The 55,600-nt window shown below is 46.4% G+C and carries 70 protein-coding genes and 4 pseudogenes (1 of these 74 cut by a window edge); 15 read left to right on the top strand and 59 right to left on the bottom strand.

Annotated elements, in window-relative coordinates:
* Window positions 1-861 precede the first annotated feature (861 nt).
* From O3W44_RS21695 to O3W44_RS21835, 25 genes and pseudogenes are all read right to left on the bottom strand, one after another.
* Window positions 862-1,143 carry a hypothetical protein gene (locus O3W44_RS21695; protein ID WP_269294804.1) on the bottom strand — a complete coding sequence of 94 codons (282 nt, stop codon included), beginning with the start codon at window positions 1,141-1,143 and terminating at the stop codon, window positions 862-864.
* Window positions 1,144-1,424: 281 nt separating this feature from the next.
* Window positions 1,425-1,658, bottom strand: a complete 234-nt coding sequence (locus O3W44_RS21700; RefSeq protein ID WP_269294805.1) for a crAss001_48 related protein — start codon at window positions 1,656-1,658, stop codon at window positions 1,425-1,427.
* A gap of 229 nt (window positions 1,659-1,887) precedes the next feature.
* On the bottom strand, window positions 1,888-2,103 hold the full coding sequence (locus O3W44_RS21705; protein ID WP_269294806.1) for a hypothetical protein: 216 nt from the start codon (window positions 2,101-2,103) through the stop codon (window positions 1,888-1,890).
* 281 nt (window positions 2,104-2,384) lie between these two features.
* A complete protein-coding gene (locus tag O3W44_RS24730; protein ID WP_331283457.1) occupies window positions 2,385-2,507 on the bottom strand; it encodes a hypothetical protein in 123 nt (40 codons plus the stop codon).
* A gap of 118 nt (window positions 2,508-2,625) precedes the next feature.
* Window positions 2,626-2,727 carry a ParA family protein gene (locus O3W44_RS24735; RefSeq protein WP_331283458.1) on the bottom strand — a complete coding sequence of 34 codons (102 nt, stop codon included), beginning with the start codon at window positions 2,725-2,727 and terminating at the stop codon, window positions 2,626-2,628.
* 347 nt (window positions 2,728-3,074) lie between these two features.
* The gene (locus O3W44_RS21715) at window positions 3,075-3,215 is read right to left on the bottom strand and encodes a colicin immunity domain-containing protein (protein WP_269294807.1); all 141 of its coding nucleotides are present in this window, start codon (window positions 3,213-3,215) and stop codon (window positions 3,075-3,077) included.
* 532 nt (window positions 3,216-3,747) lie between these two features.
* Window positions 3,748-3,954, bottom strand: a complete 207-nt coding sequence (locus O3W44_RS21725; protein ID WP_269294808.1) for an S-type pyocin domain-containing protein — start codon at window positions 3,952-3,954, stop codon at window positions 3,748-3,750.
* A 243-nt stretch (window positions 3,955-4,197) separates the two neighbouring features.
* Complete coding sequence (locus O3W44_RS21730) at window positions 4,198-4,488, bottom strand: hypothetical protein (RefSeq protein ID WP_269294809.1); 291 nt, start codon at window positions 4,486-4,488, stop codon at window positions 4,198-4,200.
* Between the two features lie 788 nt (window positions 4,489-5,276).
* The gene (locus tag O3W44_RS21735) at window positions 5,277-5,432 is read right to left on the bottom strand and encodes a hypothetical protein (protein WP_269294810.1); all 156 of its coding nucleotides are present in this window, start codon (window positions 5,430-5,432) and stop codon (window positions 5,277-5,279) included.
* Window positions 5,433-5,632: 200 nt separating this feature from the next.
* Window positions 5,633-7,687 (bottom strand): annotated as a pseudogene (locus O3W44_RS25145) (Dam family site-specific DNA-(adenine-N6)-methyltransferase).
* The gene (rdgC, locus tag O3W44_RS21765) at window positions 7,677-8,540 is read right to left on the bottom strand and encodes a recombination-associated protein RdgC (protein WP_269294982.1); all 864 of its coding nucleotides are present in this window, start codon (window positions 8,538-8,540) and stop codon (window positions 7,677-7,679) included. Before rdgC ends, O3W44_RS25145 begins: the two are co-directional and overlap by 11 nt.
* A 419-nt stretch (window positions 8,541-8,959) precedes the next feature.
* A pseudogene (locus tag O3W44_RS21770) lies at window positions 8,960-9,399 on the bottom strand (helix-turn-helix domain-containing protein).
* Window positions 9,396-9,705, bottom strand: a pseudogene (locus tag O3W44_RS21775) (type II toxin-antitoxin system HigB family toxin). The pseudogenes O3W44_RS21770 and O3W44_RS21775 overlap by 4 nt, the downstream one beginning before the upstream one ends.
* 86 nt (window positions 9,706-9,791) lie before the next feature.
* Window positions 9,792-10,112: a hypothetical protein gene (locus O3W44_RS21780; RefSeq protein ID WP_269294814.1), complete on the bottom strand. Its 321-nt coding sequence runs from the start codon at window positions 10,110-10,112 to the stop codon at window positions 9,792-9,794.
* Window positions 10,113-10,162: 50 nt separating this feature from the next.
* Complete coding sequence (locus O3W44_RS21785) at window positions 10,163-10,591, bottom strand: hypothetical protein (RefSeq protein ID WP_269294815.1); 429 nt, start codon at window positions 10,589-10,591, stop codon at window positions 10,163-10,165.
* A gap of 67 nt (window positions 10,592-10,658) precedes the next feature.
* Window positions 10,659-11,291 (bottom strand): baseplate protein, encoded by a 633-nt coding sequence (locus O3W44_RS21790; protein ID WP_269294816.1) that lies wholly within the window; start codon window positions 11,289-11,291, stop codon window positions 10,659-10,661.
* Window positions 11,284-11,790 (bottom strand): hypothetical protein, encoded by a 507-nt coding sequence (locus O3W44_RS21795; RefSeq protein ID WP_269294817.1) that lies wholly within the window; start codon window positions 11,788-11,790, stop codon window positions 11,284-11,286. Before O3W44_RS21795 ends, O3W44_RS21790 begins: the two co-directional genes overlap by 8 nt.
* 4 nt (window positions 11,791-11,794) lie before the next feature.
* A complete protein-coding gene (locus O3W44_RS21800; RefSeq protein WP_269294818.1) occupies window positions 11,795-12,304 on the bottom strand; it encodes a hypothetical protein in 510 nt (169 codons plus the stop codon).
* A 150-nt stretch (window positions 12,305-12,454) separates the two neighbouring features.
* Window positions 12,455-12,934 (bottom strand): hypothetical protein, encoded by a 480-nt coding sequence (locus tag O3W44_RS21805; RefSeq protein ID WP_269294819.1) that lies wholly within the window; start codon window positions 12,932-12,934, stop codon window positions 12,455-12,457.
* Window positions 12,931-13,074: a hypothetical protein gene (locus O3W44_RS21810; RefSeq protein WP_269294820.1), complete on the bottom strand. Its 144-nt coding sequence runs from the start codon at window positions 13,072-13,074 to the stop codon at window positions 12,931-12,933. Before O3W44_RS21810 ends, O3W44_RS21805 begins: the two co-directional genes overlap by 4 nt.
* On the bottom strand, window positions 13,067-13,981 hold the full coding sequence (locus O3W44_RS21815; protein WP_269294821.1) for a phage tail protein: 915 nt from the start codon (window positions 13,979-13,981) through the stop codon (window positions 13,067-13,069). The genes O3W44_RS21810 and O3W44_RS21815 overlap by 8 nt, the downstream gene beginning before the upstream one ends.
* A gap of 1 nt (window position 13,982) precedes the next feature.
* A complete protein-coding gene (locus O3W44_RS21820) occupies window positions 13,983-14,423 on the bottom strand; it encodes a hypothetical protein (RefSeq protein WP_269294822.1) in 441 nt (146 codons plus the stop codon).
* 555 nt (window positions 14,424-14,978) lie between these two features.
* Complete coding sequence (locus O3W44_RS21825) at window positions 14,979-15,191, bottom strand: hypothetical protein (protein ID WP_269294823.1); 213 nt, start codon at window positions 15,189-15,191, stop codon at window positions 14,979-14,981.
* 11 nt (window positions 15,192-15,202) lie between these two features.
* Window positions 15,203-15,544: a baseplate protein gene (locus O3W44_RS21830; protein ID WP_269294824.1), complete on the bottom strand. Its 342-nt coding sequence runs from the start codon at window positions 15,542-15,544 to the stop codon at window positions 15,203-15,205.
* Window positions 15,541-16,182 (bottom strand): maturation control protein, encoded by a 642-nt coding sequence (locus tag O3W44_RS21835; RefSeq protein ID WP_269294825.1) that lies wholly within the window; start codon window positions 16,180-16,182, stop codon window positions 15,541-15,543. Before O3W44_RS21835 ends, O3W44_RS21830 begins: the two co-directional genes overlap by 4 nt.
* A 312-nt stretch (window positions 16,183-16,494) precedes the next feature.
* Here O3W44_RS21835 and O3W44_RS21840 point away from each other — a divergent pair, with 312 nt between their 5' ends.
* Entirely contained in the window at window positions 16,495-17,511 is a 1,017-nt protein-coding gene (locus O3W44_RS21840) for a DUF2806 domain-containing protein (protein WP_269294826.1), read from the top strand.
* Here O3W44_RS21840 and O3W44_RS24740 read toward each other — a convergent pair.
* The 6 genes and pseudogenes from O3W44_RS24740 to O3W44_RS21870 all read right to left on the bottom strand — a co-directional run bounded on the left by O3W44_RS24740 (window position 17,512) and on the right by O3W44_RS21870 (window position 21,612).
* A pseudogene (locus tag O3W44_RS24740) lies at window positions 17,512-17,867 on the bottom strand (Ref family recombination enhancement nuclease).
* Between the two features lie 89 nt (window positions 17,868-17,956).
* The gene (locus O3W44_RS21855; RefSeq protein ID WP_269294828.1) at window positions 17,957-18,757 is read right to left on the bottom strand and encodes a hypothetical protein; all 801 of its coding nucleotides are present in this window, start codon (window positions 18,755-18,757) and stop codon (window positions 17,957-17,959) included.
* Complete coding sequence (locus tag O3W44_RS21860; protein WP_269294829.1) at window positions 18,757-19,002, bottom strand: hypothetical protein; 246 nt, start codon at window positions 19,000-19,002, stop codon at window positions 18,757-18,759. Before O3W44_RS21860 ends, O3W44_RS21855 begins: the two co-directional genes overlap by 1 nt.
* A gap of 278 nt (window positions 19,003-19,280) precedes the next feature.
* Entirely contained in the window at window positions 19,281-19,535 is a 255-nt protein-coding gene (locus O3W44_RS25150) for an HNH endonuclease (RefSeq protein WP_442954687.1), read from the bottom strand.
* A 452-nt stretch (window positions 19,536-19,987) separates the two neighbouring features.
* Entirely contained in the window at window positions 19,988-20,578 is a 591-nt protein-coding gene (locus O3W44_RS21865) for a hypothetical protein (protein WP_269294830.1), read from the bottom strand.
* A 5-nt stretch (window positions 20,579-20,583) separates the two neighbouring features.
* Window positions 20,584-21,612, bottom strand: coding sequence for a tyrosine-type recombinase/integrase (locus tag O3W44_RS21870; RefSeq protein WP_269294831.1), 1,029 nt, complete (start codon window positions 21,610-21,612; stop codon window positions 20,584-20,586).
* Between the two features lie 609 nt (window positions 21,613-22,221).
* Between O3W44_RS21870 and O3W44_RS21875 the strand changes: the two genes are divergently transcribed.
* The 3 genes from O3W44_RS21875 to O3W44_RS21885 all read left to right on the top strand — a co-directional run bounded on the left by O3W44_RS21875 (window position 22,222) and on the right by O3W44_RS21885 (window position 23,712).
* On the top strand, window positions 22,222-22,395 hold the full coding sequence (locus tag O3W44_RS21875; RefSeq protein WP_269294832.1) for a hypothetical protein: 174 nt from the start codon (window positions 22,222-22,224) through the stop codon (window positions 22,393-22,395).
* A gap of 313 nt (window positions 22,396-22,708) precedes the next feature.
* The gene (locus tag O3W44_RS21880) at window positions 22,709-23,104 is read left to right on the top strand and encodes a hypothetical protein (RefSeq protein ID WP_269294833.1); all 396 of its coding nucleotides are present in this window, start codon (window positions 22,709-22,711) and stop codon (window positions 23,102-23,104) included.
* The gene (locus O3W44_RS21885) at window positions 23,062-23,712 is read left to right on the top strand and encodes a hypothetical protein (RefSeq protein WP_269294834.1); all 651 of its coding nucleotides are present in this window, start codon (window positions 23,062-23,064) and stop codon (window positions 23,710-23,712) included. Before O3W44_RS21880 ends, O3W44_RS21885 begins: the two co-directional genes overlap by 43 nt.
* Before the next feature lie 315 nt (window positions 23,713-24,027).
* On the opposite strand, the gene O3W44_RS21890 is transcribed toward O3W44_RS21885, so the two are convergent.
* From O3W44_RS21890 to O3W44_RS21905, 4 genes are all read right to left on the bottom strand, one after another.
* Window positions 24,028-24,648: a hypothetical protein gene (locus O3W44_RS21890; RefSeq protein ID WP_269294835.1), complete on the bottom strand. Its 621-nt coding sequence runs from the start codon at window positions 24,646-24,648 to the stop codon at window positions 24,028-24,030.
* Window positions 24,618-25,334: a hypothetical protein gene (locus O3W44_RS21895; RefSeq protein WP_269294836.1), complete on the bottom strand. Its 717-nt coding sequence runs from the start codon at window positions 25,332-25,334 to the stop codon at window positions 24,618-24,620. Before O3W44_RS21895 ends, O3W44_RS21890 begins: the two co-directional genes overlap by 31 nt.
* 203 nt (window positions 25,335-25,537) lie before the next feature.
* Window positions 25,538-25,735, bottom strand: coding sequence for a hypothetical protein (locus O3W44_RS21900; RefSeq protein ID WP_269294837.1), 198 nt, complete (start codon window positions 25,733-25,735; stop codon window positions 25,538-25,540).
* A 26-nt stretch (window positions 25,736-25,761) separates the two neighbouring features.
* Window positions 25,762-26,694 carry a hypothetical protein gene (locus O3W44_RS21905; protein WP_269294838.1) on the bottom strand — a complete coding sequence of 311 codons (933 nt, stop codon included), beginning with the start codon at window positions 26,692-26,694 and terminating at the stop codon, window positions 25,762-25,764.
* A gap of 292 nt (window positions 26,695-26,986) precedes the next feature.
* Between O3W44_RS21905 and parM the strand changes: the two genes are divergently transcribed.
* Together parM and O3W44_RS21915 are read left to right on the top strand one after the other, a co-directional pair.
* Window positions 26,987-28,084 carry a plasmid segregation protein ParM domain-containing protein gene (parM, locus tag O3W44_RS21910; RefSeq protein WP_269294839.1) on the top strand — a complete coding sequence of 366 codons (1,098 nt, stop codon included), beginning with the start codon at window positions 26,987-26,989 and terminating at the stop codon, window positions 28,082-28,084.
* A 2-nt stretch (window positions 28,085-28,086) separates the two neighbouring features.
* Window positions 28,087-28,689, top strand: a complete 603-nt coding sequence (locus tag O3W44_RS21915) for a hypothetical protein (RefSeq protein WP_269294840.1) — start codon at window positions 28,087-28,089, stop codon at window positions 28,687-28,689.
* On the opposite strand, the gene O3W44_RS21920 is transcribed toward O3W44_RS21915, so the two are convergent.
* The 11 genes from O3W44_RS21920 to O3W44_RS21970 form a co-directional block, all read right to left on the bottom strand.
* Entirely contained in the window at window positions 28,679-29,113 is a 435-nt protein-coding gene (locus tag O3W44_RS21920; RefSeq protein WP_269294841.1) for a hypothetical protein, read from the bottom strand. The genes O3W44_RS21915 and O3W44_RS21920 overlap by 11 nt on opposite strands.
* Before the next feature lie 1,468 nt (window positions 29,114-30,581).
* A complete protein-coding gene (locus O3W44_RS21925) occupies window positions 30,582-31,091 on the bottom strand; it encodes a hypothetical protein (RefSeq protein ID WP_269294842.1) in 510 nt (169 codons plus the stop codon).
* Window positions 31,034-31,540 carry a hypothetical protein gene (locus O3W44_RS21930; RefSeq protein ID WP_269294843.1) on the bottom strand — a complete coding sequence of 169 codons (507 nt, stop codon included), beginning with the start codon at window positions 31,538-31,540 and terminating at the stop codon, window positions 31,034-31,036. Before O3W44_RS21930 ends, O3W44_RS21925 begins: the two co-directional genes overlap by 58 nt.
* Window positions 31,528-31,734 carry a hypothetical protein gene (locus O3W44_RS21935; protein ID WP_269294844.1) on the bottom strand — a complete coding sequence of 69 codons (207 nt, stop codon included), beginning with the start codon at window positions 31,732-31,734 and terminating at the stop codon, window positions 31,528-31,530. The genes O3W44_RS21930 and O3W44_RS21935 overlap by 13 nt, the downstream gene beginning before the upstream one ends.
* The gene (locus O3W44_RS21940; RefSeq protein WP_269294845.1) at window positions 31,721-31,951 is read right to left on the bottom strand and encodes a hypothetical protein; all 231 of its coding nucleotides are present in this window, start codon (window positions 31,949-31,951) and stop codon (window positions 31,721-31,723) included. Before O3W44_RS21940 ends, O3W44_RS21935 begins: the two co-directional genes overlap by 14 nt.
* Window positions 31,952-31,961: 10 nt before the next feature.
* Window positions 31,962-32,450, bottom strand: a complete 489-nt coding sequence (locus O3W44_RS21945) for a hypothetical protein (protein WP_269294846.1) — start codon at window positions 32,448-32,450, stop codon at window positions 31,962-31,964.
* Window positions 32,447-32,920: a hypothetical protein gene (locus tag O3W44_RS21950; protein WP_269294847.1), complete on the bottom strand. Its 474-nt coding sequence runs from the start codon at window positions 32,918-32,920 to the stop codon at window positions 32,447-32,449. Before O3W44_RS21950 ends, O3W44_RS21945 begins: the two co-directional genes overlap by 4 nt.
* A 118-nt stretch (window positions 32,921-33,038) precedes the next feature.
* Entirely contained in the window at window positions 33,039-33,281 is a 243-nt protein-coding gene (locus O3W44_RS21955; RefSeq protein ID WP_269294848.1) for a hypothetical protein, read from the bottom strand.
* Window positions 33,281-34,024 (bottom strand): hypothetical protein, encoded by a 744-nt coding sequence (locus O3W44_RS21960; protein WP_269294849.1) that lies wholly within the window; start codon window positions 34,022-34,024, stop codon window positions 33,281-33,283. The genes O3W44_RS21955 and O3W44_RS21960 overlap by 1 nt, the downstream gene beginning before the upstream one ends.
* The gene (locus O3W44_RS21965) at window positions 34,021-34,584 is read right to left on the bottom strand and encodes a hypothetical protein (RefSeq protein WP_269294850.1); all 564 of its coding nucleotides are present in this window, start codon (window positions 34,582-34,584) and stop codon (window positions 34,021-34,023) included. Before O3W44_RS21965 ends, O3W44_RS21960 begins: the two co-directional genes overlap by 4 nt.
* The gene (locus O3W44_RS21970) at window positions 34,581-34,739 is read right to left on the bottom strand and encodes a hypothetical protein (RefSeq protein WP_269294851.1); all 159 of its coding nucleotides are present in this window, start codon (window positions 34,737-34,739) and stop codon (window positions 34,581-34,583) included. The genes O3W44_RS21965 and O3W44_RS21970 overlap by 4 nt, the downstream gene beginning before the upstream one ends.
* Window positions 34,740-35,059: 320 nt before the next feature.
* Here O3W44_RS21970 and O3W44_RS21975 point away from each other — a divergent pair, with 320 nt between their 5' ends.
* The 3 genes from O3W44_RS21975 (at window position 35,060) to O3W44_RS21985 (ending at window position 36,638) form a co-directional block, all read left to right on the top strand.
* Window positions 35,060-35,368: a GNAT family N-acetyltransferase gene (locus O3W44_RS21975; protein WP_269294852.1), complete on the top strand. Its 309-nt coding sequence runs from the start codon at window positions 35,060-35,062 to the stop codon at window positions 35,366-35,368.
* Entirely contained in the window at window positions 35,292-35,573 is a 282-nt protein-coding gene (locus O3W44_RS21980; protein WP_269294853.1) for a GNAT family N-acetyltransferase, read from the top strand. Before O3W44_RS21975 ends, O3W44_RS21980 begins: the two co-directional genes overlap by 77 nt.
* A gap of 153 nt (window positions 35,574-35,726) precedes the next feature.
* On the top strand, window positions 35,727-36,638 hold the full coding sequence (locus O3W44_RS21985; protein ID WP_269294854.1) for a restriction endonuclease: 912 nt from the start codon (window positions 35,727-35,729) through the stop codon (window positions 36,636-36,638).
* A gap of 297 nt (window positions 36,639-36,935) precedes the next feature.
* Here O3W44_RS21985 and O3W44_RS21990 read toward each other — a convergent pair whose 3' ends face one another.
* The 4 genes from O3W44_RS21990 to O3W44_RS22005 are packed head-to-tail and all read right to left on the bottom strand — an operon-like array spanning window position 36,936 to window position 38,199.
* Window positions 36,936-37,109 carry a hypothetical protein gene (locus O3W44_RS21990; protein WP_269294855.1) on the bottom strand — a complete coding sequence of 58 codons (174 nt, stop codon included), beginning with the start codon at window positions 37,107-37,109 and terminating at the stop codon, window positions 36,936-36,938.
* Entirely contained in the window at window positions 37,099-37,347 is a 249-nt protein-coding gene (locus O3W44_RS21995; protein ID WP_269294856.1) for a hypothetical protein, read from the bottom strand. Before O3W44_RS21995 ends, O3W44_RS21990 begins: the two co-directional genes overlap by 11 nt.
* Before the next feature lie 59 nt (window positions 37,348-37,406).
* Window positions 37,407-38,039: a VRR-NUC domain-containing protein gene (locus O3W44_RS22000; RefSeq protein WP_269294857.1), complete on the bottom strand. Its 633-nt coding sequence runs from the start codon at window positions 38,037-38,039 to the stop codon at window positions 37,407-37,409.
* Window positions 38,023-38,199, bottom strand: coding sequence for a hypothetical protein (locus O3W44_RS22005; RefSeq protein WP_269294858.1), 177 nt, complete (start codon window positions 38,197-38,199; stop codon window positions 38,023-38,025). The genes O3W44_RS22000 and O3W44_RS22005 overlap by 17 nt, the downstream gene beginning before the upstream one ends.
* A 231-nt stretch (window positions 38,200-38,430) precedes the next feature.
* Here O3W44_RS22005 and O3W44_RS22010 point away from each other — a divergent pair, with 231 nt between their 5' ends.
* Window positions 38,431-39,300: a benzoate transporter gene (locus O3W44_RS22010; protein WP_269294859.1), complete on the top strand. Its 870-nt coding sequence runs from the start codon at window positions 38,431-38,433 to the stop codon at window positions 39,298-39,300.
* 289 nt (window positions 39,301-39,589) lie between these two features.
* Here O3W44_RS22010 and O3W44_RS22015 read toward each other — a convergent pair whose 3' ends face one another.
* The 4 genes from O3W44_RS22015 to O3W44_RS22030 all read right to left on the bottom strand — a co-directional run bounded on the left by O3W44_RS22015 (window position 39,590) and on the right by O3W44_RS22030 (window position 41,304).
* Window positions 39,590-39,907, bottom strand: coding sequence for a hypothetical protein (locus O3W44_RS22015; protein WP_269294860.1), 318 nt, complete (start codon window positions 39,905-39,907; stop codon window positions 39,590-39,592).
* Window positions 39,907-40,326 (bottom strand): phage protein NinX family protein, encoded by a 420-nt coding sequence (locus O3W44_RS22020; RefSeq protein ID WP_269294861.1) that lies wholly within the window; start codon window positions 40,324-40,326, stop codon window positions 39,907-39,909. The genes O3W44_RS22015 and O3W44_RS22020 overlap by 1 nt, the downstream gene beginning before the upstream one ends.
* A 60-nt stretch (window positions 40,327-40,386) precedes the next feature.
* Window positions 40,387-40,614: a hypothetical protein gene (locus O3W44_RS22025; RefSeq protein ID WP_269294862.1), complete on the bottom strand. Its 228-nt coding sequence runs from the start codon at window positions 40,612-40,614 to the stop codon at window positions 40,387-40,389.
* Between the two features lie 498 nt (window positions 40,615-41,112).
* Window positions 41,113-41,304 carry a hypothetical protein gene (locus O3W44_RS22030; protein WP_269294863.1) on the bottom strand — a complete coding sequence of 64 codons (192 nt, stop codon included), beginning with the start codon at window positions 41,302-41,304 and terminating at the stop codon, window positions 41,113-41,115.
* 309 nt (window positions 41,305-41,613) lie between these two features.
* Between O3W44_RS22030 and O3W44_RS22035 the strand changes: the two genes are divergently transcribed.
* The gene (locus tag O3W44_RS22035; RefSeq protein WP_269294864.1) at window positions 41,614-42,021 is read left to right on the top strand and encodes a hypothetical protein; all 408 of its coding nucleotides are present in this window, start codon (window positions 41,614-41,616) and stop codon (window positions 42,019-42,021) included.
* Between the two features lie 349 nt (window positions 42,022-42,370).
* Here the strand turns inward: O3W44_RS22035 and O3W44_RS22040 are convergent, their stop codons facing one another.
* The 4 genes from O3W44_RS22040 to O3W44_RS22055 all read right to left on the bottom strand — a co-directional run bounded on the left by O3W44_RS22040 (window position 42,371) and on the right by O3W44_RS22055 (window position 49,284).
* A complete protein-coding gene (locus O3W44_RS22040; RefSeq protein ID WP_269294865.1) occupies window positions 42,371-42,814 on the bottom strand; it encodes an olxA in 444 nt (147 codons plus the stop codon).
* Between the two features lie 32 nt (window positions 42,815-42,846).
* Window positions 42,847-45,156, bottom strand: a complete 2,310-nt coding sequence (locus tag O3W44_RS22045) for a hypothetical protein (RefSeq protein WP_269294866.1) — start codon at window positions 45,154-45,156, stop codon at window positions 42,847-42,849.
* An 88-nt stretch (window positions 45,157-45,244) separates the two neighbouring features.
* Window positions 45,245-46,477 (bottom strand): SNF2-related protein, encoded by a 1,233-nt coding sequence (locus O3W44_RS22050; protein ID WP_269294867.1) that lies wholly within the window; start codon window positions 46,475-46,477, stop codon window positions 45,245-45,247.
* Window positions 46,459-49,284: an N-6 DNA methylase gene (locus O3W44_RS22055; protein WP_269294868.1), complete on the bottom strand. Its 2,826-nt coding sequence runs from the start codon at window positions 49,282-49,284 to the stop codon at window positions 46,459-46,461. Before O3W44_RS22055 ends, O3W44_RS22050 begins: the two co-directional genes overlap by 19 nt.
* A 597-nt stretch (window positions 49,285-49,881) precedes the next feature.
* Here O3W44_RS22055 and O3W44_RS22060 point away from each other — a divergent pair.
* Together O3W44_RS22060 and O3W44_RS22065 are read left to right on the top strand one after the other, a co-directional pair.
* Window positions 49,882-51,513: an AAA family ATPase gene (locus O3W44_RS22060; RefSeq protein ID WP_269294869.1), complete on the top strand. Its 1,632-nt coding sequence runs from the start codon at window positions 49,882-49,884 to the stop codon at window positions 51,511-51,513.
* A 6-nt stretch (window positions 51,514-51,519) separates the two neighbouring features.
* Entirely contained in the window at window positions 51,520-53,334 is a 1,815-nt protein-coding gene (locus tag O3W44_RS22065) for a phage portal protein (protein ID WP_269294870.1), read from the top strand.
* Between the two features lie 44 nt (window positions 53,335-53,378).
* On the opposite strand, the gene O3W44_RS22070 is transcribed toward O3W44_RS22065, so the two are convergent.
* Window positions 53,379-53,750 carry a DUF6283 family protein gene (locus O3W44_RS22070; RefSeq protein WP_269294871.1) on the bottom strand — a complete coding sequence of 124 codons (372 nt, stop codon included), beginning with the start codon at window positions 53,748-53,750 and terminating at the stop codon, window positions 53,379-53,381.
* Between the two features lie 201 nt (window positions 53,751-53,951).
* On the opposite strand from O3W44_RS22070, the gene O3W44_RS22075 reads away from it, so the two are divergent.
* Window positions 53,952-54,986, top strand: a complete 1,035-nt coding sequence (locus O3W44_RS22075; RefSeq protein ID WP_269294872.1) for a head processing protein — start codon at window positions 53,952-53,954, stop codon at window positions 54,984-54,986.
* Between the two features lie 293 nt (window positions 54,987-55,279).
* Window positions 55,280-55,600 carry the 5' portion of a hypothetical protein gene (locus O3W44_RS22080; RefSeq protein ID WP_269294873.1) on the top strand. It continues 282 nt past the right edge of the window, so 321 of the gene's 603 nt are visible here — the first part of the coding sequence; its start codon is at window positions 55,280-55,282; the stop codon falls past the right edge of the window.

Below are 55,600 nucleotides of genomic sequence, written 5' to 3' on the forward strand. Positions count from 1 at the left end.
TATGCGTTTGCCCAATGCGTTGTTTTCACGTTCAGCCTCTTCTAATTTTATTGCATTCGCCTGCTGCTCTGCATCGAGACGGACATACTTTTGCTCAGCCTCTTCTCGACCTTGCTTTGCCTGCTTAACATTGAGTTTGAGCAATTCATTTTCTTGCAGCGCCGAACCTAATTCTCGCCGGTTTGTTTAATGGTCCGGCTTGAATCGCAATAGTTTTCACCTGCGAGCTGTAGACGACAGAGCCACCAAGCACAGCAATGATTGCGCTATAGCCACCAGCACGTACCGCTTGATGTTTTTAAACGTTCCCAGCGTCATCCGGGCTGTTTTTTAAATAACGCCCTGTCACGAGAAACCCCTTTAAGCGCGTCCTGTCACGGCTGCTGGTGTGATCGACTTATAGCCGGTCCCATTGCCGCGTTGTCTTTCATCGAATCCAGTAACGAATACCTACGGCGTTAGTAAACGCTTTTTTTGCTGTATCGACGGATTGTTTACCTGTGAAGTGCTGAGTTTGATCAGATTCGCCTTTGCCTCTGTAAGCGATTTTGAGCGTGTTTTTTCAGTTCAAGGCTTGCCGTTACCGGGCGTGAGGCGGGGTATCGTGGCTCACGGTGGCTACAGCGCCCGCCGTTCCGCTCACCTGATTGAGACGCTCCACCAGCATAAGCCGCACTTGCTCATAAAAACCGTATTGATCTCACCCCAATGTTTATCAAATCCGCAGTGCTAACAATTGCCAAACCATCGGCCATTGCCTTTACGATCACCGAGTCAGCAATTGCTGTTACCAGTACGGGCGACTGTGTATCGGGCAAACTTTCACCCTTCAGGTAACAGCGCCCTAGCCAATGCTTACGTTCAGCAATTCAGAAGGTGACTGAACTTAACGAAGTACGACGCAAAATCATTTGTCGCTGCGCTGACAGCATCGAGCACGGCAATGGCATCCGATATTTTGGTTACAGACGGAGCAATGTTGCCCGGATAGGTCAAACTGGGTAAAACAACTGCCGCCAGCGCCGCTGATAATGATTTGGCCTGGCTGCTGGTGCTGGTGGCCAGAACCACTGAATCGGGTGGCCTAAACCCGGTTTTATTTAGCTGCCGATACGCGGCCAACTGGTTATCGTTATCAAGCATCAAGACACCCCTCAACCAGCGCATCACCGGTCGCTACCAGAACCACAGGAAACAGGATCATCGACACACACAACTCCTTTACCGTTGATTGACCACCACGGGCGCGTGCTTATTGCTGTACCCGCGTGGACTTCATCGCCGTTTGTGTGCTCTGCGAAGCGTTGCCGTCCACCATCACTGGTATACCGTTGATAGTGAGAGCGACTCGCCATCAACGTCCGAGCGCGGCGGAAAATCACCATGCCCGGAACAAACTGAACCCTTGATTGCGATGATTGGCATTAATCCACCTGTTTGCCTTGCTCATTCGTTCGCTCAATACGTTTCTTAAGCAGGTTGAGGTAGTAATTCATTATTTCTAACTGGATATCAAACAGGGTGCGGTCATAGCTACTCATCGCCGCATATTGAGTGGTGGCAGTAAAGGCGCTCGCTTTATCAATACGGTTTTTGAGTTCAGTGCGTTCTTCGCACATACGCTGAACGAATGGTGGAAGTTCTTTGATACTTGTCACTTTATGGCCTCGCTTTGGTTGAATGCGAGCTACCTTAGCGAAAGTGAGTTTACCGATAGAAGGTATGAAAAGAGAAATGTAAGCACTAAATAAAAAGCTCCATTTAGGAGCTTTTTGTACCAATTTACACCATAAAGGAACCACAACGGATTCAATAAGGCGTTACTTTGTTCCTCTTTTCTCTGCCAGTAGAAGCAAGGCATGACGGATCATGTTCAGCTTTGAACGGTTATGCTTTGCAAAGTTCATCCAACACGTTGTATTCATATTCATTGAAGGGCACGCGTATAGATTTAAAGTCGCGTGATGCGTCTTTATTTAATTCTGCCGGGGCAGGCTTATCGCCGGGATTTAAATCAGCACCAGCGGCAAAGGCTTCAATTTTCTTTTCCAGTTCAGGATCAGTTGCTGTGTTTTTATCTTCGCGAGAACGTGGCTTAACCATTACAACAACTCCTTAACCAGTAACTGAATCTCGGCCTTAGCCTGTGAGTTATTCATCTCTACTACACCTTTCCTTCAGAAAGGGCATCACGATAAATCTTTCTGTCACGGATGATCGTGCGCATTAATTCCATTTGCGGATACCAGCGAGATATTCACGCGCTTCTTTGGTTTCGTTGATAACCGGGTTTGACGGAGCCATCGTTATCGTACGCAGACACCTAGGCGAAGGGTTCATATCACTAGCGGCAGTAATCAGTTCTTCCATACGCGGCAGCGGATCTAAATCTGCCTGAGAAGGCTGAAGGGCACCAGCAAGATATCAGCAGCAGTCATGCCGGTGCGCAGTTCGCGACTGTCACGGCCAGCAGTATCGACAACAACAATTTCGTAGCGTTTGGCCATATCAAGTATGGTTTCACGGATATTGTCGAATTTCTGGATCGAGTGAATTACGGTAGGCTTTCATTCTGGTTACGATCACGAATCCAGCGCGAAGCGGTTCCTTGTTTATCGGCATCAATCAAAGTACATCTTTGCCCTGACGAGCCAATTCGGCGCTGATATTGCAACTTAGCGTCGATTTACCACAACCACCTTTCTCATTTCCAAGCAGTACAATCATGGCACCATTCCTGTGTAATTTTAGCATCAAGTTGGTACAAATTTAGTGCTACCAGATATTCCGGTCAATCATTACCGTCTCGCTGGAAAGAAATAACCTCATTTTGTACCTTATTGGTACAAATTCGGTAAAGTTAATAAGCATCCGCTTTACTACCTAAAAGGCACCAAAAGGTGTTAAAAGCCCGCATGTGCGGCTGCAATTAGAAGAATGTAAACGTGATGTCAGTTGTTAACTTTCCAGCAAATTTTTACACGCTTGAGTTCCTCAGCGTCAAATTCAGAGTAATGTCCCGTCGTCTCTGGATTGTACTGGTCAGCTAAACAGAAAGAGTGGATAGCTTTTCGTTAGAGAAGCACTTGGTCTTTTGATAAGGCACCAGAATCACGTTCAGCTTTCCATTTAGCTTGATAAGGATCGGCAAATTGTTCCGCTGAAATCTTACCGGCAACGAAATCTTTGGCAAATTGTAATAAGCTCTGGCTCATCTTAGTTTTCCTGTTTTGATATAAAAATCATATTGGTTAGTCTTGAATGGGTCCAGAACCCAGCCCGAAATAAACATCCCATCCCTTATCAACACAACAACGCGCAAATTTTTTGGATTAAAATAGACTTTAGAACCTTCAACTAAGGCGTAAGTACCTTTTCAACAGTTGAGGGGTCTTCCAGGTGCGCATCAATTGCGTCACGGAATTTAGTCAACGTTTCACGGTTTTTTCTTAGTATCGCTAATGCCAAAGTCCGGGGCATGTTTATACTTCCGATCCAATTGCTTACGAGTATAAATACCATCATCGAGACTATCCTGAAGCATGACATACATCGGCTTAGTTTAACTCTTCAAACACCAGAATGAAGTCATTAAAATCCGGCTCATCACTTAGTGGATATGAAGTAACTTTCCAGGTCTATATCAGGAACGTTCGGATTACCAGTATTGGTCCCACCACAACGTGGTTTACAGGATTAACCAATGGTGGGAAGGCCACCAGCTCCAGGGCACTGTTGCGGGAGAAACTAGAATAGTGCGTGATGGCAAAGTGTCTGTTGCGGCACGGTGTAACCATATAAACCAGTTACTGCATCTTTAACCGCTTTTACAACGCGAATAGAAGTTGGCTTTTCGGTTCGTACCAATTCAGTATTAAATTGATCGTTGTCATAAAATACACGACCACGAATAGATGATGTTACGGTTCCACCTTTATTCAATGCTGCTTTCAAAGCATATCATCGGGAAGATTAAGTACGGCTGGGTCTAGCACGGTCGAAAAACATATTAATATTATTGCGCCCTGGAACTTGATCACTGCCTTCTCCAGCGCCAGGTATATAACCAATTGCGGCAATTAAAGCACCCATACCCGTTCCGACGGCAGCAATACCTAAAGCTCACTACGACAACGCTTCGAACGAATGACCAGCTGCCGTAGCAGCACCCGAAAGAGAAATTGAACTAAACCTGTTTCAGCGAAAGCCGTTGGGGTGGTGGACGCACCTATAGCCGCAGCAGCGCCGCTTAACACTGAAAACATTTGGTTCTTCAAGACGAGACTTAGCAGCTTCAATTGCGGCGGCTTTAGTTGCTGCTTCAGCCGCAGCTTTCGCTTTTGCCTCAGCCGCAGCTTTCCCTTTAGCTGCCGCTTCTTGCTCGGCTTTAACGCGGGCTTCTTCTGCCGCCTGGCGAGCTGCTTCGGCTTTTCGTTTGGCTTCTGCATCTGCTTGAGCTTTACTTAAGCGTTGGTTTGCAGATGCCAAATCACTTTGAGCTTTATTTGCGTAGCCCTTTGTGTATTAAGGTCGTTGTTTAAAGAAGTGTTTTGGCTTTGAAGCGTAATGATTTCAGACTGTAAAGCGTCTCTTTCATTGTATCGGGGCCATTAAACACGTACATATAATTCATGGGCACGACGCAATTCAGCTACGCTTCCATCAAATTGTACGTTTTCTCATACGTTGCCAGTTCTGCTTGTAGTTGATTAACACGTGCCTGTTTAGAGGCAATAGCTGAGTTATTATTACTAATCTGAGAGCTATCTGAGTTCACTCTCGGTTGAGATGCATTGATGGTGTTTGTGGCGTTATTTACATCACGTTGTGCAGCTTCAACAGGATGAGCTGCGTCCCATTCTGCTTGCTTACGTTTAGCTTCCTCTTCTGCTTTGCGTTTAGCTTCAGCTGCAGCAGCTTCTTCAGCCGCTTTTTTGGCAGCAGCAGCAGCGGCTGCTTTTACAATATCTAATTGCGCTTGTACTTGCGCCCGTGCTGAATTTTGCGTGACTCTTCGCCATTTTTCCAGTTTATACGTGATGATGAAGCCGGACGTGAATAAAGACTTACGCTTGTGATGTTATTATTTCCATCAACGGTAACTGTATAAACATAACCATTAACTACGGCACGATACCCGTTAGTAATCTTCGCTGTTCCGCTTGTACGAACATTACCGTTACCGGCATTCCCATTAGACCCATACAGAGAATCATCATTGACCCAATGAGGGGCCATCATTGATGCTAATGATTGGATGGCCAGTGGAGTCATAGCTAATTGGTCGGCTTAACGCCATCCATTGACCAGTAGCCATTGCCACGACCTGCATTACCACTTGAACCAGAACCTGTATTTACACCACCTGTAGGACCGCGCCCACCACCACCAAAAGCGTTATTGTGGGCATTGTCGCCTCCATTACCAGACATAGAAATTCCTCATAAAAATTATTAACAAAGCTGCAACTTAACGCAGCCTTCGCATACTAATATGAAAAACATCCTCATGTAAGTCTATTTATCTAATTAATTTTTATGTGGATTTTGATGGTATAAAAGAGTGTCAATTTGGTTCCTTTTTAGTGTTGGTTTGGTGCTTTTTTGCAATGCTTTATTTTCACTACATTCACTTAAAATAAGGCTATGATGTCATCTGCATAAGCCTGCGTGCTTGTTTTAGAACTGATATTTCGGCGGGCACGTAGTGGGTTAATTGTCAGTCCGTGATCCTTGTACAGTTCGATAATCAATGCCGAGCTACTATTTGTGATCACAGCCTTAGCCCCGCGCTCACAAGCCGCTTTAAGATGAAGCACTAACGATTCCTGATCGGCCATCGTAAATTTGCCAGTCGCGTATGATGTAAAACCCTCAGTTTTCGGCATTGGCTGATAGGGTGGATCGCAGAATATGACATCACCGGCACCCGCGTGGCTGATTGTGTCTCCCAAAGGTGGCGTGAAGGAACTCAACCTTTGACGAACGTTCAGCGCATGTGTTCAGTTCAGTTTCTGGCAGGTAAGGGCGCTTGTAGTTCCCAAACCCTACGTTAAATTCCCCTTTCAGGTTATAGCGCATTAAACCCTTGTGCAGTGGCGGTTGAGATAGATGAAATCGGCGGCGCGCTCCAGTGCGGACATAGTGAAGCGCATGTCATTGAACTTCTCACGAGCCATAAGGAACGACAGTTGTGTATTGCCAGTTTCAAACCGGTCCTTAATCATCTTCAACAACTGGTCAGGGCGCTCTTTAATCATGGTGTAAGCGGTAATCAGATCGCCGTTAAAATCCGCACATAAGTAAGCCGGGTAATTTAAATTCATAAAAACTGAGCCACCACCAACGAACGGCTCAATCAAGCGCGCGCCACCGGGCATATGCGCAGCTATTTTATCTAGCTCGCTGAATTTGCCACCAGCCCATTTAAAGACAGGACGATTAACTGCAACACAACTAATTTTTTGTTCCTTATTGGTTCCGTTTTGGTGTTGAATTGGTGCTGTTATGATTCCTTTATGGCGTTCTTTTGGTGCTTTATTAGTGTCAGTTTTCATCGCATCATTGCTCATTATGTATCGTCAATTCTTTTCCTAGCCATCGCATAACCGGCACGGGCCATGCTGTTGCCAACGGCTTTTCATGCGCGGCGCATCAGGGCACAGGCGGGCATCTTTACCGCGCCAGGGAATCAGGGTGTGTCCAACCGGGAAACCCTGAAGGCGTTCATATTCAACGGGCATCAACCGGCGCAGTGTTAGCTGTGGTAGCTGATGGACAATGAACGTCTCTGTATCAAAAGTCCATACGATTGCCGTGTGCAGTGAGCGTCGTTGTGACAGGTATAGGCCCACTGCAATTACCGCCTCCAAAAGCTGTTAAACCGCCGTCGTGCTGTTTTGCAGCGCCATCTTGAATAATGCTGGCAGATTGCGCCTGCGCTTCACTGCGCGCCCGTGAATGCCCTTGCAAGCTTTCGAACTCAAAAAGTAGCGAGGCGGGATCACACTCGTTTCCAGCACTTGCCACAAGAAAGACTCTTTTACGTCGTTGGGCACTCCGAAGTGTTGGGCATCAGTACGCGCCGGGCGAGGCGGCGCTGTGGTCCATAAACACAACCAGCGAACGGCCAGTTTGCAAAGTGCTTACCTGCTTTCTTGCTCCAGCTCCAGTAGGCGTTGCGCTTGCCGTGTTCAGGTCGCTCACCAGGTTCAAATTCTTCATCGTCTCCAGCCAGCGCGGATAAAAGATTGCCGTAGGCGTTGTCATGCTGACTGAACACGCCGGGCACGTTTTCCCACACGATGATGGCTGGTGACTTTCCTTCACGCTGACGCACGGTGTCGATTGCATTGGCTAACTCCACAAAGGTCATGGTTAGCTGCCCACGGGCATCTTTAGCCCTTTACGCAGCCCTATAATTGAAAAGGCTTGGCATGGTGTGCCGCCCACCAGCAAATCCGGCGCAGGAATTTCACCGGCAAGTACGCGCGCCGGTAATGCGGTCATGTCGCCCAGGTTTGGGACGTTTGGCCATCGCTCTTTCAGGACGGCTGAAGGGAATTTTTCTATCTCTGAAAACCAGCAGGCGTGCCAGCCTATTGCTTCCAGGCAAGCGTTGCAGCTTCGACGCCGCTGCATACTGATCCATAGGTAAATGCGCTGGAGGCTGGTGCGTTAGCTGACATTGATTACCTTCGAACCAAAACGCTCAACAGCGGCATATATAGCTTCTTCCCGATTTACGCACTGGTCAGAAAGCATCGTGCAACCCTTGCCGCAGGCGAAACTAACATTCCATTTCAACATTCCGGTCATATCTGCGCCTTTATCGCGGCGCGTCGCGTTAATCGCCTCTTGCTGTTTTGCAGTTAGCTTGAATAAATGGCTACCGACAGGCTTCACTTTCGCCCCCAAACGCTTCCAGAGCATCAGAGATAATGGTGCCAGGGTGTCGCACATCAGGATGAAATCGGCTTCAGCACGCGCCAGCTTATCCGCGTCCTCATCTACCGCGATATCTTCGTTCCGGTCTTTAAAGGCGTCAGGGAATTCAATCCGCTTGAATATGAGATCGTCAGTCAAAGTAACTTCAGTCAGGAATTCCCCGGCGTGACATATAGCCAGCGAACAAACGAGACGCCCATCCGAAAGCGATGATTCCAGGGTTTCGCTTCCTACTGGTTCCTTTTTGAAAGTGGCGGTCGCGCCTGATTCAAGAATGCTCATTACTTTGGCAGAGGTGCTTTCGCCCATTTCGAAAGGTACTGGCGCACGCTGTTGCTTGATCCAGTCAGTCAGTTCTAAGGCTGGTGGATTGACGGTCATGATTGGAACAACCGGCAGACTGCCAATCGACTTACGCAGCAGGGCGAGCGCATTTTCCGCGTTACGCGGGCTTGTGGTATCTATGACGATTCGAAGGCGCTCAAGGTCAATCCAGATCTGAATAAAGCTGTTACGGGTGAAGGCACGCGGCAGAAGGGTATGCAGCACTTCGTCTTTTAGCGTGTCTTTTTCCGTTTTTTCAGGCGACGTGATTGTTCTTGCTCCAGCTTATCAACGCGTGCGTCCAGGTTTTCTTTACGACTGGCGGCGGCATGATCTTCTTTTGGGTCTGAGCCACCAGCAGAATGTTTTGCCTGTAATGTAGCAAAACTGATTGCTGTCTTTAGTGATTGGACGCCAGCCAGTACGGGACATATCTTGTGCCCCGCAGAAGAAAGGGATAAGCGGAAAGTAATTCGTTCAGCCTGCCGAGGTTGATAGCGTCATCACGCCTGAGCGAGTAAACGCAGGCATTTTTAAAAGAGTAAACAATGGATACGGCTCCAGTGATGTCTATTATTCTAATGATATATTAGATAAATATACATACACAGCCTTTTATCTTTATCACGGGCCATACGGTAGACATAAAAAACCCGCGCAATGGCGGGTTTATAAGTGGGAAGAAATGATCAGGCGTGCTTGGTTGAGTGAGTGCTTTGCTCATTGAAGGCTTCAAACGGCAATTTAAACCGCTCTGCAAGTCTCGCTTTGTGTTTGTCCGTAAGTACGCGCTCACCACGCAGAATACGGCTTACATACGAACGCTGGCCAATCTCATCCACAAATGAAGATTGTGTCAGCCCATGCTGATCCATCAAGACACGTAGCAGGGCAACGCCGTGAGGCATTTCTGCAATGCGCGCGTTGAACTCAGCGAACTCAGGCGCGTTATCTTCATAGCGGGCCACCTTTTCTGCCAGCAAATCTACCAGCGGGCTATCAGGTCATGCTCGACAAGATACTCCACCAGTTCAAGCGCCTGTTCGTAATCTTTTTTTATTGGTACTGCCCCCAGAAGAGGGACAATTTTAATCAGGTTATTTGTTGCCTGAATGGCTTCGGTAATCATTCTTTACTCTCCCGATACTTCTTAACCAGCTTGTCGTATTCCGCGTGGGTAACTATGTGCTTTATGAAAATCTTGCCTCGCTCAAAGTCTGCAAAAACATAATTCTCAGCTTATTGCCACCAACATCAATCACCCACCACTTGTTCCTGTACTTCATCCGGTCAAGGCTTGGAAACTGTGCCTTCAACTCGTCTGGATTCGCAAAAATTTCGCCTTTTAATACTAGGTAAGTCGCATCCAATGCTGTTGCATCGTTTGGAAAATCTTCTGCCGCTTCCTTGAACGGCCCCTTGAGATAACGTGCATTTTTCCTCAAACGTTCCAACGTGGAAACATAATAGCGTACTTTTTCATGTTTCCAACATGGAAACATGAATTATTTATGACTTAGGTCAAGATGCTTCAGAAGATTCGGATGAATGAGCATTTTTTATAACAACGTTCATAGTCTCGCGTATCAATTCATCGCTTATCAATAGAGACTTTGGATCGCCTTTCAGGAGACTATTTGCAGCTTCAAGTCCAAGAATACTAATTATTTTTTCACGCCAGCGTTGCGCTTCTTGCCTTTCTTCATTAGTAAAAAGCTCAATTAAATATTTTTTAAACTGTTCTTCCTCAAAGGTTAATTCAGAAGACAAACCATTGATATCATTGATTAATTTATTAGATCTCAAAACAAGTGTCAAAACACCACAATGGGTTGATTTCAACTTCTGAGCAAATTCTTCGGTTTTTTTCTCAAGAATTAATGTTTCCGTGTTTAAAACATTTCTCCGCTTTTCAAGGTTTTCAATATTTGCTTCGGCGTTAAGTTTTTGAATCTTGCATCTGCTAACTTTTTCCCTACTTTTAGTCTTGCTAATTCCTGACCTGCTTCAGAATGTGCGGTAAAGATAGCTGTTAGGTTAGACACAAAAGCATTCATGCCAGGCATAAGAATGGATAAAAGAAAACCAGTCATAACAGGTACGATAAGGTATTGAGTATATAACCAATCTTGCCCATAGATAGCTTGTAGTCTTTGCTCAACAGGCACATTAGACATGAACAGCAATGCAATGTTAGACCAATTATAGGCAACCCAAGAAGTTGCAACATAGGCTGTAAAAGCACCGTTGAAACGGTGAGAAAAAGTTTCTTTAACATGGTTCACTGCATCATTAGCAGCATCTTTAATAATCTCGCTCATAACTCCTCCTACTGATAATTGATCGATGATACAACAAGGTAGTGAAATCATTTGAGCGAGAAACTTTCTATTTAGCCCTTTTCATATTAATTTTGTCAGCCATAAATTCCATTTCTGCTGCCTTAAATGACATTTTTCCACCAGCTTCAATTTTCGCGTCACCGGCAGTAATAATCGTAATAGGGCCGGTCGCGTTCACATAGGTTTGCCCTTCGCTCATAATGCTGACGTTGCCTTTATCATTAAATCCAATCGTCGTACCGTCTTCAGTTCGTGTCATAGAGTACGCGCCGGTTGCAGTGCGCATGATTAACACGCCGTCGCGATTACTCACCATATCCGCTGTAGGACTCATTGTCGGGGCTGGTGGCGCGCCGTCCTTATCTGGTGGCTGATATTGTTCGCCTACTCCAGATGCCTCTGACGGCACGTTCGGCACTCCACCCGCCCAATCCTGCGCGGCTCCGACTATCATCGGTCGGCGGCTGTCACCGCCATAAGGAAATTCAACCCATACAAGATCGCCGGGCTTGGTTGGCTCAAATGAACGGTCTAGCCGCAGCATGTACTCTGCCCACGGTAGCGCGTCGTCGCCCATTTCATCCCAATCAGCCAGGACGCGAACCTGCGCTTTCATTTTGTTGCCTTTTGCCACTGTTGCGATCACCACGGCACGGCGCTTGCCATCAATCTTATGCACTGACAACAACTCCTAAAATCATGCGACAAAAATATGCGCGGCGGTCTTCGTGGTGCGTCACGCTCATGATGATCATCTTCTGTGGTACAGACTCATCCAGCCCACTTTCTGAGTTGTAGCGATGAATAATAATATCCAGCACCATTCCCACGGTTAACGCCTCGTTGCCTTCGCATTCAGCGTCAATTTTGGGTATGAGGGCATAGAGACGATTGCGGAGGTTTGCGCGGTCGGCATTAGATACCTGTTTAACCGGATAGGACGGATCGCCCACGGAAATAAACCCTTCGGTTTCGCTGTATCCCGTAAACCGAAAACGCACTTTACTCAAAAAGGTTTCGTCCTGGTTGATCGCGCTAACCTTGATAAGCGTTCGCGCCGCTTTAGGATTGTTCATTTCATAGGTGAAGGCAGGCTTCTGACTATAGAGCGACGCCAGCAGGCGCATATTAAGCGTACCCCGTGCCAGCCAGGTTCGCGCTCCATGATCTATAGCCATTTCATTAAGCACGCTGGTGGGCTTTTTGGCCCATATTCAGGTGATACGTGACCAGTCGCGGGAATCCATCTGGCAATAATTTCACGCCTGAAGGTATCAGCGCCTTGAGGATAGTCAGCGGCTGCTTGTCTACGAAAAACGCCGGTTTGTTAGCTGGCTGGCAGAGAATGTAAAGCGCCTCTGGCACAAGGTTAAGCATCAGCACGTCGCCGCTGTATGGTGGGGAAACTACAACCATCGTTTCTGCCCATGTCTCGCCGTTTTGGTCTAAGCCGCCGCCCATCTTAATGATTACACGCGAACCGGCCTTCAAACCGATTTCATTGGTCACGTAATTGCTAACGTCTCGGATTTTTAGTTGCAGGATAGGCGAACGGACGTTCATCACTTCGATATAGGAGGACGTGGTAATCATCGGGCGCGGAATTTCAATCTCTTTCTTGTCCATGATCACATGCGCGGTTTGCAGAAAGAGCTGGCTCATTTGTTGCTTACTGGAGTCTTTATTAGCCATGCTGCGCCGTCATCCCACTTGAGTACAGTCCTACGCGGTGTGTTACCGCGTTCACAGCCAGCGCGCGTACAACGTCAGCATTTATTGTCAGCGTGACTGAGGCGGCATACAGGCGGTCTGTGGCCGTGGGGGCCGACATATCGGACCAAATCAGATCGCGGAGTCGGTAAAGGTGCAATCCAGATCCACGGTCGAGTTTGCCAGCATCACCGGCACACTGAATGACTGGTGAACCGCAAATTTGAGGTGCATTGAAACAGCGTTAAGCATCAGCGATAACGTTTCTTTCTCAAATGCCAGCGCGGAAATTGTATAAGTCAGTGCCGCCTGCGAACGGTCAAGTGCCGCATAGGTTTTCCCGTTACCATCTTCAATGGTTTCCAGCTTCAGGCTGGCGCGAGTATCTCGCTTCTGGTCGCTGGTGGAGTAAACGACGTCATAGGATCGGCTAACATTGATTATTGGCAGGGCATCAGTGCTTACTTCCGGCGCTTTCGGTCGCCCACGCGAGCGGCGCAGCATCTGAAGAAATTCCACCAGCGAATCGAACTTACCCACGACGACACGCTTAGCCGGGGCGCTTTCAATGAATCTGTTATATGCCGTGTTTTCGGTGCCTACGGTATTCACGCAGGCAGTATCAAAATGCGGCTGACGTAACTGGCTGCTGCACCATCGACTTCATGGAAGCCGCTCACCTCATATTCGCCGGTTGGCTCAAGGTGGATTTCTTTAAGACTGGCAAGAAGGCTGTTATTGAGGTTATTCACTGGTTGCCTCCATTACGGCGTCATAATTGCGCGCAGGGATGCAGTAATACAGCGAACCTACTGACGCGGTACCATAGGTAAAGATACGATGGACATACCACCAGCTACGTGACTCAGAGCCATCCGCCAGGGCTTCATTCCATTCCAGAATTGAACCAACTGGCACAAAGGCGCGAATGATCGGGTGATCGGCTTCCTCGTCGCTGTTGGCATCGATCACTTCCAGCGGCGGGGCGATACGTAAAATCAAAACGTCATCTATGCCACCATCCAGATCGCCGTCATTGTCTGAGGCAGAAAATTCAGGGCGTTCGTCCGGGCAGTCCAGCACTGCCACTTTTACCGGATCGCCATAAGTCAGGGTTTTCTGATTAGTATTGATTTCGGTGTATGCCGGTTCGTCATGGTCATCGCCACCAGCATCGGGATCGGTTTCGGTTGCGCTGGAATCAGTTGGTACATAAAGCAGCGCATCGAAAGCAAACGGATCGGCAGCAATAGCGAGTTGCCAGTCTCGGCGTACAAGGTCATTAAACAGGGCATGACCAGAATAGCGGGCCTTCATGGCTGTTTGCGGTCGGCTGGCAATGTCAGCAGGTAATGTGGCTTGCGTGGTGACTTCGCTGGTTGTAACGCCTTCTATGCTGTCCTGCTCGCTTACTGGCGCACTTTCCTCACTCAATAAGGTAAATGCGGCAGAGGTTGAATCTGGCGCGCTGGTGGCGCTATCTGGTTCGGTATTAGTAGTCTGTGGTTTATTTTGAGCTGTATTGGTTCCGTTTTGGCTCTTTAATGGTATTAAAGTGGTGTTATTTTGGTTGCTATAAGGTACAGAATTAACCTCAATTGGTGCATTCTCAGGTAACGCTGCTTCATCGTCGGTAAAGAAACTGTCAAAACGTCCCATATTAATTGCCTAATTTACTTTTAACGTGTTCAAGGTAAGCGCGACGAGCTTGTTCCGGCGTTTTTCCAGCCATTACCTGCGCGTCTATGAATATTTGCTTTTGCATTATCAGCGTATCGGCCAGTTGCTGTTTGAGCGCGTCACGTTCGGCTGTAGCTTCCTCCAGCTTTCTTTGCGCGGCTTCGCGGCGGGCCTGCTCTTTTTTGGGTAATGGTTCGCGCTTTGAGTAATTGCTTACGCGTCTTGGTAAGTTGCTGCTTGTCAGTCGCCTTAAGCTTCCCGGCCAGTGCGTCCAGACGTGCCTGGTAACGATTAAATTCGGCGCGAGCGGCTCGCTGATTAGTCTGACTCTTACGGTTACGATTGAGGCGTTTAATTTCATCGTCCGTAAAATATTCCGTGGTCTTTTTGGGATCGTCTCCGTAATGCTCGCCAGCGGCATTCTTCCGCAACGTCATCAGCACGCGACTTTGCCAGCCTGAACCCTGCATACGGGTAAGGGCATGAATAATGTGCTTACACGCAACGCCTTCCAGCGTTGGGTTTTTTAACTTGGGATAGACGTACTCTTTTGGCGGCGCAATTTGTGAAATTGCCAGCGGTCGCGATGTAGCGATACCAGTATTGATAGCGCCCGCAATTACAGTTGACTGATACCCGATCCTTCACCATTTTCTTCGCAATGCGTTGCTGCGCGCCTACGTCATTACCGGCTGCGTCTTCTAATGCTTCGTCCCATGTTTCGAACCGGATTTCAACGCGGTGATTCTTGTGAACGGATCGCTGTGACGCGGTAACGTCAATCAATGCGACGTTATGGCGCATCCTTTAAAGGCCGCACTGGTAATTCCAGAACCGTCATCAACATTGTTATTTGCACGCTTAACGTCAATGCTGCGTGAGTTGGCCACCAGTTGCGCGTGAGTGATACCAGTCTGAGTGCCGGTGTATTGCTTTCGTACCTGTTTGCGGTTTCGTTCGAACGATTTAAGGTCGTCTATGGTAAAAAGGTCCCGACCTGCTTCTTGCCCAGCTTCAGGATTTCATCCAAATTTTTATTCTTCAGTACGGCTGGCGTTAACTGCCTGGCTTTCTGGCGGCGACGTTTTTGCCGGTCCTGATGAATGGTGTCAAATACCTTGTCGAACTGCTTTGGGGATAAACCTTGCGTGACATACCGGCCAAACCGGTCTTTCTCAAAATCTGCCATTGAGTACCCTGTTAATCCGTGTCTACTGTGTCGGATACTTCACCGTCATTCGCAAAATGGCGGATGCGGTCACGTAGCCAGGCAAGCGGCGGCATATACAGTGTTTCGCCAACCGGTAAGGGGTCCCATTCGGCCTCAGTACCTGCAATCGTTCGCACGGCCCAGCGAAGTTCATCTGTACCCCATACACGGTGTGCCACGAGATCGGGGCGATACTCTTCTTCTGGCTTAATGTCATAGCCATAAAGGTCACTATCTTGGCTGGTGGATTTAGCCACTACCTCGTTGTGCATGAATGAACGGATTACCGGATCGTCGATATAGCGGTCATCAAGGCGACTGTAATCACTCATAAGATGATCGTGTCCTCATCAATGGTTTTACCTGCCAGCGTTGGCTTTGGTTTCTCTTTGCCATTCTGGTGCTCGGTCAGCCAGTCGCCTCCAGCCTTACGCGGTTCAGGAATGGCCATAGTTGCGGTAACTTGCGATATGTAATCAGCCGAACCGGGGCGGTTATACAACGTGGCGTAAACGCTCAGGATGGTAAGAACGTGGCTGGCGGTGATTTCAGCCCAATTGATGTTGTAAACAGTCTCGCCTTTGGCGTTACTGGTGGTATCGATGAGGCTGGCAGGAATGTCGAATCCTGTACCGGATTGAGGCGTAATGATTGATTTTAAGCGACGCAATTCCTGATAGCGGTCGAGCGCAACGGACAGGACAGGGCGATCATCAAAGTGCTGATCGTTCAACCTTACTTTGCTTGCCCCTGACATCCTGCAAAAGTCGCCTGATACTTCATCCACCAGCACTTTAAAGCCTCTGGCGCGACGGTTGATAAGACGGGGAATCATTTCAGCAATAAGAGAATCACGGGAAGGCTTCAGGGTGATAGCATCACCCATAACCAGAATGCCATCGGTATACACAGATTCCAGTAGCATAGGCTTGCTCTGCGATAGCGAGGCGACGAGAATTTTTTGAACCATAGAGATACACCTTCAGAAAGAAAAAAACCGCCAATAAAGGCGGTTTTTTCGTTGCTGTGGTGATTTCGGCTGTCGCGCTGAAAATTGTACAAGAAGTAAATTTGTTGCCGTCGAAAGCAACACCCCAACCAAAACCGCCGCAGCAAAAACATATTAGATAAATAGTCAGATATATGTCAATTATATTTTCCCAAATGGCTTATTCATACAATATATGCTTAAGTTATAATCAGTGACCGGCAGAGATCGTTAAAAAATGTTATAAAATTGAAAACCAAATAAAAATATAGATATAAATGGAGGTATAAAACGATGTTAGAAGGATTCCCGTTTAAAGCAGAAATCAGCAAGTTATTAAATGAAAGCATGCCCAATGGTATAGACAGGATATGGGTTAAAATATTTGGCAAAAAGCAAGCGGAAATTAATGCAGACATTTTAAGAATAGAAACGCAATCTAAAGCAGAGGAAAGATTATTTAACGCCCAACTCGGAGTGGCCGAAAAGCTCATTGAAAGTGGAAAGGCTGTATATAATCCCGAAACGAAAGCTGTAATTTTATTAGATTCGCTTAGCTCTAAAGCTGATATAGATGAAACGACTAATCTCCTAGGATGCTTTGTACCGGCTGTTAATGCGCTGGAAGCAAAAGGAACAACCTCAACCAAGCCAGTCTCTAATGAGTTTATCAATAGGTGGAGAGATGAAGCTAAACTGATTGAAAGTGAAGATTTAAGGTTGATTTGGGGGCATTTATTAGCTGAAGAGGTAAGGCACCCAGACTCAATATCACTAAGGACACTTGACGTATTAAAGAATCTTTCTAGAGAAGAAGTTGATTTGTTTGTAACGATCTGCCCATTTATTCTAGACGGCTGGTCTATACCTGAAGCCATTGTAGTTGAAAATGATAATTATATAATACTGAGTGAGGCTGGTTTAATAAGCCATCGCGATACGCCATACCACCAGCATTGGAATGATTCTAAGTTAATAACTGAAGATGGAAGACTTATAAGCGGCCATGTAATAAATACTGGTGAATTTTTAATTCGCGCTGATAACATGACCGGTGATATTCCAGAAACACGCGTATATCAACTTACTAGGGCTGGAGCGGAGATTTATAAAATAGCATCCCAAGATATGACATCTAATTTTGAAGACATTACCTTAGCAATTGTTGGTTCAAGCAACGTAATTGGTGACTTATATTTTTTCAATCCCCCTGTAGGTAATGAGATAAATTTGGCTGAGGATTTATTAGAAGTAACTCATCAGACGAATGATCCCGAACCCTCAAGTCTTTATGCTGATCCTAAAGAGTAATCAGCCTAACACAAGTCCATTTGCCATGCGCTGAATTAGCGCATGGCAAAGTTCTAGGAGAAATCCTTGCGTGTTGTTGTGTTTTTCAAAAGCTACTCTGCCTCCAACATTCCCGCAGGCATGGACCGGAACCAGCCACGGATAACAGGTGCGAACTGCCAGCGGTGCGGCGTGCTGGTGGTGATAAACACACAGAGGGAGAATCAAAAGTGCGCGCCTTCTTTTGTTCGCCCTTCAATGTGATGCAGACTAATCTCAAGGGTTTGCTTTCCATTTAGAAGGCAGGCAATACAAGGGAGTTTGCCCATCTTATCCATAAAGTGCCGCTCAGCAGCGGTAGGTGTACGTCCGTTCATTGTGTACCCGTTAAATATACAGTTAATAATTCACTAATTAGTAAAATAGGGCGATAGCCATTCACCCTATGTAAGTAGGTGCGCGTTACTTATTCAATAGGGGCGGTAGCCGGTGCTGATCCTTCAGGCGCTGGCTCATTAGTAGTTGGTGCCGATGATTCGGCTGATGGTACTGGAGCAGGCGCAGCTTCAGCATTAGCTTTAGATTCTGCGATGGCATTTTCAAGGATACGTTTAGCGTCTTCTTCTGAAATGCCGCAGACAGCATACGCATCCAGTGCTGGAACAGGTTGCAGGCGCTCGGCATCAGTGGTGTTTTGCGCAATCCAGTCAATGCACCAGTCGCTAAGATAAATTAACTTAGCGTCATTTGAATCTTTCGACTCACGCAGCAGATACGCTTTGCGGCCAACACCAGCTACGCGAATAGCAGTGCGGCAAATTGCCTCAAACAGATTTTGTGAGGTTTCACTTACTGGTTCATTTTCACCAAATGTCCAGCCGTTGTTTTTAAAATCAGTTACGCCATAAAACGTTACATACTCAACGCGCCATTGACCAGCAAGATGGCCACCGTCCAGTAATACAGGGCTAACGATCAGGCCAAGTTTGCGCATAAGCACATGACAGAATGCAGGGTTTTTATGCGGAGCCAGTTGCATCATATTGGCAAACTCTGAGTAATCCGGTGTGATGCCAGCAGCAACAGGTTTAGGAATCCAATAATGAGTGCCATCCTCACCAACAAAAATATTTGCTGCGCCCTGGCTTGCATCGGGATCATGGCGCAAGCCAGCAATCGCAGCCAGCAGGCAGGCCGTATCGTGAATGGTTGCCTGACCTTTCTTGTTAAGGGTAATGCTCAGTGCTTCATTGATGATGTACTTCATTATCGTGCCTCAAATGGATTTATTCGTTTAACTGGCGCTGGAGTGGCGGCATTGTCACCAAAAGCCATAGTGATCCGGCTGATTACGTCGCCAAACTTAGATTCAACTTCTGATTTGCCGCGTATGGCCACTGCTTCATCCGCTTCTGCAACGAACGCTTGCGCACGCTCGATGGACCGCATCGGGTAATCTATTGCGATAAAGCTAAGCGCATCAGAGCCGGGGCCGCTGGTGGACAGTTGCACGCCTAACACAACGATGGGGAGTCATGCTTCATACCAGCGGCAAGTGAAACTTTGCTGCCGTTTATAGTGAATGTCTTGCTTGAAAAAATTTTAGCCATGCTTCCCCCGTTAAGTGCTGCGGTAGCATAGCAAATAAATCATCTATTAGAAAAATAGCCCTAAATTTAGGGGCGTGTGACCCTACTCATTATAAGCAGCAAATGCAGCCCATCTTTCAGACAATGCGGTAGTGTTAATTGCCCAAATCTTTGGGTTTGCTATAACCAAACCATGAATATTCAGAAACTGACGCAGATCTTGCGAACGTGGACGGTCAGCGTTAAAGGATGAATGCAAAAGGCGTGAGCGTCATAGGCTTTATGCAACCAAGACACTAAAGCCACTCCATTACCCGGAGTCATACCTCCGCCTTTAGAAAAGGCTGTGATATGAGCGGCCTCAACGGAAGTAGTTAAGTCGGTAACGGCACATTTCCAGCCAAAATTACCAAGTACATAGTTTCGAAAGTGGGATTGACCATTACGAACGGTCACTCTACGCAATGCTTTTAAATTTTTTGCTCGCAACTGGCGCCAGGCACTAATATGTCCACTATGTAGGATAAATAACGGCTGGCTTACATCGTTAGCTTGCGTAACGACAGGTATCCAACCATGCGGTTTCCATAATGGTACATCATCACGCTTAATAACTTGTGGATGTCTGCCCTATCACCATATGGCTAGCCGGTTGTAGGGGCCAGAACAAAAGCACCTTTCTCACCTACCAATTCTGAAGGCCACCAGCTCCAACCGGACGGCGCGGGAAAGCCTTTAGGGTTATAGCGATACCATGTGCCACCAGTTTTAGAATGAAGTTCCAGCCCTTCTAATTTTATTGGCCATCTGCAACCGGAAGCCGTGGAAAAATGCTGATATAGGTATTCAATAGCCTGCTCTCTGGTGGTCAAATTTGTTAGCCTCTTACGCGCAAGCCTTATAGGTAATTAACGAATTTTAAACGTGCTACCGCTCTTATCAATCTCGCTTAACGATAAACTAATTCTGGCAATTTCATTAACTATTGGAGGGATTTCAAATTCCTCGTCTAAAAGTTTGAAAATTTCATCACCCATAAAATAAGCACGGAAGGTATGTCCGGCGGTTTTACCTTCTTTCAGGCGTGGGCCAACATATTCGGGAACAATTATGCCATTTATTCCACTAGATAAATAGTTGTCTAATCTTTCATCGAAATGCTCTATAGCATTACGCAGCCCGCGATCTTTAAGGGCACTACTGTCAGAGATTTTTAAAGCCTTTCTCAAAAACTCCCCTCTGGGAAAATGGTCTTTCCTTACTGGCCAAAAATATCTTGATAATGCTCCGCCTTGAATCACGATATTTTGCATCTCGTTTAATATTTCTCGGTGAGACAATTTTAATGTGTCTTCAAATGTAGGTTTTTCAGGCAAGACACTAAACAAACTGTTTATTTTGTGTGCTGAATCAATTGCGGATTCGCAGCAAAAGGACATGCTTCTAATATAAAATGAGTGGTACGGGATGCAGTAGGCTGCATTTAAATCTATAGCCACAGGATTTAATCCTCATCTTCCATATGTTTTATCATTGCGCCCTTATGGGCCTCTACGTGTCGTATATATCCCATCAGCGTCTCGGTTTTACGCCAGGTGCCTTCCTGCATGATTTCCGCCACGCTAAAACCTTTGTTTGTCATATCCTGCGCTGCGCCAACGCGGGCACTATGGCCACTCCATCCGGCATAGCGGTTTTTATTCGTCTTGACTGTTTCATCATTCCCGGACAACTGCCAGGCGCGCACAAAAATCTCTTCCATTGAGCGTGTACTGAATTTATGCGCATCACTGGTCAATGGCTTGTTCGTTCTGTGCACCCGGCAGAATATATATGCCTCTGGCTTGTCGAACAGAGCCGCAGCCTCAAGCCATTCTGTTAGCCGTTTACTGGAGCGGGCACTAAGCGCCTTGATCACACCGCTGGCATTTACGATGGTTTTTGTATATCTCACATCAATAATAAACCGGCCATCTTCAGCGCGAGACAAGTCTTTAACACGGATGCGCGATATCTCGCTGATACGCATCAAGGTGCTGTATGAAACATGCAGAAAAGCCAAATCGCGAAGGTCCTGCAAGCGGGGAGAGCTGCCCCATAACTCATCGAACTTCATAAGGTCCGTTTTACGGAACGGTAGCGCCTGGCCGGTTCGCTCACCAGACATCACCGCAGTACGGTTGATTTTCTTTATAGCGCGAGTTACATCCGGGGAAGTATTTGGCGCGACATAACCTGCGTTACGGTGTAACAGAGAAATCATGGCGGCGTGTTGTTTGATAGTTGATGAAGCGCGGCCTGACTCCTGAAGGTAAATTAAATAAGCGCGCAAATCCTCCGAAGACATAGGTAAGAACGAGCGGCCATATTCCATCGCCCATCGGTTACACACCCGCATGACCGATAATAGCTGCTTCCAAGTATTTTCTGAGTAGGCATCTTTATCCTTAATAAAATTCCTGAGCCGTAATGCCAGGTCTTCACTGTTATTAAAAGTCGTTAGTACATTCCCGCGTTTAGATATTCCGCCCATTAATTCCTGCTTATTTTTATGTCTTAACAATTGGCGTCGCTACGTGAATTCTGAGAAACCAACAAGGTACTAGCTCTAAAGAATTCACGTAGACGCGCCATTTCACTAATAGCTATTGAGACAGGTCAAAATCACCATTTTCAGCCACCAGCACTAAGCAAAGCGATCATATGATCAAATGATCATCAGCTTGCATACCGGTCATCTAAACCGAGATAAACCCAACAGCGACAGCTTTTTAGTATCCGTTGTTGCTGGTGGGCATGACCGATCACAAAAAATGATCACTATGTACTTTTGTAAATTATACGCCTAACTTCGCATAACTGCGATTATGCGAGGTTAGCAATCCAATGTCAAAAATGGGCCATAGTGTGCCAGACAACAACCGTACAATTTGAATATGTACCTTATGAAATCATTGCAATTGCAACTATCAGACTAATTACGGTCCATTAAGATAACCAAACGATGAATTATATAAGTTTTATCTGAAACCCGATTTTAAATAGACAACCGATCAAAACTCGATAGAATGCATATGGTTATTTTCCTAACCAGTAATTAATTAGCAACGCCTCTTACATTCGGACGTGGACTGAGTAGTAAATGATTGATAAAAACCAAGTAAAACAAGCGGCTAAAGAGCACTTTATTAACCTGAAATCATCTGGCGCTGCTGCAATGTTACTGTCGGTACTAAATGCAATTTTCCCGACAACTGACCGCAATGAAAAGGTCCGACGCCTCGATCTAATTATGGATGTTGTCGCCACCGCCTGACCTCCCACTAGCTTGTTTCAATAATATTTTCTGTACTATCCCACCAATTTCAAATCGGTTCTAAATGTTCAATAAATTAGCATTACAGTAGTGATGCTAATTGGAACCGGTACACATAATCCACACTAAGAATTATCTGCAATTAGAACGATTGGCCCTAAATCGGGCTTAAACAGCCCGTTTGTAACCTCTGTTTGCGGTTTCCTTACCTTATTTGATGTGGCTATTTTTCTAATAGTGATTTAGATTAACAACCACAAACATTAGTATCGTATGTCAATAAAATTGCGCTTTTATAATAAAGGTAAGTCACATGAACACCGTCGAACTTGATCTAGCTTACAAAGCGTTTCTTAAGGTTCGCCAGGAATGGATTTCCACTTTGCTCGATTTCACACAGTATCCAGAGACAGAACAGCCTGAAGCCATTACGCGCCCTGTGGCGCTGGTGGGCGGTCCAGAATCAGGTGGAGTGAAGACGCTGGAGAAGTTAAAGCACCTTCAGCGCGAGTGGCAGCGTTTCTATGATCTGGCGGAAGAGTATCGCGAAAAGAAAGTTTCCCCGATCCCTAAAAAAGCATGTATCACCCGGTGCCGTTTATTGCGCCTGAATGTGATTTTGTTGTGGTGGCCATTAATCCCGGTGCAAATACAGTTAAATGGTACGTGGAAAAGGTACTCGGCCTTATTCAGAAACAAATCAACGTAACCGAGCGGGCAATACGTGGCGCATCCCCGGCTGACGCTGCGGCGCTTGAAGACAAGCTTTTGCTACTGGAGAGCGATTTATCGCGCTTTCAGAAATTCCCTGAAGGCACAAAGCTGGTTCGCCGTCAGGATGGTTACATTGACATTACTATTAGCCTGAAAGACAAGGCGACACTGGAGGAAGTAAAAACTGTATCCAGTATCTTTGACGGTTTTGTCGAGCGTGACTTAATGCGCGTTGGCCAGTATGGCTGCGTTATTCAGGAACCGGCGCTTAAATACAAGCTGGCCATCTATGATCGCGGCGAAGCGAGCGCAGATAGTTCACGCACCATTTATGACAAAATAAAGCCGGTCCCATGCTCAGTTATGGCTGACAACGTGTCGCTTTACCTTGAAGACGATGTGAATGAAGCAAAAGCGCGGGCGAAGGCTGAAGCACTGGAAAACAAGCGTGCTATGCGCCGTATTTACTCAACACGCGCCTATGATGTGAAGCGTAATAAAATGGGTAAAACGGTAGTGCCGCTAAACCCTAACAGCCGGTCAGTTAAGCGCGTCACACGCCGTATGAAGCTGTCAGAGTTAGCGGAGCCAATGGACTCTTAATTCTATCCAGTAAATTCTAAGAATTATGCTTTTAAGAAGCTAAATTTGGCGCTTTAGTAGCCACTTACTCAAAAGGAATGTAGGTATGTTTAAAATAATAGGTTTTGTGATTGGCTGGTTTCTAGCCTCTATTTCTATCACTGCTAGTCCGCTCAGCCCTCTTGGTTTTATGTGCTCACTAATTTGCGCCTTAGCCTTTCTCTTTGTGGGTCATAGTATTGATAAATCTCGCTCAGCAAAGTGACTTCTGGCCTGTTTGCAGTATTTTTTAGGTAAGTATTTACTTACCTGTCAAATCCCCACCAGATACAGGCGCTATGCTGCGCCTGCTTCATCATAATCATCCAAATACTTAAGTGCCTCCACTCGCACGTTTTCACGGTCAAAGCCGCTGTCATCGTTCGCTGCTTCGTAGGGCATCAGCCAGGCAAAACAATATGTGTCAAAGTGGTCAGGTGATTTGATGTTTAACTTCTGGCGCATGATCACCTTTTTCATTATCACGTTCTGGCCCATCTCGTTAATGTCGCAAGGTATTTTAGACGCCTGTTCTGCTGCTTTACCGCTGGCGTCGAAACGCAGACGACCGGAACGGATGGCATCGCGCGCCATGATCGAGGCAAACGCACGCTGATTGGCGAAACGTTTCCTGTCTTCATATGAGTGCATTACCTTGCCCCAATTGATGCGTACCACCTCCTGTCCCAGCTTTTGCAATTCGCGCACTGTGGCATCGCCTATGCCATCAGAGTCCACGCCAATAGTGATGTTGGGATACTTGTCGTGGGTACACTCGTTAAAGATGAAGTGGGCAAACTTAACAGGATGGCAGTCGCCGGTCATTTCCATCACCTTGAACGGCACAAGACGGCGCTTGTGGCGATCACCTGATACGCGGAAAATGCTCAGTACCGATTTATCACGACCGTTGCCCACGTCAGCGCACGCAATCCAGCCCCAACCCTTATGCAAAAGCACTTTGCGGCGCATAGCTCGCTCACATTCATCACGGCCCAACAGGAAGCCGTGAGCATTGCCAGGAACCGGCCCAATACCTTAATCTGATATTCAGGACTATCACGTCCGCCATACTCCGCCAGCTTGTCCATGATAAATTCAGGCTCAACCCAGGGGGATTCTTCAGAGTTGAGCGTGATCGCCGTCCAGCGGCCTTTTGGATTGTCCTTAGTGCGCGCAAGCTTATGATGTGTGTCGTAAAAGAATCCGCTCGGACGTGTTGGCTGGCTCAGCAACACCATGCGGTTATCTTTCTGCGTAAGTGCGCCGGTCATGACGCCGAACGCCTTATCGCCTACGCCTGACGCCTCATCGACCACGTAAAGCAGATGGTGTGCGTGCTCACCCGCCAGTGCTTCTTCGTTACCACGGCGATAGCCTTTTGCCTTTACGGTCCAGCTACCCTTTGATGTGATTTCATAGAACGTGGTATCAGTCAGGACAAAGTAATTCTGAAGCCACGGCTGTCGCCTGACGGCTTCTTTCCAGTTACTACGGAGATACTTGAAAACACCATCCATAACCTGCTGAATTTTGTTGGCCACAATAACGGCGCGCGCATCTTTGTGAAGCATAAGGAACAACAGGATCATGATACTGGTCATGTCCGATTTGCCTGTGCCGTGCCCGGAGGCTACAGACGTTCGGCTACCCTGCTCTTGTGCGGATAAGAGAATTTCGTCTTGCTGGTGGCTCGGTATCTTGCCAAATAGTTCGACAGCGGCAAGGCCCCAATTGTAGCGATACCTGATTACCATTTCCCGCCAGCGCGGGTCAGATGTCACCGAGCGGATTTTCTTCTTACGGCTCAATCTTCATCATCCTCGCCGTACATGTCGCTGGTGGCGTCTAAATCAAATTCTTCGTCGTCTTCAAAGTCAGCCCCGATAAACTCACCTTCACGGCCCTGACCTTCACTATCGAGATCGCCATATCCGTTGCCATCAACAATGCTGGCCACCAGCGCGCGGCGGTCAGCCAGGAAATCTTCTTTCCCTGCCTGCATTTCACGGTATTTACGCGCTTCAGCGTCTATTTGTTCTTCCGAAACCTCCCTGCGTTATCGTCCACTTCAGGCGGCTTATTGGCCTCAATGCGCGCCATAGCCATGATGTGAGACGGCACCTTGCCGCCCATCGACTCTATAAACGCAGCCATTTCGCCGTAGCTTAATTCAGGGTTTCGTTTCTGCATTTCGTAAGCTAGGGCAACCGTGTTTAACACCTCCATTTTGGTGTTATGTACTTCTTCATCACGGCTGGTTTTGAGCATGTTGGTGCGCATATGCGCAATTGATTTGGCTGTTTCGCTAATACCGGCGCTGGCGTTGATTAACATCTGGAGTGTTTTGTGGTGCGGATGCAGCCCGCCGCCACCGTCCTCGTCATCTTTATCGCCTTCCAATGCTTCGGCATCTTCATCAAGGCGATCCATTGAGCGATTACGCGCGCGCTCTATCAGGTTCAGATGTGCATAGGTTTTAGCAATTAACCTGGCATCAAGCGTATCAAAGAAATTTTGGTCTTCCATTTCCGCCAGGACATCGTTCATATCCTGAATGCGTGGGCGTGCGTAACGACCATGAATAATGGTGTATTCATTATTACGGGCAAACCGGCGACCGCCTCGCGGTAACGGGATATGAATCAGGTCTGAATCATCAACGCCATCTGGCGACGGCTGCATGATCATTTTGTCGTTTCGATGATCGCGATCATTTTCCGCGTCCTTATTGGCTCGCGTCTCACGCTCTAATTTCGCAGCCCCTTTGCTGGCGCGGCCTGCGGAGTTGTTTGTTTTGTTTTTTGACTGTCTTTTATTGTCCTGATCAGGGGTGTGATCGCTCGAATGATCGCGCTTTTGATCACTGTATTGATCGCTTTTCCCCGCCTTCGCTTTTATGCCTTTTAGCTGAACGCGCGCAGTGTTCGCATTCAGCCCATGCGCCTCTGCATATTCGCGCACAGTTAGACCCTTGCGCTCAAGGCACAACGCAGCATATCGCGCTCTGTGTTCGTCCCAGGTCATTTGTAAGATTTGTCTATTGAACTAATTAATTTAGATATTACACAAGGTGAGTTAAACCAGACAAAATAATGAGATAAACGATTTCTAATTCATTAGAAGCAATTATTTGATTGCACTTTACGCGATTAATACGCATTTATCCCTCAAATGCAATTGTATTATTGCGGCCATGATCACGGTACGCTACTCTGTCAGTGCATTTTCCTAACAACAAAAGAGAACGTAGATTATGAGTAATAAAGCCCCTGTTTTAGTCGGCATGGATTGCGGCTCTGGAAACGTGGCAACAATCATGGAAAAGGATGGCAAAATGCAGGTGCGGCTAACACCTTCATACGTCCGTTACTTACCTGGTGTGTTAAAAGAGACTGAATCCCGTAATTCATGGGTAACGATTGGTAGCGATGGCTCTGAAGCCACCTATGCCGTTCAGTCGAAGGCTATTAATGCAGTTGATACTCGCACAAAAGATTATCAACTTAGTGCTGCCTGTCGGGTGCTGGTCGTCAATGCACTTGCCGGACTTGGCTTATCTGGACAAAAGGTGATCATCGCCGATACGCTTCCAGCCGATCAATTTTATGATGATAACAATGCTGTAAACCGCGCTCATATTGAGTTAAAGCGCCAATCCCTTTTGACTGCGGTTAAAAATGCCAATAAGGACATCGCATCCCCGATTATCGTTGATGTTCGCATTATGCCTGAAGCCGTAACCGCCTTTAACGCTGCGTTGTATACCGAAAGCGGCGACGTTGAACCGCGTCTCGATGGCGTGCGAGACGTAGTTATTGTGGATATTGGTCGCTACACAATTAACTATGCTCACCTCGATTGCGAAACGCAGGATACCTATGCACGCGAAACGACTGACCAGGGTGCGCATGTCTTTTTGACGCGGATGAAACAGCTAATGATTGAGGCTGCTGAAGCGGCTGAAATTGCCCTTGCTGCTGAAACTATCCGTAGTATGACCCTTGATGATGTTGATGCGATTGCTCGTAGTGGCTATTACGGATCGCCTGTAGAAGCATTGAAGCATAAACGCATTCAACTGGACGAAATTATGTGTGCTGCCGCATCCAGCTACGCCAGCGAAATTCGCTATAAACTTGGAGTTGTCGTGCCACAACTTGCAAATGCCGATGCCCTGATTGTTGTAGGTGGCACGGCAAATTACATTGGGGGCCTGCTGCGTGACCTACCAAACTTTGTAGCAGACTGGCATGACAATGTGGTTATCCCTTACCAGCCACAATCTGCTAATGGCCGTGGCGCTTTCTTCGCGTTACAGGCTGAATTTGAAGAAGAGACTCAAGGCGTTTAATCATGACTGAAGCCCGCAAACGTAATCTCCACCAGCTTAATTTAGACAAGGTAGCCGCTCACAGCCCATCAGGGCGGCGCTTTGTGGACAAGATTAAAGGTACAGAAGTGCTTGCTGACCGGCAGGCGTTAATGATGAATGTCATCGCTAACGGCAACCTGCTGGAAGAGTCTGGCTTGCTCAACCTGTTTCGCTTAATGGATACAGAAGAATTCGCTGCAAAAGATCGTGCAGCCCGCATGAATGAGATTCTTCGCGGCGCGCAATTTTTTGCTGGTCAGAATTCCCCTGAAGCTCCACCAGCGGCAACAGTAACAAGCCATTCACGCGCAGTTCTGACATTTGCCGATCTTGAGCGTGAACTGCTGGATGATAATGGTTTGCTGGCTAAAGCGCCTACCAGTGCGCGCGCTGCACTTCTGGATAAGGTGATCGGAAAATACGAGATCGCTGAAGAAGTACCGGAACCGGCTGTATCAAATCAGTCACCAGCAAAACGCACCAGCGAGGCAGCGCCAACAATGGATTCTGTAGAAGATAATGGAGATTCTTCAACGCCTCTTCCTTCCAAAAAGAATAAGCGCGTGATCACCTTCAAACGGTAAGCGTCATTCTTTTATGAACCAAATCTTTTTGTATTGACTGGTATAAGGCTCTGACTTCGCGCATGGCCTTATCTCTTTGCCTCTTAGTCAACTTCTTCCAGGGATTAGGCATGTTTGCGTGATCGCGAACGATTGCCGTCTGGCTGATATCCGTCTTCCTGCCGTGTCGAAACTTGAAATAGCGACAACTGATACTTTTCAGATGGAACGTGCGTGGGCGAACGTCATTGTTCATTACACACTCAGCCTGATCGGAAACGTAAAAGCCTCTTAGGCGGATATAAATGTCATGGTTTTCTACAAGGAGGTGCGGGTAAAGCCTGGAAAGGATCGTGGTGAGTTCAGGCGCTGAAATTGGCCGGTTGATACTTAGCATGTAATCTGCCACTTCCGCACTGTTAATGCGTGGGCGCGTATCGGTCATTCACCCCCTGAAAACGTACTTATGACTATTTGTCTAATAACTTTCTGCGGGTGATTTTAATCGCACCCTTGTTCCTTTATCAACCTGATAGACAAAGAAATCTCATAAATGTTATGGGAAATGAAAATAATATTTAATCATTATACTAATTAATGAATTAGTATCTAAAGATAGCCTTATGCTTATACACTTCTCGGCTTTTTATCCTGTATAACGTTTTATGAAAATACACCGGGAAAGTTGTCACGGTTCAGGTTTGCGTGTTGATTTGGTTTTGTTGCTCTAGATGTAGTTAGGGATGTATCACAGCAATAACTAGCTGCTACAAAGCTTTAAAATAAGCCTTCAAATAGCTTCCGTTCATGGGTGGGGGCGTTAACCGATAACCTCGTTTACATTTCCGCGCCATAACGCAAAAGCGAGTGTGTTAGTATTCTTTTAATGCGGGAAACAAAGAGAAGCAGACACAAAAAACCGCAATTAAGCGGCTCTTTTGTGAGCAAGGATTCGCAGGTCCCTGCTCTGAAGAAGCAATTCGCAGTTGCAACTTCTTTCGCTGCGCAATGTGGTTAGCACAGGCGGTTACTCATGGGTAATCCTATCTATTTACTAATGCCCTGTAAATATCCACTGGTTATTATCTGTGGATAAAGTCTGTGGATAAGCTCTATTTAAGACTCATCATGGGCAGAAATGGATACATTCAATTCTAATTTTCATAGAATGCAACAATTGTAAATACGTTTATTAGCTGATTTGCTTAATTTTTTAGTTGAGACGTGTGGTAAATGTTTGCTGTAATTTAATGAACCTTTCCAGTTAGCCTCGCAGGGCTAATGATCGGTTTGGGAAAGGAATAATGTTTTTCGTGGCACAGGCGGTTACTCTCCCTTGCGGCTCTGACAGATACCGGTCTTGGTCAAAGCACACGAATTAATCCGAGGGTAATCAGATGAAGGCTTTTAAAAGTGTCTTTATCACGATCCTGATTGGGTTGACTTCACATGAAATAGCTCAAGGCGGGTGGAACATTTCCACCAGCATTGAAACTAACATTCATGTGAACCAACTCCGTTAATGACGTGTGCCGCCGCTTATTTAGTGCGGCTTTTCCTTTTCCCCAATTAATTTCCTCAAATGGTCATCTTTACCAGATTAAGGAACGTATAACCTCCTTAACGTACAATAATTTTCGATATCCAAACTGACCCCTAATTACAAAATCACTTATCAACACAGGAAAAATGGCCAAACCAGATCTGAAGAGGTTATTTTGCCAAGTGACAGTGAACCGACCAATGAAGAAGTGTATGAAGCCGTGCGTAAGATACAGCAAGGCACAGTAGCACCAGTGCTGAACAAAATGCCCTAGCAAGTTATTCAATAATTTCCGTTGTTCCCTATCCTTAAGCAGCATAGTCAAAAGCCACCGCCTATGGTGGCTAAATATTGGCTGGCGGGCCTTGTGCTATTGCTGCGAAGGATTGCGCTGAAGATGCGCCGCGACAGTGAGAGCCAATATGGTTAAATTTCCAATCCGGCTTTTCTCATACCGAATGCGGTTATCCGTTGTTAACGTAACCACGTTACTGGCAAAATACTCATCCATTTCCTCTCGGTGATTTTGCGTGAGAAAGTGAATTCCTCTATGAGTTAGTAGTCCCTCAATAGTGCTATAGGCTAATGCCTTCATGTTGGCGAACGTCTTATCACCTGGCATATATACACTAAGGCGCACAGACTGCACTGTACGGCCATTAGAACCCGCTGCCAGCTTATCCGCGATATCTCTTCCAATTCCATCCTGGCATACCACTAGCGAACCGCTTTTATCGCGCGTCCATTCAAGAAAGCTTTCGGCAATTTCTTTGGTAGTTTTACCGGCGCTGCGGATATCCAGATCGCGAAAAATATACTCGCCTAAAAATTCCGTAACACCGATCCGGGCAAAAAGAGTTTGTCTTGCTGTGGATGGCAAACGAGATAGTTATAGCGTGCGGTTGGCACGATGCGCGCCGTTGTTGCAAGTTTGCCAGTAACTGTAACGCTATTAGCTTTAACGTATTGAGGCTTCGCAAATGATTGCAGGCGAAGTTTAAAAGAATCAAAAAATCGCTTCACGACAGTTGGGCTAGCCGCTGAAGTGGTAGATGATAGCTTGTGCTTCTTTAGCTCCAGGCGCTCTACCTTTCTACGTAGGTGATACACCTCACCTTTATGCATGTAATTAGCAAAGAAGTAGTTAAATGCATCCTTAGCTTTGTCGTCTATATCTCCTTCAAATTCCAGCCTGCCGTTTACTTCGCGAATTTTGCAATTACCAATGCATAGCGTGAGTGGCGCTGGTTCAAATGTCTTAATGGGAAGAACATAACTATTCTGCCCTTTGTATTTTGCTGCGTTACCGTTTTCTGTCATTTTTTCCATGATTTTGTGTTCTTTGTTAACCGTTTCCGGCTGCTGCGGTAGGTGGCGCTGCCATATATGAGCGCCAGAAGGCTTGATACAGTGGCGATAATTCCGGCCTGGTGCGTGCCCCACGTTGCGCCAGACGCCAGCGCAATAAGCAATCCCCACGTAAGGAACGCCAGCGAAACCACCAGCGCCTTAAACAATTGCATCCCGCTTCACCTTGTCACCTAATCGCCAGCATTCCAGCGTTGAACAAATGGCGCTTGGCACTTCGTTAAAATGTGACTGAAGAATGTCGCTGCGTTCTTTTACTGCGCCAACTAGTTTACCGTTGACGAAAACTAGCTGTTCGCCAACCTCAAACCGAAACGTGACGCCACTATCGTCTGCTGGCCAACCGGGCACGTAAGGGGTGATAATTTTCATTAGCAGGCGTTCACGCCGCTGCGTGATCAAAGCAATAACGTCGAGGCTCATTTCTGCGTCTTTTCTTCCGGTCCGTAATGCTTTCTGCGGCCCTGATAGCCGCAAGGCACGATTTATTCCCCGCTGGTGCACACGTGCGCTTGCTGGTGGCTTTTTGTTTCTTTGGCTCTGTCGCTTCTGCGGTATTTGTCTTGATGTCTTCTGCGGTGCTCTCAGGCGCAACTTCTGGTGTTTCGGTTAATCCTGTTTCTGTTTCATCAGAAAACATCTTTTTAAAGTCTTCCAACTGGCGATCCAGTTCCGCATAAGCCGCCTCTCGTTCGTCCACCAGAGAAAGCAGCACATCAATATTGGCGGGTGTGACAGTGCTAACCCATGCCTGCAATTCAGGCGACAGGCGGTTGTCACGGGCTGACTTAACCAGCAATGCGCTGGCTTGTGGTGTGATATGGGAAGCGAGGTCTTTCAGTTTTTTGCGAAAGTCAGCTAACTGGCTCATTGTTTTGCTCCAGGTGAGGTTAAAGAATTAATCAGTGCATTACGGAAACGATCTTCCAGCGGGAATAGGTTCGGCTCGCTGCGAAACGTCAGCTTTGCGCGTAAGCGCATCAAACTCCTGGCACGGCGTAAGGCGCGCATGAAGACGTTAGCGGTATGCGAATCCATTTCAGGCATGGCGCGGCTGCGCAGAATGTCGTTGTCGAGGCTCAGGCAGTCGAGTTTGCGGGCAAGGCTGTTTTTATCCTCGTTCAGGGTATTGGCCAACTCTTCAAGGCTGGCTATACGCGACTGCATTCTTTTCAGTTCGGGGCGCTTTCCAACGGCTTTTATCAGTTCTGATAGCTGACTCTGGCTAATTTGCAGTTCCTTGCTTAAGGCCATGCCTGCTGGTGCTGTTACCTGTAAACCACACCACTCAGCCAGTGACTTGATTTGGTCAACGGTGATGCGGGTCATGTTGTTACTCATAGTTTTGCCCTGCGCTTAAATTTCGATCTTGATATGAAGTCAGCAACCAGGCCGGATACAATCACCAGCCCAACGCAACCCAAAATAATCCCGACATAAACACCTGCATTTCCCATCATCAGGCCCTTACAGCTTGAGCAAAGGCATTGCGCCCTTTTTGGGTCAGGTTGTAACCCGTTGTGCGGCGACCGCTTAGTTCTGGTGAGATCGCATCAAAAAAGCCGTGATCCACCAGCTTTCCCATACGTGGGCTTGTTGTATGAATCAGGGAAAGATCCGCGTTGATATCTGATGCGCTGCGCATAACTGCCTTTTCAATCAGTTCCATATCAGCCTTTGCCAGTCGAATTGCTTTACTCATTAGCGGTTCTTCCCCTTACGATGTTTTTTGCTACGGCCAACTTTTGGCCTGGCTTGCGGTTTTGTTTGTTGTGCTGACTTTTGCGGCATTGAGGCAGAAGTGATCCCTGTCATTGGTTTTTCCAGTTCAACCGGCCCATGCTCCGCCATCCACGCTACGCCTTGCTCATATGCAAGTGCACGCCACTTGCGTGCTGTGGTTTCGCCAACGCCTTTGAGGCGGGTAAGGTCAGATGTGAAGCAGCAACCTAATTGCGCCAGGTTGGTTACTTCGAGGCCCTCTTTAAGCACGGCGCGGTTTGCGTCGGTTAAGCCCTTCAGATCGGTGAGCGGGAAAGAATGCGCCCAATCAAAGAAACGCTTCATATGCGGATTACGGATGGCCACAATTTCGTGGTGTGCGCGAATCAGTTCCGCAAAGAGTTCTTTTGGGATTTCATCTTTGAACAATTCCAGCGTCTGATACTGGACCATGCCCCACTCATCCAGGCGCGTGACCAGATCCACACCATAAGTTGTGCGCAGATTGATATGAAAATTCAGGTTGTTGACAAAACGCGGCGTGTCGATGTCACGGGGGTCGTGTGGATATTTCAGCGGATAATTGAATGTGTGCATGTAGAAAGTCAGGCGGTTGTTCTTCAGCCCTGACCAATATTTATCGCCGGTAAAACCGTTAATGTTGTCCTGCTCTTTGTAAAGAACATCCAGCGCGGCTTGAAGCACCTCTTTTTCGCGGCTCACTTTCTGGAGTGCCTTGCGGCTGTCCGGTGGGCATTCATTTCTTTATGCAGTTTTGAAGTAAGTTCTGAAGTAGTTACGCGAGCGTCTTTGGCTTCTTTCTCAAAGCGGTCAGCGCGGGCGCGTGACTGCTCCAGTTCGTTTGTTTGAGCCGTAGTTAAACGTTCCATTTCAGCCCGTAGCTGGCTGATCGTATTTTCAGACGTTGCGACGGCGGCAGAGTGTTTTCTATCGGCAGCGGCCAATTCATCTGTCAGGTGGTTAATGTTGCCCTGAAGCAAATTTACCTGAAGACGCAGCGCCACCAGCTTTTTATCGCTGTCTTCTGCAACGCTGGCCAGCACGTCATATTCTGCGATTTCATTGTGTGCATAGCGTTCAAAATCTTGAGCAAGTGCGATCACTTCGTCGCTCATCCGCTCCATTCTCGCCCTAAAAACATCATCCCCGGCGACGCGCTTTGTACAAAAAGCAATGCCGCTCGCGATAAGGCTGATTTGCTCAGCGATAAGGCTCATATCAGGCGCGACGGTTGACGCCTGTTCTAATGCCACGGTACTCAAATTTCTTTCTCCCACTGGATTTCAGTCATGCGACCGTGCTGAAGAATGCCAACTAACTCTGCGTCAGTCGGAATGTTGTCTTCACCGGCTTTGATGTTGGCGAGCCTGTTCTCTCCGAGGCGATTTGTTTGCTCGCGGATAGATATACGATGCAAGTCAGGATTTTTGGGTGCCTTAAAGAGCAAAGTGAAGTAGTACCAGCGGCGTCTGAAGAGGAGCATTTTGAGTGTATGTCTATTTATCTAATATATTATTAGAATAATAGGCATACTCTGATTGGTTTGCACGTTTTTTTTCGGTAAGGCGGCGGAGAAAGTACGTGCTTTGGCCATAAAAAAAGCGACTCATTAACAGTCGCTTTGGTAGTAAGATTTCAGTTGTCTGCTTCGTGACAGTAGATGACATTGCTCACAGCGTGATACGTTCATTGATAGAGAGCATCCGGTTAACTCCCTCACGTAAAAAGGAATGTCAGATGGATTTAGAAACTGCGCGTTTGAGGCTCGAACCCTTTCATGACTCACACTACGAGGGTTTAAGGTTGATGGATAATGATTCCAGCGTGATGCGTTATATCAATATGGGAATAGTTAAAACACCAGAAGAGACCTGGGAAAGTATCAGGCGTGTTCAGGCCCGTTGGGATAAGTACGGGTATTCGTGGTGGGCTATCAAAGAAAAGGCTTCGGGGTCATCGTTGGCGCAGCATGCCTCCAGCACCTGGCAAACGTGGAGAATGCCCCTTAGAAATTGGCTGGAGGCTTGTCCCGGAACAGAATGGTAAAGGCTATGCAACAGAAGCGGCTAAAGCGATTATTAATTTCGCGTCAGAGCAGACAGGCGCAACGTATTTGGTGGCTGTTGCCGATCCTGAAAATATACCCTCTCAGCGAGTGATGCAGCGGTTAGGTATGACTTACAAAGCAATAGAACAACATTACGATGTGTCCTGCGTTGTTTATGAACTTAGTATTCGTGGCGCTGATTAGTCGTAAGGGATGTTTACACAACTTCCGCTTTGTGCCAAAAGCGGACATTGTACCTTCTGAAGTATAATGCTGAGGTCAGCGTATTAGGCCGCTCTAGTCACTTATAGTAATCTTATGCGGTAAATGAAAATTGAAATGGCGGGGTTTTAATCGGTGATTGATTTTACGGAAATTGATATTGATGGTGAGGTATGGGAGTCATTTGCTCGTGATTTTCTTGAAGAGCTTGGTTTTTATATCGAATCCACACCAGATAGAGGTGCAGACGGAGGAAAAGACCTTCTGATTACAGAGCAGTTACAAGGGCAGTTAAATAAATATAAATTTCGCTGGCTTGTAAGTTGCAAGCATTATGCAACTAGTAAAAGATCGGTTTCAGAAAAAGATGAGATTAATATACAGGAGCGCGTTGAAGGGTTCAACGCTGACGGTTTTATTGGGTTTTATTCTACCTTACCAAGCAGTGGTTTAAACTCAAGACTTAATCAACTGAAAATTAATGGAAAGATAAAAGACTTTCGATTCTTTGACGGTAAACTAATAGAAAATCACCTTGTTAGAATAGGCTACTCAAGACTGCTTCTTAGATATCTACCTGAAAGTTATAGAAAAATAAAACCAAAGCACTTAATTTTTGATAAATACATCCCTATAAAATGTGATCGTTGCGGAAAGGATTTAATAGAAAATCATCATGAAGAAAACTATGATGGTATAGTTTGTAATGCAGAGATACATCATGATGGCAAGCCAAGCGAAGTAATAGATGTATATTATGCATGCAAGGGTGATTGTGATAAATACTTTGAAGGTTACTATTGGAATAATTTTAAAGCCATAACAAGATGGCAAGACATAAGCGATATATCAATTCCGGTATTTTATCTTAAATGGATCATGGGGACACTTAATGAAATTGAATCCGGCAATAAAGTTTATACCGAAAAAGCATTCAAAAAAACAAAGCAAATAACCTTAGCACTATCTCAAATTGTCATGAGGGAAATGACTGAAAAAGAAAAGGAAAGAGTTATGGCATTAAGTTCAATTCCTGACTATATGTAAATGCTTTTATAATTATATGGTTCCATTTCTGGTTTCCCTTATACTTAAATAGTGAAATAATTTTCATTCTCTGACAGCTATATTAATTAACGTCCGCTGTTCACTTATAGCGGACTATGATCTGCGCGAGTTTCTGTCAAATCACCGTAATTTGGGCGCAAAAAAGCCGCTTCGAAAAGCGGCAAATCCTTGTTACTCAATCTACTTCACGCAAAGTAATGCCAAAAAGTAGAGGTAAGGTAATGCTAGAACACCGTCCAATGTTCAAAAACACCCTAGCACAATATGTCTATTTCTCTAATTCTTTTTTATCAGGCGAGTTGCGCTGGTTGCTGCTATCAGAAACGCCACAACTATGTTAATCCCCAGCAGCGGGATATTCTTACTCAGGTCCATCATGTACACCGGAACCATTGCCACGGCGAACACCAGAGTAAAAATCAGGGCGCGCTGTAATTTCTTAGTAATCAAGTAACCTCCGAACCGGATCGATAATAATGTCCTTTCTCAGCGCCCAGGCGTAGTTGTATTCCCCTACTGACAACGCTGAACGCTCAAAATCTTTCGGGAACCAGACAGTATCACAAGCCACCAGCATAGACAGACGCAGTACCGCCAGCGCGTCTAAATCATCCAGACCAATCACCTTATCTGGCGATGAAAGCGCAAACCCTTTATCTACAAGCCCGCTTTTAACATTAGCGAGCATAACTGCTACCAGCTCTGACTGTTCCAACTGGTGTGGCAATGACAGGAAAATCCGTCTAACTACGCCGCCCATTTCAGATCGCGCTCCCTAACCGGTAACGCTTCGCCTGGCTGCAAATGCCAGTAGGCCATAATAGCGTCTACCGCCTCCATCCAGCCAACGGCAAGCACGCAGTAATAGCCATCTTCAGTTAACTGCTTTAGATACTTTTTCTGTTCAGTGCTCAATGGGTTGCTGCCAAACTTTAGTTCAATACGCATCCCGTGATAGATACCTTTTGGTTTATCAACCATCATATCCGGGTAGCCCTTTTTTTGTCCTTCAGCTTTCATCTGGCCACCAGCCTTAAAACCACGCCAACCGCCGTTAGGTGTTGCTGCAAGCCGCTGATAGATAGCTGGGGAAAATTGTTCGAAATGCCAGAAAATGCGCACCTGCTCGTAATGTTCCTGCTTGCCTTCCAGCAGAGATGGCTTTTTGGCCAGCCGCTTCAATGCCTGTTCATGCGGTGATTTATAAGGCTTCGTGCTGGCTTTACTGGCTTGCTTTCTGGTTGGTTTAGTGATTGTTTTTTGCGCTTTCTCAATCTCACCGAGTACGTTGATTTTTTTGTTCAACTGCGCGATGGCGTTTTTACCTTTGCCGGTTCGCGCGACATACCCGGTTAGCCAGTCCTTATCTGCGCGGAGCATTATTGCCTCTAATGCCGCTACGCGCGCGCAGGTTACGCGCCCCGTTCAGGCTTTTCATAGGGTCATAAGCTACGCCGTTGTCTTCTGGGGGCTGCTCGCTGCGTTTTTTAGGCTGGTAGAACGCGCTGCCGTTAGCAATACGCGTGTTGTAATGAGACATCACTGTATCCATTTGACTATTTATCTAATAATAAAATAAATATATCAAATTTCATGCTTATGGTGCTCTTAAAAGATTATAAAAATCGCCTAAACCCTTAAGGTAGTTCATTTTATCATCAAACAATAGAAGGATTTTTAGTACCTTTTAACTAATAGTAAAAGAGAGTTTCTCTTCACAAACTGTTAGAATGATTGCGATTTCCTAACACATATCTAACAGGCTAACCTAATGATTTATGATTGTTTTTTGTACTATGACGAAGACATGCTTTTAGAACTGCGCCTTAATACTCTTCACCAGCACGTAGATAAATTTGTTATAGTCGAGTCACTGTATACCTTTACAGGCTTGAAACGTGAAAAACTCAATTTTGATATAGAAAAATTTTCTCGTTTCCGCGAAAAAATTATTTATGTTGTTAACGACACACCTCCTCGCCTATACGCCGCCACTAAATACGCCCCTGATGGTGATGTGGATTCGTGGGAAAACGAAGCCATTGCTCGTAATTCCATTATGAAAGGTCTGGTTGGCGCGAAGGATGATGACATTATTATTGTTTCCGACGTTGACGAATTATATCGTCCAGAAGTAATCGAGAAGTTTAGTCCTCGACGCCTTTGCACAACGATTTACATGGACTTTTATAACTTCAAATTCAATGTAAAGGTGCTGAACGATGATGGCACTTCTCGCCAATGCAAACTGCCCAAAATGGTAACTTATAAAAATTTGAAAGGTTTCTTCCTCGGCCAGCCGGAACTGTTGCGCAACGTGAAACGTGTTGGTACACCGATCCGCAGAAGCTGGTGGCTCTGGAATCGCCTGAAATGGCAGACAAAAATCATCCATAACGGCGGCTGGCATTTCTCATGGGTGATGACAGATGCCCGTATCAGTGAAAAAATGTCTACCATTTCACATACTGAGTATGATCTGCCGGAGTTCAATAACCCAGATCACATTAGAAACTGCGTAGAAAACAATATAGACATTTGGAACCGCCCACGCAAAATGGAGATTATACCAGTCACGAAAACCAATTTTCCAGAATGGCTGGTTGATAACAAAGAGCGTTTTGCTGAGTTTATTAAATAGTATAAGAGCCGCTAATGCGGCTCTTTTTCATGTGGTATTACATAGCCAGCGCCATTTGTTTAGTTGCCTGTTTCACTTGGCGGACGCTTAGCTGGAAAAGTTATTTTCTCACCTCCAGCCCAACGCCACGCGCATTGGCTGAGCATGCCGCACATAACAACGTCCCGTGCGGGTGCTCTGTACCACACGAATATTTCTGGCCTGAATAAGCCACAGACGCGCTGCAACCAATAAGGTAAGGGTTAAGGCTTGCTGGTGGTGCTGGTGGGCTTTTTGCCGTTAACTCTGCTCATACTGTTTCCTGTTTGATCTCATACGCCAGAATGTCATCACTACCCGTTTCAATGTGTTCCAGATTGCCCTGCTCATTGGTACGGAACATACCCATTGGTAGAAATACACGATTAAATAAGCCATGCCATTGACCGTATTCAGTTGGCTTGCCATCACGGTAGGCTAAAGGGCCGCACGCGCTACACAGCCCCTTCCCTTTGCGTTCTGGCGCATATGACCAGTCAAAGAAGCCTTCAAACAAGCCATGAAATCCCTGAAATGCCAGGGCTGTGTTTTCGCAACATCCACATACTTCACACTGGAAGAGTGACATTAAGCAGTCTCCACCAGCTCAGCCGGTACGTTTACCGACTCGCCAAAATGGCGCTTAACTATCGTCCGGCATATTGCGATCAATTCAGTTTCACCAATCGCCCAGTAGTAATTGCTCTCGGCATAGCATGGCTCTTTCGGCGTTGAATAGTCTTCAAAGTCATGATCAACCATCACCTTAAAACGGTTAATTAAAGGGCCGCACTGGCTCCAGTCGGTAGACGGATGAAAACATTCTTCACTTCCCCACGGTTCACCATTACTGAGTACAGGCTGATACCAACGATGCCATACCCCATCACCATCTACCTGTTTAGGTTTAGGCAAGCCAATAGCATCTGCGACTGCCCAATCAAGGGCTGCTCCAGTTAACTCATCTGTCTTAACTGCTATGTTTCGCATCACGCCTTCTTTATTCATTCCCCTGCCTTTACTGCAATGCTCTGTATGGTCAACGCACCCAATTCCGGCATTTTGCACTCATACATGGTCCGTTTGTTCAAATACGATTGGTTTCATTTTCAGTCGCACGCCATCATCGCGTAGATCATCCAGCATATGAATAACCGGCTCGCCTGCTTCGAAATCTTCACGGATTGATACGTCACCATCTTCATCTATAAAAACTGGAAGAATTGTACCCTTTTTAAGGTATGAGCCGTTTGCATCAAGAATTTCCACTTTTGCAATCTGCCATTCTAATGCCATTACTCTTCCTCCACAGTGTTAAGCGTTACCTCAGTGCCCTCGTAAACAGCTTTAACTCTGTTAGCGGCTGCAATAATCACTTTAAACTGATCTTGTTCGACTGTAATACCGGATACTGACGCGCGATCTCAAAAGTTATGGCCGTAACAAGGCGCATTTGAATTAACGAAACTTTTGCCTTTCGGCTCTTACAATTCATTTTTTCCTCTTTAATTTTATCCATATCAGCCCGCCTAAAACCGCTAACACTTCTTCCACCAGCAGCACTATCAACAGGCACAACATGAGAGGCCAGGCTGTGACGCAGCCCACCGAAAACAACAATCCGGGTTTTGTGTCGCAAATGAGGATGGTGATAAAGGCGTAGTAAATTGCACCGGCAACGAGATACATCCCGATCAACGCTATCGGGGTAATGAAACAAGCTGGTGGAAGGTCATAGCGCGATCCCTGATACGCAAAAAGGCGCTTTTCAGCGCCTTGTTTAGCTGGCTTGCATTAATGGCCTGCCGCCACTGTATAAACCACGTTCAGGAGTGTCATTACGCCCAGCGTACCAAACAGAATTCCCATTAGTTTCACTGGCATTGGAATAGTGCTGGTAGTGGTAGAAGAGTTTTGAGCGGGTGATTGCACGCCAATATTGACGAAATCAACAGGTAAAGCGACTCGCTTAGACTGTGTACTCATGATAATATTTCTCTCGTTAGGATATGCAATGGAAGAAGGCAGGTTAGCCGCCAATCCTTCTTCCCTAAAAACCCGCCAAGTGCGGGTTTTTTTGTGCCTGCTATTTGCTGCTACGCTGGCACAGCAAGACTATATAATTTTCTATTAGTTTAATGCAATAACAAAAACAGTCAAATGCAATCAAAAGCATGATTTCTGCAATCAAAGGGGTTAATCTATTTTAATTTATACATTAACTTGAAGTAGAAATGGTTCGCCCGCATACCTGTCTTGCTACACGTCCCCTCACTTGCTAACAGGATAAAAATAATGGAAGACAGCAATTTTATTGCATTCACTGATTTGGAATTGGAAGCTTTCCAAAAAGACGCTGCTGAAGAATTTACCGAAGAAGAACTTGAAGAACGGTTAGGCTTAAAGCTATTCGAAGTAACCGTAGTAAATCGCGAATTTCCCAATGATATCTATGACAAAGAGGCAATCATCCTTGCGCGAGCACAAGGTCAGGTTCCCGAATTTAGTTTTGACGTACACGCAGATAAATTGAACCCTACAAGGTTTATCATCCTGCCAAGCTCACTGTTAGAAGACCCAATGTTTCGGGTTCCGCGTGGGAATCCTGCTCAAGTACAAAGTGATGTGGATGATGTATTTCTCTCCAGAAGAGAAGTGAATGATCGAGATGGTTGGGAAGATGAGGATGAGGATGAGAATTAGAATACCATCTCAAATACCGTTGGTTGCTATTGCAACTTATGGTTGAAAAAAGGGCACTAAGCCCCTTTTTATTCACCGTTACCCAATTTTTTTGGCCCGCCAGACAGGTCCAGGATTCGCTTTATGTTTTCGGGTAAAGCGCGCTCCCAGCCAGCCATGTCGTAATGCCTGAAACCGACAACGGGTAGCCCTGTACTTAGATCCGTGACCGTTCCCCAGCATTCTGGATCGGTCTTATTGACCAATATCAGCATACGGTTTGAGGTCATCCGCATTTCGAATCCAAGCGACTCCGCTTTGTCGAATAACTCTAATCGGGTGAAAAAACGCTTTGGTATCCCCACTTTTATCACCCCCTGATTGCTATCAACTTCTCGATTTCATCATCATTACTGACATACAGATATGGCTCTGTATCGTCGGCATCTTCGTGAACGGGCAATTCATGATAAGCACTGTAGATATACCCCGACTCAATCCGTTCAGCACTGTATAGATGCGCTGCAATAACAGTCAGTGCCGGACGAGTGAGGCTATATATTGCCTTAACATCTGCATCAATGCCTTGTCCAAAAGACTGATTCACTTCAGTTTCGATAATAAGTCGTTTAATTTCCGGCCACCACGGACCATAAGCACGATAGATTGTTGGATTATCACTCAGTTGTTTACTCACACCAGCCAGGTATGAAGCGGTAAAGGCGTCTTCTGTACGTCCCGCTAAAGCTTCTTGCTGTAATGCCTGTTCAAGATGTTCCTCAGTAGGCATTACAGCGTCGATTAATGTAGTCATTGTTTTATTCGTCCCATACGGGGCGACTCCGTTTATTTATATGATGAAATAACGGCAAGCACGTCCTGCATACTATGCTGTGCAGAAATGATCCACCAGCTTCCCATTAACTCCTGGCCTGTTATTTTGCCATTGTGATATTTGGCTCTAAATTTAGCCTTGAGTGTATCTTTGGCACGATAAAGCGCACCGTCTTTCCCTTCCTCATCCTGAAGGCAAATTGCCTCATCTGGGGCGAAGTTATACCGGTTAGCCGCTTTACCGCCCGTCAGCGCCTGACTGTTGCGTTTTATGGTGATTGAGTCACGCATAGCTGATTCAGCTTCTTCTTTCGCTTCAGCGTCACGGGCCGCTTTATTGGCTTTGGCGGCGTCAATCTCATCCTTTGAGATCAAACCGGCTTTCAGCTTGAGATTATTGATCAGACCTTCCCGGTCTTTGTTCGCTTCCGCAAATGCCGCGTTAATGCGTGACACGGTTTCATTTAACATTACGGAGTCAGCGAAACAGCCTTCAGTAATGGAATTTTCAACCACAAGCCCCAGGCGCACGGCATGAGCGAACAACACATCATAATTGTTCGTTTCGTAATCCAGATGATTAGAGCTGTAGGTGCGATACATATAAGCCATCTGACTCGCATTTTCAGGCACACGCTTTAGCAGTTCAATAATATCCTCTAATGACGCCTTCAACTGATCGCGATAGTTAAGCCAGACTTTATGCGCACGCTCTTTTGCGGTCGAGATTGTAGCCGCCAAATGTTCACGGGTTTTGAGCGCAAACGTTTCTTGCAACGTAGCTGTAAAGTCATCTTTGTTTTTATATTGCTCAGGGACATACGCTGTATTACGTACAGATATATGCCATTCCATGTACTTAGCCGGATCATACTGCCCTTGCAGCAGGTATGCACCATATTGAGATTTGCCTTCACCTTTGAAGTTTCTCCCTTCCCGGTCGGTCCCTTCCAGTTGCTTAGCAATGTAATCCGAAACGACTGACGCGATCACAACCGCGTTAGCCGTCTCCCCGTAATTATCGACTTCCTTTTGAAAATCACGGCCAAACAACGCAATCATAAATGGCTCAACATGACGTGTGCTGCGGTCGCCACGATACCAGCCAGCAGTTGCCGTTTTCAGTTCAACATCATTAGTATCCGGGTAAACAATTTTATCGGCATTCTGCGCAAGCCAGGACAATGAGCCGGATTTAATAATCGTACCGTAGCCGTATGTTTTGCTCTCGCGAAGCGCGTAATCCGCCAGTTTTCCTTCAGCATCCCGATACACAACATAATCATCAGTGAGCAATAACTGGCTGGCTTTCAGTAACGATACAAATTCTGCTTTTGTTACGCGGTCAGCTACCTGGTAAATGTGCTGACCCTGCGCGCCCCATTCGCGCAATGAAGCCTCTGACTCAGGCATGTCTGATAATTCACCTAAATTATCAAAACGGACTCTGATTTTCTTATGCAGTTTATCCGCGATCCGCGATTTGAATATTTCATCGCAAACCGCTTCTGACGCATCAATATCCAGGCTCATAACACGTATATAACTGTCGCCGCTATACCGCGAATAAATAGCCCCAATTTTCACGGTTCGGCCATCCGGCAGAAGAACATACTTATCGCCGTGGGTAAGAATATCAATATCAACGTCCACCAGACCGGCGTTAATGGCTCGTTCTACCTCCGGGCGCAACTGCTTAATACGCTGCTCCGCTTTCTTCGCGCGAACGAGCTGGCGCTCACCCCGACGAATATTAGTTTGCGCTTTGTTTATTTCCTTACTCAGTTCAACAATTTCAAAGCGCAGAGACTTCTCTAAATAAGATTGCCCCTTGTCGATAGCCTCCTGTAATTCTTCCTGCTTTGACGCAATGTACTGGCGACGACTATCCAGAGTGGTTCTCGCGTTAGTTAACGTGGACTCCACTAAATTAACCGGAAGCTTCAAAGCGTGCTGCATTTTGACAAGTTCATTCAGGTCGATTTTAGCGCGCTTCTCAGCAGCAGCGCGGGCGATAGCTTCAGCCTTTTTCTTGGCCTCTTCCACGCGGCGCGCATAGTCTTCAGGATCGGCTGCAAGCAGCAGATTCATCTCTTCCTGCGAATTAGCGTCAGCATTGGCCATACGTGATGCGTCAGACGTGAGAATGTCACCAATCCAGTTCGCTTTGCTTTTTAATGCCTTCATGCGGAAGTCATCAAACGAACCTTTTCCACAATAGTATCGCACACGAACTTTGCTGGCTTTCGAGCCTACGCGGGCACCGCGCCCGTTACGCTGCGCAATACTGGCTGGCGTCCACGGCAATGTTAGGTGATGCACGTCCGTTGTGCCGTGGTGAAGGTTGATCCCTACTTCAGCCTTTTATTGCAAATGAGGATGCGCGTGCGGCCTTCATTGTAATCAGCAGCTATCGACTCCATCCCTCCCAGCGATACCTCTGTTTTGCTGGCGATATAGGTGTCATAAGCTTCTTTTTGCGTGTAATACGCCTGTAATTCGTCGTCGGTTGCATCTTCTTTCGGCTCTTTGGGCAACTTAACCGCTTTTGGCGCTTTACCCTTTTGCCGGCTTCAGCAACAGTGGTGGCATTCAGAATGCCGATTTCTTTTGGATCGAAGCCCAACGCGGATGCAATAATGCGCTTCAGTTTGCCGTGTTGCGTCTTCTCATCGGTGAAAATAATTTGCTTGCCATCTTCCAGGCCGGTTTTGAGGTTTTCAATAAGCGCGCTGTATTTTGGTGGTACTGGGTGCGAAACATCTTTTTCGTTAAGACCGACTTTGGCTAGGCGCTTCAGCACTTCTTCTTCTGCCGCTTCAGGCACAATAATTTCAACGTAATCGGCTGTAACAGTCATTTTCGCCGTAACGTTTACGCTTACCGTCTCGCTATTTTCTTCTTCGTCGTCAGTTGCTTTAACGGCAACCGGCAGTTCGCCCACCAGCGACTTAACAGCGTCCTGTTTCTCAACTGGAAAACGGAAAGTCATCTGCCGATGATATAAATCAGGATCGATACACACACGGTCCATGTCGCGGATGATGCTGAAAATAGAATCGCGTTCTTCCTCGCCATCTTTTTTACCTTTAGACAGATCATCAGCACGCTGGCGGAGTTCCTCGTATCTCGCCTCCTGCTCACTTGTCATTGGCACGGGAACATTCTGTTCATCAAGTTCAGGTATTTTGACCGTATCTGAAACGTCCTGTGCGGTCTTCAGCGTGGTCCAGCGATGGAAAATGCCTCGTAGCCCGTCAAGGTTTTTAAAGCCGACTAGCCCCTGTTTTTGCTCAATCTCGCCGGAAATCTTCATGACGTTAACGAGTTCGGTTTCTCCAAACACTTTAACGAAATCATCTGGCGTAAGGATGCCCATGCGCTGCCATTCTTCCTGGCTAACAACATGAGAAAGCATATTAAAGGCGTCAACCGGCGAGTTAACCAATGGCGTAGCTGTCAGCAGTACCGGTCCACGTCCGTTGTGCTTCTTCATCAGATACGAGGATTTGAGTGCAAAGTCGCGAGCTGATTTGGCCACACTGTTTGTTGGAAGGTATGCCAGTTGCGAGGCTTCGCGCCCTGTAGCGAAACTGTTGCGGTAGTTGTGCCCCTCATCCGCGATTACACTGTCGAAAAGCATGTCTTCGAAATATGGAAACTCTTCTTTTTGGTGCTGCCTGTATTAGACGCTTTCGCCAGAATGCTGTTTTTCTTTTGGGCATCACGGTGCTTTGTGCCGCTCAGGTTTACGCGGCCTGCATCAGCTTCAGCAAACAACACTTCACGCGCGTGGTTTTCTACTGTTTCAGGGCGCAACGGAATAGCTGAAAATTGCTCTTTGGTCATGATCACGGTGCGATAGTTCGACATCGGAATCATGTTCATGCGCTCTTTTATTGTGTCGGCGGATGATACAGAAACAGCGTTGCGGTAAGTAGCTTGCCCGGTGTTAGGGTTAATGAACTGCTCGCCCTTCTCATCGAGCACTGGCACCTGTTGAATGCTACCGTCTTCACCTTTGACTTCATCCAGGCCAACAAACAACATGCTGGCCAGTGCGTCCGGGCTGTAAAACTCTTGCGCCTCGTAATACCAGTTCTGATACACCGCTTTCGGCACCACAATTGCCGTGCGCTTGCTGCGACCGTTTTCAAAGTTATAGGCTTCCAACGCCAGCGCGGTCGTGGTTTTACCTACACCCGTTCCGAATGCGTTTATGCCGCGCCCATCTTCTGACAAGCGGCGAACTTCCGCGTTCTGATATGAGAACGGAATCCGCGCACCTGATACACCTTTGAGATTTAGTGACTCTTCCGAATGGCTGAAGGGAATGAAAGCATTAAAAGCGTCGTTATAGTCCTGAACAAGCTTCTTGATGTCATCATGCTGGCGCACCCACGTATTAAACTCTTCTTCCAGGCGCCCAATTTTTTCCAGGTATGTGTTTGCGAGCGGGCCGCGTGGCTTAACGCCGTTGAGGTAGTTTTCAAACTGGTCGAGAAAACCATCCTGATTGCGCACGCGCTTGTAAACAAACGTGCTCTTGCCCGACTCTTTATCGCGTTGCTGAACGGTTTTGTAGCGGTAGCCAGTGAATATGCCATCGCGCCCGCTGTAGCCATTTTCAGATACCAGCGCGCCGTTTTTAACATCAACATTCTGAATATATTTAACGTCTTCATAACCATTTTCATGAAGGAATTCCATGACAAGGCGGCGGTCAAACCAGCGTGAGTTAAGAGAAAAATCTATATCATCAATTTTGGTCCACTTACGTCTCGCTCTAATCTCCGCTAACTGCTTTTGGTAGTTGTCTTTGATAGCCCCGTCAGGCGTGCCAGCCAGTGCGCCCATTAATGCGCTATTAAGTGCGCCAATATCGCCGCTGGTAGCGCGATCCATAGGAATTAGCGTGCCATCTGGCTGAACGGCGATCCCGTCTTTTTGCGCCAATAGGTTTAGCAGTTCACTGTCACTTTCCGGCAACTCACCTTCAAAAGCTTCACGGAATGCGCTCAGTTCAATTGGATCTAAATCAATTTGGTTGAAGAGATGGCGTAACACCTGCTCATGATCAGTAGCATCATGCGTTTTTGCCGTGCCTGCCTCAAGCGTGCCTGTTATCAGTGCCGTCAGTTGTCCGTCTTTGGTCACGCTGGCTTTAAACTTCAGCCAGTTTGCTGCTCCTTCACCCTTCAGCGCGGCTGATTTTCCGTGGTGCGGGTTGCCGCTGCGGCGTACTTCCTCACCCACCTGTTTCTGTAGGTCAGCCAGTTCCAGATCGAGCGATTCAGCGTTGTAGCCAGTGGCAATTTTGTCCTGAATGATGCGTATACGGGCACCAATAACTGAACCACGTAAAACACGCTCGCGCATTGCCGGTTTCTGGCTCATAGCGAAACGGATCGTACTCTGGTATTCCTGCGGAAAAACGTCAGGAAAACGCTTAACTATGTTCTCCAGTTGCGCCATGTTCAGCGTAAGAATGCCCTCACTGGTGGACACGCGGGAACGAAGATCGTCATAATTTTTTGCGCCGTAAGCCACGTCATCGAGCGCAGCGTAATTCGCATTGTCATCCACCAGCCAGCGACCGCCGATAAATTCATTCCAGACGCCATTAATCAGCTTTTTCTCGCCTTCACCCACGGACGGTATAACTGGTTCGCTTAATGCCAGCAAATTCCAATTAATGCGGCTTTCAAAACGTCTGGCCAGCGCCGATTTGATGGATGCCTGTGTTACCTGGCCATCAGCTTTAACCACCATCCGGGCGAACTTGTCTTTGCCTTCTATCGACATCGTGCCGTGAATAAATTTTTTCCCTTCCCGGTCAAACCATTTGCCATTGATGAAGGTATCCCACAGTACGTTAGCCTCGCGCAGAATGGCGTCTTCCCCGGCCTCGATACGTTCCGCCAGTTCTTCTGTATGCTTTCGCAATACCCATACGTCAACGACCGTTGCTGTGCCGTTGTTGGCAAACGTGCCAGACGGTAAACGGTGCGCGCCCAAAAACTCCGCTTTACGTGATACCCGTTCACGTAATTTCTTATCACCGCTGTTGTGTGTCAGTCCGTTCGGCACAATCAAAGTGATCAGCCCGCCAGGCTTAACCTTGTCGATTGGACGCAGAACAAAATATCCGGCCAGCGACTCGTTTTTATAAGCCGGATCTCGTTCGGCATACCCGCCGCGTGAACTGCCGAACGGCACGTTCCCTACACAGTGATCGAACGTGTTATCCGGCGTTATGCGTGCAAGATCCTCGAACGGTGTGATCGATACATTATCTTCCGGGTGAAGTAGCTGGTTAATGCGCCCTGACGTGTCACTAAGTTCCGCCGCCTGCATAACCATGCCTTTTGGCTTCGTTTCCTGGAATACCCCGGTCCCGGCTGAAGGTTCTAGCCCTAAGCCGCCGTTTATCCCATACGCTGCCAACATGTCCCACATGCCCTCTGCCACGTACTGAGGCGTGTAATACTCATACTCGCTTCCGCCAATACCACCTTTACCTGTATAGCCTGCAAGCGTTGCTCGCTGAGTGTCAGTTAGTTTTTCGTCTGGCTTTAAGGTTGCCAGTAAATCAATTGCCGCCTGGTTAGCTTCTCGGCGCTCGCGCTCAATGCTTACGCCATCGCGTTTTTCGACGCCAAAGAAACAGCCTGCCGGGAATTCGACAGGCTGTTAATTAAGCGCACGATCTGTTTGATGTTACTTACGGACATCAGCAACTTGCTGACCTGCCCGCGCTTCTCTGGTGTTGCCACGTTTAATCTCCAAAAACTCACATCGGTTATGGTGCGAACCACTGCAAACCGTAACCGAAGTGAGTTTTTGGTACCTGAGTATGAAATATGTCCTGCCTAAAACATCCACTTGATCGTCATTTGAAAAACTATTAATTTACTTTTAGACTTTCAACTGCTTCTATTCCCATGAAGTATTTAGTTGATTTATAAAGTGGATTTGATTTTTTAATGCTTTACCCTTCTTGCATTTTTTAAGCAAGCAGTCATTGCTAATAAATAAGGATATAAATTGTCTGACTTAATTCAAATAAAAATACCCACTCAAACCAAGGAGAATGAAAGTATTTCCTTAGAAAAAGGAAGCGTACTTTTCATTTTGGGACCAAATGGATCTGGCAAATCTTCTCTTATATATAACATCATGCAGAGATTAGATGATCGTCAAAAAATGGTATTACTTTCCGCACATCGCCAAGTATGGTTCGATGATGCTGTAATTGATATGTCAAATGCAGAGTACGAGCAAACTTTAAGCTTCCTCAACACAAATGTAAAATATACAAGCGAATATCGGTGGAAGATAAACGATAACAGACAAAATAAATTACCAATCATACGATTAAAAAAAGGTGTAAACAGAAGGAATAGAGATCTTGCGGCTAAAGTTGACGCTAGGGATTTTAATGGGGCGGTAGAAGCTCCGCCTTCCCCAGTAACGCAAATCAATTCTGTGTTAAAGTCATCTGGAATGCCAATAAGCATTTATCATGACCACGAAGATAATATTATAGCAATGAACTCTAGATACAACCCACCATCGATGTATTCCGTATCTGAGCTTTCTGATGGTGAAAAGAATGCAATAATCATATCCGCCGATGTTATATCTTCTTTACCTGGAACTTTATTCATTATCGATGAGCCAGAAAGACATTTACATAGATCAATATCCTCCCCTCTTTTATCAGAATTAATCTCTATTAGACCTGACTGTTATTTTATAGTTTCTACACATGACATAGGACTGGCTTCAGACATGGATGGCTCTCAAGTCCTGTTAGTAAATTCTTGTAACTATGTTGATAAAATAGCAGAGTCATGGGATGTTGAATATTTAACCGAACCAACACTAATTCCAGAGCACATAAGAAAAGATATCCTAGGCGCAAGAAAAGAAATTTTATTTATTGAAGGAGTAAATACTAGCCTAGATATGGGCCTGTACAAAGCCGTATTTCCAGAGGTTACACTTATATCTAAAGAAGGTTGTGAAGATGTTTCAGTGTCGGTTAGAGGTGTTCGCAACAATGATAGGTTGGGATGGATTAATGCCTATGGGCTGGTTGACAACGACAATAAAAAAACCCAAGAAATAGAAAAATTAAGGGATGATGGAATCTATACATTGAAATATCACTCTATAGAGTCTATTTTCTATCACCCCCAGATGATAATGTTTTTCATAACACACCTTGGACCAACATTTAATGTTGACGAAAAAATATTATCAGAAATAAACCTCGATGTAATAAAAACATTAGATAATGAATCAAGGCTTACAGACTTATGCAGCTTAGCTGTAAACAAAGCCGTTAGGTGGAGATTTAATGAATTCACCCCCAACAATAAGGAGGGGTTTACTAATAAAATAATAGAAATTGATGCAGGTGACATCTATGCAGAAGAAGTACAAATTTATAAGCAAGCAATACATCGACAAGATTCTAAGTTCCTTATAGAACGTTACTCGATTCGAAGGACTGGCGTCATTGATAAAATAATAAAAAAACTCAACTGCCCTAATAAAAATTTTTATGAATCAAAAATTATGTCAATTGTTAGGGAAGATATGGATGCCCGAGACTTTGTTATTGGTTGCCTAGGTGGATTATATGAAGCTATATATGGCACTCCTAAATGAAAATCTTTGATTTTTATTAAACATAATAATAGCCCTCTTTTGAAAGAGGGTTATGTGATTAAAGTTCCATCTATTTCTCAACTCTGTTTCTTCACAGTTCTTGATAACTCACATCGGTTATGGTGCGAACCAATGCAAACCGTAACCGAAGTGAGTTTTCCAACCGTGAAGCAACCTCGTTCTAACAATCCAATTGCCGCCCTGAAACGGCTCATGCGCGGGTATGATGCTGGCGATCATATTAACAACGTACCTATGACCACCAGCAGGCGCGGTGTTGTGTCGCGCTCTGTGCTGCCAGGTGTTTTTGACGATCAGAACACGGGCATGTCATCCGCTGGTGACAGCATGTCAGCAAGCGTAGTTATGCCCACGGATCGCATGGCTCGTTATGCATTATTTGACCAGATGATGCGTTCACCAATCGTTTCGACGGCACTGAATATTCACGTTTCATCCGCATTATCCGTGGACAAAAAAAGCGGCCTTTGCTTCAGCCTTACACCAATTGACCCGTCTGACACCGAGACGATTAACCGCTGTAAGGAAATGACAAACGATTTAGGGGAAATGCTAAATACCGGCCTGCCGTCCTGGGCAATCATCATGGCCACTTTCGGCGTCGCGTACATTCGCCCTTATGCGAAAGAAGGAAAAGGTATTCAGGCATTCGAATCCAGTTACTACACCTTGCCTCATTTCATTAGTGAGTTTTACCGTGGCGGTGATTTGGCTGGATTTACTGGTGATTACCTTCTCGACCCCCAAACGTATCAGCGTATCCTGGCGAAGCCGTGGGATATGATTTCCATGAAAAACCCCTATTGGGTTCCAGACATCAATGACCGTCCGATTATTACAGGCTCAACCAGCTACACATTGATGCAGGACCCGGCGTATCGTGTGTTATCAGAGACACAAAACTATGGCACTAGCTTTCTTGAATACAGTTATGAGCCATACATTAATCTGTGTGATTCTCTACGTGCACTGAAAGCTGCGCGTCGTAATGCCGCAACTATTGACCGCCTGATTGCACTGACAACTGACGAACTCGACCCGGCAAACGCCGCTACACACCTGCGTAACGTTAGCCAGTCACTTAAGCGAAGCATGGATGAAATTTCTCGGCTTTCCCGTAACGGCAATACTATGCCAACGGTACTTAACCACCTTATCCCGACAATGGGCACTAAAGGCGGCGTGACGTTCGATACGCAACAGATCCCGGTGGATATCAATGGCATTGAAGATGTAATGTTTCACCTGCGTCAGTTATGCGCCTCAGTTGGTTCGGACGCGTCTCTTATGGGCTGGTCCGATCAAATGGCCGGTGGATTAGGGGAAGGTGGCTGGGCGCAAACAGCAATTCAGGGTGCGCAGCGCGGGTTATGGATTCGCAATGCTGCAATGACAACAATATATCGCGTGTTGGATATTCACTGCGCTTTCAAATACGGCAAAGTTTACCAACAGAACAATCGCCCTTTCCGTGTTGAATTTAATTCAAACAACACTGCTATACAGGCAGAGAACGACCGTGAGCGCGAAAGTAACGTTAACTTTATTTCGGCGCTGGTGGGCATTCTGGACGCGATGCAGAACAACCCTAAATTGGCTGGTTCACCTACTCTCATGTCATCTTTACTTTCCGACAGCCTGAAAATGCCGGTTGAAACGGTGAATAAAATTTATAAGGAATTTCAGGCTCAGAAAGCCGAACAAGATCCGATGATGGAAAGCGCCCCGCATAAACCTAGATTTGGTGATTTCACACAAAGCGAACTGGCAACGTTGCTTGATGAATTAATCAGGGCATAACTAAAAGGCCGCGCAATGCGGCCTTAATTTTAGATAAAGATTTATCAGCGGCATCTTACTAAAACCGGATCATGTTCTTCCACGCCATTAGCGATGGCCATTTCCTTGTAATTTTCAAAAAGTGCGTGACCACCATCAGTGACTTCTGGCACTTCGCCACGAATGTAAGCCAGGCGAATCGCGAGATTGTTTTCTGCACCTCTCAAGATAAAACCTGCGCAGGTTGCCGCATGATCTACACCAGAATCATGACACGCAAAAACACTAAACGACTGGTCATAACTGGTTTTGGCTGAATGCCTGAATGCTTCAGCCGGAAACTCACCCACTGAATCTCTGCGCCAGGGGACAATATGTACAGGGTTTGCGACGGCAGGCCCGCGTTTTACTTTCGACGGTGACGACCTGGTGATCATTTCCTGCCGCACGGGTAGCTATCACCTTAGAATTTTTGAACTTTAAAGAGCCAAATGTTTGTTGAGATTGAAAGTGAGTCTAATTTTCTAATAAATAATTATCCATCTATTTTTAAATTAGTTTTTTAGTCAGATACCTTAACTCACTTGCGATACATTTCCCCCGTCCTGGTCGCAATGGAAATTTAGTTAGGGGAAATCATGGGTAAAGAAAAGACCCTTCGTACAGTTACAGACAGCTTTTCACTGGTGGATAACATCAGAAAGCACACTGCTCAAAACGGGCGCAAATATATTGTTGCTGCGGTGCGGGCCACGCTTGCATTACCAGAAGTAAAAGAGCGAATCGCGCTGGGTGAAATGTTCGGATATTACGGGCACACCAACCGCGCTTTGTACCATAGAGAAACCGGCAGTCTGGATTTGCCTGAATCCTGCACGGTTACAATTGACGGACAAAAGGTTGTTCTTCAGAACGTACCATCAAACCGCACGTTAGCTATTTCAATTGATGACAACGGCATCGTTGAGCATACGCAGGAAATTCTTGATACAGAGCCTGGGCGCATAGTGGATGCAATGGATCGCTCAATGGCTGGCGGCTGGTCATGGGCAACTAAAGGCAGCGATCACCCTACTCAGTCATATGTAAAAGGCTTTAGCGGCGTTGATTATGTCCATACGCCAAATTATCCAAGCTTGAGCCGAAGCCATGCCATGCTCGAAAGCGTCACAAACGTGGACCAGTGGCGCGTTGAAAGCCTTATTAACGCTGGATACAGTGCTGAAGCTGCGATGGCTCTGCTTTCTCATATGGACATCATGAAGCGCGAGGACGCAATGTATGAAACTGCGCATCGCGTGGCTGGGTATGAGTCTGAAATGTTGATGATGCAGGGGCAATTATTAGATTTGCAGGAACTCTGTCGTAATCAGGTTGCCATGCTTGAAAGTGCAAATGCAATGCAGGAACGCCGTGAGAAAATGATGGATATGGCATCGCGTGTACTGCCGGTCTTTATGTCTGAAAAGCAAAAAAACGCCCTTCTGAATTTGGGTACGCCTGAGCACTTAGAAGAGGTAGCCGCAATGTTTGAGTCTATCAATGGAGGTGGATTATCATCGCTTCCGCTGGGAAACAATAACGTTCCCCACGTACCGGCTCCGGCCCCAAGCCGCCATGTAACATTAGGCACACCGCCTATCATCACCCCTCACGGTATGAGTCTACTCTAAGCCGCCAATCTATCCCTGATCATGCGATCAGGGATTCACTTAAAGACTGTTTATAAGATCAGGTGATCGATAAAAAAATACTCATCTGGTATTAATCTAACAACAAACAGTTTGTCATTAGATTAATAGACAAATATGATTCGCGCAGTTGCGGGATCTGAGATTGATCTGAATTTCGGACGAAAAAAACGCCAGATTAACTGACGCTTTCTCCGCAGAACTGCTTTATCTGCTTGCTGTTATTGGCCCGCCAGCCTCACAGCAACCTTTCGACTACTGAATCTAAGGTTTGTATGAACATCGTAATGCCCATGCCCGCAATTTTATCGCAGGCGACCACACCTGACAATAATTTGACCGGCGAAAAATCGGTTCCAGTCGTAAAAAAATCAAGAACTTCTGCAAATCCCTATATTCGCGCCGGTAACGTCACCGGGATCGCGCTGGAATTCTTTGTTCGTCAGATGGCTTCGCGCTTTATCACTCGTACTGCCTCTGATTTTCTGACGAAGATTTGTAACGTTGCGGCAGCATCTGAGGCATACCAGCTCTATTACAGCAAAGCCACGATGGCCACAAAAGCGGATGTTTGTGCCAAAAGCGTTCAACGTTAC

It is taken from the genome of Pantoea sp. LMR881 (assembly GCF_027157825.1).
In the GTDB taxonomy this organism is placed as follows: Bacteria; Pseudomonadota; Gammaproteobacteria; order Enterobacterales; family Enterobacteriaceae; genus Pantoea; species Pantoea haifensis.

Coding starts and splice junctions, on each gene's coding strand:
- O3W44_RS21695 (WP_269294804.1), bottom strand. CDS start 1,143: ATGCTTGATAACGATAACCAGTTGGCCGCGTATCGGCAGCTAAATAAA.
- O3W44_RS21705 (WP_269294806.1), bottom strand. CDS start 2,103: ATGGTTAAGCCACGTTCTCGCGAAGATAAAAACACAGCAACTGATCCT.
- O3W44_RS24730 (WP_331283457.1), bottom strand. CDS start 2,507: ATGGCCAAACGCTACGAAATTGTTGTTGTCGATACTGCTGGCCGTGAC.
- O3W44_RS24735 (WP_331283458.1), bottom strand. CDS start 2,727: ATGATTGTACTGCTTGGAAATGAGAAAGGTGGTTGTGGTAAATCGACG.
- O3W44_RS21715 (WP_269294807.1), bottom strand. CDS start 3,215: ATGAGCCAGAGCTTATTACAATTTGCCAAAGATTTCGTTGCCGGTAAG.
- O3W44_RS21735 (WP_269294810.1), bottom strand. CDS start 5,432: ATGTCTGGTAATGGAGGCGACAATGCCCACAATAACGCTTTTGGTGGT.
- O3W44_RS21785 (WP_269294815.1), bottom strand. CDS start 10,591: ATGAGCGAGATTATTAAAGATGCTGCTAATGATGCAGTGAACCATGTT.
- O3W44_RS21795 (WP_269294817.1), bottom strand. CDS start 11,790: ATGGCTATAGATCATGGAGCGCGAACCTGGCTGGCACGGGGTACGCTT.
- O3W44_RS21800 (WP_269294818.1), bottom strand. CDS start 12,304: ATGGCTAATAAAGACTCCAGTAAGCAACAAATGAGCCAGCTCTTTCTG.
- O3W44_RS21815 (WP_269294821.1), bottom strand. CDS start 13,981: ATGGGACGTTTTGACAGTTTCTTTACCGACGATGAAGCAGCGTTACCT.
- O3W44_RS21820 (WP_269294822.1), bottom strand. CDS start 14,423: ATGCCGCTGGCGAGCATTACGGAGACGATCCCAAAAAGACCACGGAAT.
- O3W44_RS21825 (WP_269294823.1), bottom strand. CDS start 15,191: ATGGCAGATTTTGAGAAAGACCGGTTTGGCCGGTATGTCACGCAAGGT.
- O3W44_RS21830 (WP_269294824.1), bottom strand. CDS start 15,544: ATGAGTGATTACAGTCGCCTTGATGACCGCTATATCGACGATCCGGTA.
- O3W44_RS21835 (WP_269294825.1), bottom strand. CDS start 16,182: ATGGTTCAAAAAATTCTCGTCGCCTCGCTATCGCAGAGCAAGCCTATG.
- O3W44_RS21840 (WP_269294826.1), top strand. CDS start 16,495: ATGTTAGAAGGATTCCCGTTTAAAGCAGAAATCAGCAAGTTATTAAAT.
- O3W44_RS21855 (WP_269294828.1), bottom strand. CDS start 18,757: ATGAAGTACATCATCAATGAAGCACTGAGCATTACCCTTAACAAGAAA.
- O3W44_RS21870 (WP_269294831.1), bottom strand. CDS start 21,612: ATGGGCGGAATATCTAAACGCGGGAATGTACTAACGACTTTTAATAAC.
- O3W44_RS21875 (WP_269294832.1), top strand. CDS start 22,222: ATGATTGATAAAAACCAAGTAAAACAAGCGGCTAAAGAGCACTTTATT.
- O3W44_RS21880 (WP_269294833.1), top strand. CDS start 22,709: ATGAACACCGTCGAACTTGATCTAGCTTACAAAGCGTTTCTTAAGGTT.
- O3W44_RS21895 (WP_269294836.1), bottom strand. CDS start 25,334: ATGACCAGTATCATGATCCTGTTGTTCCTTATGCTTCACAAAGATGCG.
- O3W44_RS21900 (WP_269294837.1), bottom strand. CDS start 25,735: ATGCAGGCAGGGAAAGAAGATTTCCTGGCTGACCGCCGCGCGCTGGTG.
- parM (WP_269294839.1), top strand. CDS start 26,987: ATGAGTAATAAAGCCCCTGTTTTAGTCGGCATGGATTGCGGCTCTGGA.
- O3W44_RS21915 (WP_269294840.1), top strand. CDS start 28,087: ATGACTGAAGCCCGCAAACGTAATCTCCACCAGCTTAATTTAGACAAG.
- O3W44_RS21920 (WP_269294841.1), bottom strand. CDS start 29,113: ATGACCGATACGCGCCCACGCATTAACAGTGCGGAAGTGGCAGATTAC.
- O3W44_RS21930 (WP_269294843.1), bottom strand. CDS start 31,540: ATGGAAAAAATGACAGAAAACGGTAACGCAGCAAAATACAAAGGGCAG.
- O3W44_RS21935 (WP_269294844.1), bottom strand. CDS start 31,734: ATGCAATTGTTTAAGGCGCTGGTGGTTTCGCTGGCGTTCCTTACGTGG.
- O3W44_RS21940 (WP_269294845.1), bottom strand. CDS start 31,951: ATGAAAATTATCACCCCTTACGTGCCCGGTTGGCCAGCAGACGATAGT.
- O3W44_RS21945 (WP_269294846.1), bottom strand. CDS start 32,450: ATGAGCCAGTTAGCTGACTTTCGCAAAAAACTGAAAGACCTCGCTTCC.
- O3W44_RS21950 (WP_269294847.1), bottom strand. CDS start 32,920: ATGAGTAACAACATGACCCGCATCACCGTTGACCAAATCAAGTCACTG.
- O3W44_RS21955 (WP_269294848.1), bottom strand. CDS start 33,281: ATGAGTAAAGCAATTCGACTGGCAAAGGCTGATATGGAACTGATTGAA.
- O3W44_RS21975 (WP_269294852.1), top strand. CDS start 35,060: ATGGATTTAGAAACTGCGCGTTTGAGGCTCGAACCCTTTCATGACTCA.
- O3W44_RS21980 (WP_269294853.1), top strand. CDS start 35,292: ATGCCTCCAGCACCTGGCAAACGTGGAGAATGCCCCTTAGAAATTGGC.
- O3W44_RS21995 (WP_269294856.1), bottom strand. CDS start 37,347: ATGCTCGCTAATGTTAAAAGCGGGCTTGTAGATAAAGGGTTTGCGCTT.
- O3W44_RS22000 (WP_269294857.1), bottom strand. CDS start 38,039: ATGCTCCGCGCAGATAAGGACTGGCTAACCGGGTATGTCGCGCGAACC.
- O3W44_RS22005 (WP_269294858.1), bottom strand. CDS start 38,199: ATGTCTCATTACAACACGCGTATTGCTAACGGCAGCGCGTTCTACCAG.
- O3W44_RS22010 (WP_269294859.1), top strand. CDS start 38,431: ATGATTTATGATTGTTTTTTGTACTATGACGAAGACATGCTTTTAGAA.
- O3W44_RS22015 (WP_269294860.1), bottom strand. CDS start 39,907: ATGTCACTCTTCCAGTGTGAAGTATGTGGATGTTGCGAAAACACAGCC.
- O3W44_RS22020 (WP_269294861.1), bottom strand. CDS start 40,326: ATGAATAAAGAAGGCGTGATGCGAAACATAGCAGTTAAGACAGATGAG.
- O3W44_RS22025 (WP_269294862.1), bottom strand. CDS start 40,614: ATGGCATTAGAATGGCAGATTGCAAAAGTGGAAATTCTTGATGCAAAC.
- O3W44_RS22030 (WP_269294863.1), bottom strand. CDS start 41,304: ATGAGTACACAGTCTAAGCGAGTCGCTTTACCTGTTGATTTCGTCAAT.
- O3W44_RS22035 (WP_269294864.1), top strand. CDS start 41,614: ATGGAAGACAGCAATTTTATTGCATTCACTGATTTGGAATTGGAAGCT.
- O3W44_RS22040 (WP_269294865.1), bottom strand. CDS start 42,814: ATGACTACATTAATCGACGCTGTAATGCCTACTGAGGAACATCTTGAA.
- O3W44_RS22050 (WP_269294867.1), bottom strand. CDS start 46,477: ATGCTTTTCGACAGTGTAATCGCGGATGAGGGGCACAACTACCGCAAC.
- O3W44_RS22055 (WP_269294868.1), bottom strand. CDS start 49,284: ATGTTGGCAGCGTATGGGATAAACGGCGGCTTAGGGCTAGAACCTTCA.
- O3W44_RS22070 (WP_269294871.1), bottom strand. CDS start 53,750: ATGATCACCAGGTCGTCACCGTCGAAAGTAAAACGCGGGCCTGCCGTC.
- O3W44_RS22075 (WP_269294872.1), top strand. CDS start 53,952: ATGGGTAAAGAAAAGACCCTTCGTACAGTTACAGACAGCTTTTCACTG.